The organism is Phenylobacterium sp. VNQ135, from assembly GCF_049445735.1.
Lineage (GTDB): Bacteria > Pseudomonadota > Alphaproteobacteria > Caulobacterales > Caulobacteraceae > Phenylobacterium.
Map to the genome: position 1 here is coordinate 329,442 of NZ_JBMSDS010000001.1, position 54,795 is coordinate 384,236.

Below are 54,795 nucleotides of genomic sequence, written 5' to 3' on the forward strand. Positions count from 1 at the left end.
GGCCTTCCTTCGGGAGTTTCCCAGGGGCAGAACTTTCGACTGGCCTGCGCTCTTCCAGATGAAGCTGCGTTGGAAGGTGGCGCTGCGGGCGATAGTGCGGCGAGCGTTCGACCTAGGGCTGATCAACGCGGCCCAGTATCGAACCGCCAACATTCAGCTCGTGAAGACAGGTCAAGCGAAGGCTGAACGGTACGATGACCAGCTGCCGCTGGAGCAACCGGAGCTGCTCGCAGCGGCGATGTCGGCTCTAGACGCCTGTGGCCCGAACGCGCTCCGCCGGCTTGGCGAAGGCCTAGATCTCTCCGACACCATGTTCGAGCTTCTCACGGGTCGGACGATGCCAATCGAAATTCCGGAGACTCTCGGGTCGACGGTCGTGCGGTTGGGACGAAGGTAGCCCGCGCGCGGGAGCGCGCATCGAAACGCATTGCGGGTAACTCGCCACCAGAACCTGCTCCGTCCCTCTATGACGACAGCTCGGGCAGCCGCCCAACCTGCGTACTTTTCCGCACCTTAGGCGGGCGGGCGCGTGGGGGCTGCGCTAGGTGGCGGGCGGTTCAGCGTTGACGCACTACTTGCGCGTCGCTCGCCCGCCGTCGCGATCGCTGTCGCCCGAGGCTGAGCCTGGCGAAGGCCCGGACGGGCTGGGCCGCGGACTCGTCTCGCGCGCGTCCTGGTCGGCCGGTCTACATCTTCGTCGCCGGCAAGGACCCGATGAACAAGCTCCTGACAGCCCTCAGCTCGCCGGTCGACGCGTACCATCAGGCGGCGCTGGGGCTTCACAACGCGTTTGCGTGATGCGGTCCGGTGCTGAGCGGCAACCGGCCGTGCCTACCACTGAGCAATAGGAATGCCGGAAGCATGCCGCGCAGGAACCCGCGAGCCTGAAGCCCCCGACCGCCGCGGCGCGCGTCGCAAATCTCCTAAGTTCTGCAATGACCACCCCTCCCCGCGCCGCCCCCCCTGCTGGGCTGGTTGCATAACTCAGTCGCGAAAAGCGCTGACAGCGCGACAACTTGTGCAACAATGCGTGCATGATCATTGGCTATGCACGTGTGTCCACTGAGGACCAGCAGCTGGACCTGCAACGAGGAGCTCTGCGCGCGGCTGGTTGCGGTCGGATCTACGAGGAGAAGATCTCCGGTGCCAATCGCGCGCGGCCAGAACTTGAGCGGATGCTCGACCATCTCCGCGCGGACGATGTCGTTACCGTTACGCGCCTCGACCGGCTTGCGCGCTCGACCCGCGACCTGCTGGAAATTGCAGAGCGCCTGACGGGGGCAAACGCAGGCTTGCGCTCCCTCGCCGAACCGTGGGCGGACACGACCTCCCCAGCAGGGCGGATGATCCTCACCGTGTTCGCGGGCATAAGCGAATTCGAGCGCAGCCTCATCCTCGAGAGAACGAGCACCGGCCGCCGAGCCGCTCGTGCGCGCGGGGTCAAGTTCGGGCGCCGCCCGCTAATCACTGAAGCGCAGTGGGCGCACTTCGAGCCGCAGATCCGCGAAGGAGCTCTGTCGGCGAAGGATGCTGCAGCTCTTCTTGGTGTGAATCGGGCGACTGTTTACCGGCGGCTTACAGCAACGTCCGACTAGCGACAGCCCTAGAGCCTTCCGAGTAACGCGATGCGCCTGCTGCACACCTCCGACTGGCACCTCGGCCGCATGATGGCCCAGGAGAGCCTGCTCGAGGACCAGGCCTTGATCCTGGACCAGATCTTCGACCTGCTGGTGGAGAGCCGGGCGGACGCCATCGTCATCGCTGGCGACGTCTTCGACCGGACCGTGCCGCGGCGCGAGGCGGTCGACCTTTTCGACCGCTTCCTTACCCGCGTGTACCGCCAGACCAGCGCGGGCATCGTCGCCCTCGCCGGCAACCATGATGCACCGGAACGCATCGGCTTCGGCGGGGCGCTGCAGGACCCGGCGCGCGTGCTCATCCGCGGCCCTCTCGCCGCAAGGGCCGACCCGTTGCTGCTGGACGACGCGCATGGGCGGGTGGCGATTAGCGCCCTGCCGTTCTGCGAGGTCTACGCCGCCCGGGCCCATTACGAGGCGGTGGAGGTGAGCTGCCCTGAGCACGTCCTGACGCGGCAGCTGGCGGAGGCCCGCGCCCATTTGCCGCCGGATGCGCGATGGGTGGTCTGTGCCCACGCCTTCGTGCAAGGCGGCGCTGTCACCGAGACCGAACGGTCGCTGGATTTCGTCGGCGGGGTCGAGACCGTGCCCCACGCGCTGTTCGAGGGCGCAGCCTATGTGGCGCTCGGCCACCTGCACCGCACCCAGAGCGTCGGGGCCGACCACATCCGTTATTCGGGCTCGCCGATGGCCTTCGGCTTCGACGAAGCGGACGCGGTCAAGAACGTGCTGATCGTCGACCTTGATGCGCACGGCTTCGCCGGCGCGACGGCGCACCCGCTGCGTCCGCGGCGGCCGGTGCGGGTCATCGAAGGGGCGCTCGAGGCGCTGGTCCGCGAGGCGGGCCCCGGCCTTTGCGAGGACTTCATCAAGGCGGTGCTCACCGACGAGGGCGAGCTGGTGGATCCGATGGGGCGGCTACGCACGGTCTACCCATTCGCTCTGCAGATCGAACGCAGCGCCCGCCGCTCGGCCGAGGCAGGAGCGCGCGTGACGCCAGCCCATCCTCGCCGCGAGCCGGTCGAGGTGGTTGACGCGTTCCTGCGGGATGTCCGCGGCGGCGCCGGGCTCAACGAGCCCGAGCGGGAGATCGTCCGCGGCGCGCTCGCCGCAGCCGCCGACGAGGCCGCCTGATGCGGCCGATCCGTCTCGTCGCTCAGGCGTTCGGGCCGTTCGCGGAACGGGTGGAGATCGACTTCCGCCCTGCCCTGGCTCAGCGGCTGTTCGGCATCTACGGCCCGACGGGGGCCGGGAAGACGAGCGTGCTCGACGCGATGGCCTTCGCCCTGTTCGGCGTCTCATCCGGAGGGGAGCGGACGCGCGCCCACCTGCGCTCGGACCTCGCCGACCTCGATATGCGGACCTACGTGGAGTTCCTCTTCGAGCTCGGCGACCGGCGCTACTTCGTTCGCCGCGAGCCAGAACAGGAGCTGCGATCGGCGCGCAAGGACAGCCGGGTGTTTGCGGCGACGGCCGCGGTGTTCGACGCAACGGGGCTCGATCCCGACGCCATCGGGCTCGACAATCCGGGCCGAGCGATGGCCGAGCGCCGGCTGAAGGACGTCGACGAGGTCCTTTGCAACCTGCTGGGCTACGACGCCGAGCAGTTCCGGCAGGTGGTCATGCTGCCCCAGGGCCGCTTCCGCGACCTGCTGACCGCGGGCAGCGACCAGCGCTCGACGATCCTGCGCGGCCTTTTCGACGTCAGCGTCTTCGAGCGCTTCGCCGAGCGCCTCAAGAGCCGTGCGGCGGGGCTGGAGGCGGATGTGCTCAACGCCCGCCGCGAGATCGAGACACGGCTCGCGGACCTCGGGGCCGCATCCGCCGAGACGGTGCAGGCGATGATCGACGAGCGTCGCACCGCACTCGCTGCCGCCGAGGCCGAACGCACCGAACTCGAGGCCCGACGAACGGCGGCGGAAGCGGCCTGGGCGGCCGGCCGAGCGCTCGCCGAGCGTTTCACCGAGGCCACAACGGCCGACGCCGCGCTGGTCCAGCTGCAAGGGCAAGCCCCTGCGACGGCGGCGAAGCGGCTGCGGCTGGAGCAGGCGCAGGCCGCCCGCGAGCTGGTCCCGTTGCAGACCGCCGCCAGCCGTGCGGCGACGGAGGCCAGCCGTCGGGCGAGCGAGGTCGCCGATCTAGCCTACGCCTTGGAGGGCGCACGCCGAGGCGCCGAAGAGGCCGAAGCGGCGGCCGCGGCCTCCCGGCTTGAGGCACCCCGGCGCGGGGCTCTGCAAGAAGCCCGCGAGGCCGCGGCGCGCCGGCTGGACCGTGTCAAGGCGGCCGCACCGCTGCAGGCGGCGCTGGCGGAGGCCGAACGCCAGTTCACCGAAGCTGAAACGAACGCCGCCAAGGCAGGCGTCGCCGTGGAGCAGGCGCGCCGCGGCCTGGACGGCGCCGAGCAGAACCTGGCCGCAGCGCGGCAGCGAACCGAACGCGCAGGTGGACTGGCGCTGTCGCTCGAGAAACTGCGCCAGGCGTCCGCGGCCGCCCGGGCATACGAAGTCCAGCAGGCGCTCGCGGCCACCCGGCGCGCCACCCTGAGCGAGGCCGAAGCCAAGCTGGCGGAGGCGGACGCGGCCGCCCGGGATCTCGACACCTGTTTGGCGGAGCTGCGCAGCCGAACGCAGGCGGCGCACGCCGTGCAGCTGGCCTCCGAACTGCGCGACGGGGCCCCCTGCCCCGTGTGCGGCGCGCTGGAGCATCCTGCGCCGGCCCGCGGCGCGCTCGCCGGCGAGGATCCCGCGGATCTGCGAGCGGCGGAAGCCGCCGCCGGGCTCGGCCGTGAGGCCGTGGGCCGGGCGCAGACCGCCGCGGCCGAGGCCCGGGCCCTGGCAGCCGATGTCGCCGCCGCCTTGGCCGGACAGACCGCGCCTGAACAGCCGGCGGCCGTCTTGGCCGCGCAGGTCACCGCGGCGGAAGCCGAACTCGCCGATCTCCAAAGTGCGCCGGGAACGCCGGCCGCCGAAGCGGCCCTCGGCGCGGCGGCTGACGCCCTCCAGTCGGCCGAATCCGAACATCGCAGCACCCAGGCCGATGCGGCCACCCTCGCCAGCGCTCTGGAGGGCCGGCGCGCCGCGCTGGCCACCGAGCTGGCCACCGTCCCCCACGAGCTGCGCACCCCGGAGGCGGCCCAGGCTGCGCTGAACGCCGCCGCCAGCGCGGAAGCGGCGGCGCTGGCCGCGCACCAGGCGGCCGAGGCGCACGCGGCGAGCACCACCCAAGCCCTCGCGGTCGAAAGCGCCACTCTCGAGGCGCGACGCGGCGAGGCCGGACGGGCGGATGCGACGGCACAGGCAGCCGCGGCGGAGCTTGCGGCGGCGATCGCCGCAAGGGGAATGACGCCGGAGCTCTACGCGGCGGCGGCGAAGGACATCGGCCAGATCGAGGTTCTCATCGCGGAGCTCGCCGCCCACCAGGACGCATTGGCGGCGGCTGTCGACCGTCAGGCCCGGGCTGCGCGGGCTGTCGAAGGCGCCACCGCGCCGGATCTCGAAGCCCTCGCCGCGGCCAAGGCGGCGGCGGACACTGCCCTGACCACTCGATTGGAGCAGACCGCCAACCAGACGGCGGAGCTGCAGGGCTGGACCGCCGCGCAGGCGCGCATCGCGGAGTCGCAGCAGCGCCAGACCGAAGCCGAGGCAGCGTTCGCGACCGTTGGCGAGCTGTCGCGCCTGGCGCAGGGTCGGAATCCGTTGCGCATGTCGCTCGTGGACTACGCAGTCGCGGCCTATTTCGAGGACGTCCTGGAAGCCGCCAACATCCGCTTCCGGCGCATGTCGCAAGGGCGTTTCGAGCTGCGGCGCAAGACCGTAGCCCAGGACGGCCGCAGCCGTGCCGGCTTGGAGATCCTGGTCTACGATGCCCACAGCGGTCGTGAGCGCGACGCCCAGACCTTGTCTGGAGGTGAGGGCTTCATGGCTGCGCTTGCACTGGCCCTCGGCCTCTCGGACGTGGTGCAAGCGGAGAGCGGGGGCGTGAAGCTGGACGCCATCTTCATCGACGAAGGATTTGGCCACCTAGACGAGCAGAGCCTCGACCGGGCGCTCGACACCCTGCGCGACTTGGTGGGCGAGGCTCGGGCCGTCGGGGTGATCTCCCACGTGGACCTTGTGAAGGCCCAGATCCCAGCCGGCTTTGACGTCACGCCGAACCTGCGCGGGAGCCGCGTGGCGGCCCGGGCGGTCTGACCGCGCAGGCGGTCAGTTACACCGCCGCACGGCCTCAACGCTCAGGCCTCTGGCACGGCCAACCCGCGCGAGTGGGAGCAGCTATACATCCGAATGCCGTCGGTGGGCGCGTCGCACGCTTGGCCGCGGGGCGTGTGCTACAGGCTGCGCCTCTACGATGAGGGCGACTGATGTAGAGCCATCAGGTTGGATGATTTCGGCAAGTCCCTCGTCGGGCCATGCATCGGCCGCGTCGTAGTCGATAAGTGACCAGCGGACGGGCACGTCGTTATCCGGCGAGAATACGCTCTGAACGACGCCTCCTTCGACGACAATCCAGATCTCCGCCTCTGCGCCCGCCCCAAGAAGACCATCGGGACCGCCTACTGCAGCTTGGCGCACTTGAGTGTCCCAAGTTGCTCTTGCCACTTTTTCGAATCCCATCCGCGTTGCTCGAACTCGCCGAACGTAAGCTTGAATAGCACTAACTCCTGAGGACGTTCGAACCTGATCAAGAGATCGGGACACTCGTCACTAAGGTCCGTTAAGCCATAGAGTGAGATCGGAACATCATTCTCAGACATCCAGGAGATAAGGCGTTCCTGGACATCTTCTTCGTAGAATTGAATGATGAAGTCCTGCTCAAGCCGCTGCTCCAGTCGGTAGTAGTCACTGTCTTCCGCAATCCAGAGATCTAGATCGTCTCCCGCGCTATCGTTTTGAACGAGAGCGTCGAAGGCAAAGCCATAGTAGTACGGGTCGATCTCTGGTGGGCATGGCGGCCCATGGGTACCGCACTCAATGAGCATGATGTGCATATGCGCCAGGTATCGGAATTTCTCTCTGCCAACCAAAGTGGCTGACAACGCAGTCTTCGGCTCCGGCCACCCGTGGAGGTCAAATTTTAGGGTCATAATAATATTCGTTGTGGGGAAGTTTATCTCGCAGCCTTTCGAGCGCGAGTGGAAGCTGCGCCCCGGCGCGGCACTGCGTTCCAGATCTCGCCGGCCCGCCTAGTCAGCAGTGGGAATTCTGCCGACTTGCGGTGGGTCAAAGCCACTGGTTGTCGCTAACGATCGCAGCTGACGCCGAGGGCGCACTACTTCAGTGAATGGTGCCTGCGCCGCCCTGCGCAGAGCAATTTAGCGGCTGCACAATGGACAAGTACGCTCGCGCGAGCTCGGTGCGGTCGTCATCCCGCAACTCGTCTGGGGTAGGAAGCAGGCAGGCGAACCGCGCGTTGAAGGTCCGCTCCGAGATGTCCTCAAAGTGTCGCGATGTTTCGCGACCCAAAGTTGCCTGAGAGTCCGACGCGCGCGAAATCTGGTGGACGACGCGGGACGATCCCTCGTGGGTCTCGACGCCGATGACCACCACCTCTGTCCGGTTGGGGTCAGCGCTGGGCGCTCCGCCCCAGCCTGGCGATCCCGCCCAACCTTCCGACAGGTAGGCGATGGCGTGGGCCTGCTCAAGCTGCGCCGTCGCTCGGATGACGGTTGCGAAGTCGTCCTTCTCGACGGCCCCACCTTCCCCTTCAGAGAATACGCCCTCCAAGCACACCATTGTTCCGACGCCAAAGATAACAACCTGCATCGGGAAGCCACCCTCTTGCTCAAGGAAATCAGAAGCGATTTCGCGGGCGGTCTTGAGAATTTGCGCATGGCGCAACGGCATAAGTATCGTAGATTTCATAAACCTTTTGTTTCGTCGCCCCTTTGCGTTATTGCGAGGCGATGAATACGTTGTACTACAGCAGCCGTCTTGGATTCATCAAAATTCGACACCTACCGCATTGTTTTGTTTTTATTGCAAATAACAGACGTCCGTGTTATAAAGTCGGAATTACAACGCAATAAGGACAAATGATACCGATAACTCAACCTCGCGCTAGATATGGCGCGCTTGTAAAATTTTCGGAGTTCCTGCCGGGTGACATCTATTGTCACCGGACCACTAAATGGAACCGGCTTCTGCGCCGGAAGAAACTGCGATCCACGCCCTTCGAGATTCAAGCCGAATGCTGGCGGACTTTCGCGGTACACGAACACCAGCCTGCGATGACAGAGACGTATCTAGCGATTGGCATGCAGGCGCTTCACCAGACGGTACCGGATCATCAGTGGTACCCAGCCCTGTTCCAGAAGAACATCCTGACGTATGAGACGCGAACTCTGAGGCGTTTGTGCCTAGACGAGGCGGTCGCCGCCCGACTATGCGCCCTTGTCTTCTTCGACGCCTCTCAAGAGGACCTGGGGGCGGCGCTTACGGCGCTGGGCGCGGTGACATCAGCCGCGATGCTGCATGACTTTCGCGAAGATTGGCTTCCGGTGTAGCGGCTTCCTTATCGTCGTGTCGGATGCCGGCGCAGGCGCGCCGGACGCAATCTGATAAATAGTGTGGGTCGCGAGAAGCGGCCCACCGAAGTCATACGCTCAGGGGAAAGGTCGAGATGATCGCGGTGACCCCGCCGCAATGAACGCGATTTCCGGGACGATCAGACCGGCGCGTTGAGAGAGCGCTCAACCAGGCGGACATCGGGCGTTCGAGTGGCTAACCACTCATGCGACCCGAGCAACGGCTCCTGGGCCCCAGTGGGCAGAAGGCATTGAACAAGATGACGGGTCCGCGTTGAACGATTCTGCGACCGTCAGCTTCCGGAGGTTCCTGTCATGGCCGGCCGGAAACGCTTGGGTCGCAAGACCCATAACCGCCTCGACTAAAGTCGGGAGGGCGCTGCAAAGCCGGGCCTCGGGAGGCCGCCGGCAGCGGGTAGAACCGCGAACGTGGCGATGACAGAGGGCGCATACTGCCCATCCTCCTCTCCGCCGACCTGACGATAGCAATCAGGACCGGTGGGGGGGGAAGAAGGCGTTTCCCCAACGTCATTTCGGTGCGTGGTAGCCGGCAACAAACCGACGAGGTCACCCGAAGGTCAGTTGTTCGAGCAAGCAGCCAAGCGAAGCAAACGCGAAGCGCAGCTGCGCCGCGAGATCGGTCTCGCGAGGACAGGGCTCTGCCCGCGAGCGAGGCCGCAGAACACCTGGTGCATAGAAGCCGAACCGCGTGGCTGGCGCCCCACGGCGCTCGCGCGTCTCCCTCTCGCTCGCAAGCTCGCTCGCCCCGACGCACTCGCGGGTTGCTAGACAACGGCTTGTGACGAGCAGGAGGTTGGGCCGACGAGATCTGCTTGTTCGCGCCTGGCCGGCCGCCTACCGGCGCCATACTCACAGGTGCTGGGGTCTTTGGTGACCCGTGCGCGCGGATTCTGGTCGGCGGCCGCTGAATTCGGGCGCAGGTCGTGGGTCGCCAACGACATGCAGTTGACGAATGGCCGACCTGTGCGAGTCTGAAGGTGATGATTAGCCCATCCAGCTACGTTTCCGCCGCCGAATTACGCGGCGCTAGGTAAAGCAGAGCCGCCTCTTGGAGGCGCGGATGGACATCTTCGAAGACTTCGAAATGAGCGAGCGTGGAGCGCTGCTCGTCAAGCCCCTGCAGGCGAGCTGGGCGCTCCATGCCGCCACCATGATCGATGATCACTCGCCAGGCTTCCTCGCAGCACTCGTCCGGAGCCGCGGGGCTCACCGCCATGCTATGCACGCCGTTCTCGCAGCGTCCCTGCGAGGTCACCTGGATCGGCTTCCGGAGCTTGGCGTAAGCAGCGCTCAAGAAGGTGCTCTGAGGGCACTTGGCGAGACCTTGCCTCTAGCGAAGCCGCGCCAAGCCATCGAATCTGCGTTCCAGCTGTCGAGCTTCACCGGACTTGGAACGCTGGCCCGCCTTGTTGAGCCACTCCAGCCTGACGACTACGTGCAGCTTATTGAAGTGCTCAGCGACCCGGCAGAGCGCCACCGTCGTAACGTGCTTCAGCATATTCCCAGGATCGACCACGACCGGCTCCGCGCGGTGCTCGCTCTCGATCCTGCGCTGTGCGTGGTGCGTATCGCGCGGAAGGTGCGTCGTGAGCAGCAAGCCCGAGTTGCGAATGATGTTCTTGCAGTGGTTCGCGGGCGCCGGCCCGACCTAACGGAGCGCGAACTGCGTGAGTATGCTGGCCAAGCCGACCAGCACTCGCCGCTGCACGCGCAGCTTGAACGGCTTCTCGCCCTGGTGAAGGAGCTGCCCCACCTCCCCTTCGATGAGCCGCGCGACTTCAGATACCTCCGGAGCGTGGCGCAGTTCGAGGATTGTGGCAGGCGCTTCCGCAATTGTATCGCTAGCAAATTCTTGGACGCACTTTCCGGCCGGGTCATCTGGCTCGAGTACCTGCCACGGCCGGCGATCGCAGCCTTACTGCCCACCTCCCAAGGGTACATGCTGTCTAAGATCCACGGGCCAGGCAATGCTCCCGTCTTCCCCGACTTGGTGGAGGAGGTGCGGTCCGCACTCTCCAAGTTCGGCGTTCCCGTCATCACGCCGGCGCCGGTGGCGGGTCCGCTGGCGAGCGTGCGTTTTGCTTTGATGAAGTACGATCCGTTTTGCTTCGGGCCCGACGAGTGGGATCACTCTGCGCCGGAGTTGGATTGAGATCACATGGCCCAGGCCGTGCGCACCTCGGCAACCGGTAAGGTGCGGCAGGGCCAGACATTACTTTCGGAACACACGCCCAATTCGCAAGCGCCGCTAAATAGAAGATGCAGTCGCGCCAGGCCGCAACCGAACCCGCAACGTGCGGCGCGCCCTCGCGCTGGCGCTGGGCTGACCGATGTAATCGCCCCTCCTGCCCTAAGTGCTTCCAGCGCTTTGCAGAGAAGCAACTGGCTCAGACGATCGCCACTTTTGGCGATGCCGCGCCCGGCCAGCTCGGTTGGTTCGAGATCGATCTCGGCTGCGTGGCGGACGCAAGCCGTCTGCGCCGGCCCACCACCAACCGGCTCAGAAACACTGTGGATCGGCAGCGCCGCAGCACGCTTGGCGCCCCGTGGGATGACATCCACATACGAGCTCTGTTCGGCACCAGGTTGGATCAACTAACGCTGAGTGGCTTCATCTACTTCGGCGATGTCGCGCCACACGCGCTAGGTCGCGTGATCGCCAACGCGTGGTCGAGCGCGGCCGTTCGCCTCGTCGCCTTTAATAGCGAAGGCTCACCTGCCCCAATGCACCACTTTGGCGCGCTCTGGGCCGCAACGCCCATGATGGATCTACGATCCTTCAGGGAATTACGGGTCGTCGTAGGACCGCGCTGGAGTAAGGCGACCCGTCATGGCAAACCGTCGCAAGGTGTGCTGCACGACCTTGATCCTCTGCCTGTCAGCGTGAGTTTCGACGACCCTTCCGCCTGGTGGCGAGGGTGGTGAAGGTCAAGCTTACGATCCTGGCCGCGGTGCGCCAAAGCCCTAGCCACCCCGGATCCGCCTCAAGATCAGCTCCGACGGCCGACCCGCCGACGAAGTTTAGCTATTCTTCGTGCCCGAACTATTGTCCGGAGATGCTGTGAGAGAAACTTCGACCGCGGGTAGGCTGTAGTTTTAGGTGTACGGCGTGTAACTCGCGCTAATCTTTGAGCAAAATTTCTTGTTTGTGAGATCTTGTTGAACGCACTTTCTGACGTCCGTGGTGTTGACGGCCAGAAAAGCTGTCGTAGATGACGAATTGACTGCGAAACGACCAGATCCCTAAGTCGTCTCGTTGGACCCGATTTTTCTATCATCCACGGCTTTCTGAAATGTCTGCTCAGATCATTGACTTCCAGCGCTGGAAAGCGGCGCATCCGAGGCGCGCGAGGCGTAGTGCGCTAAAAGGTCCGTCGGGCGGCGGCAAACTGAAGAACCGGCGCCGGCGAGCACGAGAAGCCGTGATGCCGCTTCTGCGGCGCGACCGATCGATAAGCGTGCACGAGTTGTTCTCGGCCTTGGGCGGAAGGATGATCCGCAGAGGCGCAAGATCGGCCGCCGTGAGCGGCCGCGTGTCGCTTGGGAGCGTCAGAAACGTACTCAAAGCAGCACTTCGCGAGGGGCTAGTAGAGGTCGAAGGCCGCGGCGTGCGGCACTACCCAACCAAGTACAGGCTGCGCCCAGCGCCCTTTACGTTCGTAGATTTATTTTCAGGGATCGGGGGCATGAGATTGGCGCTCGAGGGCGCTGGCGGCGAGTGCGTATTCAGCTGCGAGATCAACCGTCGCGCAGCGGACACCTACGAGGCCAACTTCAAAGATCGGCCGTGCGGTGACATTCGTGGCATCCAGCCGCACGACATCCCTGAGCACGACGTGATGGCCGCTGGTTTCCCTTGCCCGCCGTGGAGTCTCGCCGGGAAACGTCGAGGGTTTGCCGACCCACGAGCCGCCTTGTTTTTCAACGTGGCCGAACTCATCCGCGTGAAGCGGCCTCGCGCTGTCATCCTGGAGAACGTCAAAGGCCTCGCGACGCGTGGCTTTAGGAGCGGCCTCGCGAAGGTGGTCGATACCCTCAAAGGGCTCGGGTACGTCGTGCACACCAAGGTGCTGAATGCACTACATTTCGGCCTACCGCAGAAGCGGGAGCGGATCATCATCGTTGGCTTCCGTGACGACCTTCCGTTCGCTTGGCCAGATGTCATTCCTGGAACGGCGAGCCTCGCCGACTTTCTCGACCCCGAGGCCGATGCGGACCCAGCTCTGCTGCCGACGGAGGAGGCGGCGGCCAAGGTCCAGCGCATTGTCGCCGCGAAAGGGACTCGGGTCTTCGAGCCGGCGGTGTGGCACACGAACCTGACCTGCAACGTGTCGGTAAGGCCCCACTCAGTCGCGTTGCGGGCCGAGGCCTCCGCAAACTACATCCTTGTCAACGGACGGCGGCGCCCCTCGGCACGCGAACTTCTTCGATGGCAAGGCTTTCCGCCGCACTTCCAGTGCTTGGGATCCTACCGGGACGTCCGCCGCCAGACCGGAAACGCAGTTCCTGTCCCTATGATTCGCGCGGTTGCCGCAGAGCTGCGCCAGGCACTTCATTCTGAGTGTTTGTCGCCATGCACGTGGGCGTCAGCATGAACCCCACGGACCCAGAGCAGTTTGGTCAGGCGCAGAAGGGGTTTCCGTCTGCACACTCGCCGCTCCGGCTTGAGGACGCTGTCGAGGCGCTTCGATCGGAGCTCCCAATCACGATAAGCATGTTAAGAACCGAGATACGGAAAGGCCGACTAATTCCTGCTGAAGTCGCTGGGAAGTTCTTTGTGACTCCCGCCCAGATCCGAGACCTGTTCAAGCCATGCCCCGCCGCGCCAAGCCGCCTCGGCTCTACCTCCGTCAGCAGCGCGACGGCCGAACCGGCAAGCTCCTCAGCCCGGTCTGGGTCATCCGTGACGGACAGGTTGAGCGCAGCACGGGCTATGGCCCTGAGCTCGACGAGGCGGCCACCCAGCTCCAGCGGGCCCTCGCCGACTACCTCGCCTCGAAGTTCACCGCGCCGGCGCTCAAGGCCGACAGCCGACGTGATCCCGCTCAAGTCCTCGTCGCCGAGGTCATAGCCCTCTACAGCCAGGACAAGGCCGGCGCGTCCGGGCTGGATGCCCCCACCTTTGACCGCTTCGTAGCGAACCTGCTCGCCTGGTGGGGCGAGAAGACCCTTGTCGAGGTCAAGCGGTCCACCTGCCGTGCCTACGCCGAGCACCGCCAGTCGCAGCCGGACGCCCGCTACAAGGATCCGAAGACGGCGCCACGGGTCTCCTCAGAGACCGCCCGCCGCGAGCTCGAGATGCTCTCGGCCGCGATCGGGCACTGGCATGGCGAGGACACGCTCACCACCCGCCCGGTGGTCTGGCTGCCAGATAAGCCGGAGAGCCCGCGCGACGCCCTGACCCGCGCCCAGGCAGCGGCGCTGCTCAAGGCGTCGATGGGCTACCGCCGGCAGGAAGACGGCACCTGGAAGCGCCTTGGCGGCTCGGCGATCGCGAACCGCGCCCACCTCCGCCGCTTCATCCTGATCGGCCTCTACACCGGCACCCGCCACTCAGTGATGCGCGCCCTGCTGCGCGAGGAAAGCCTGTTTCAGGCCTGGGTAGATCTAGATAAGGGGATGATATATCGGCGCGGCCGCGGTGAGCGCGAGACCACGAAGCGCCGGCCGGTTGTGAAGCTGCCGCCTCCCCTGCTGGCTCATATGCGCCGCTGGGACCGGCTCGACCGGAAGCTGAAGCCAGTGCCACCTTCGATACTGCACCATGGCGGTGAGCCCATCGCCGGGAAGATCCGCACCGGCTTCGAGGGCTGCGTCAGGGACGCGGGTCTGCCCGAAGAGGTGACGCCGCACTGGATGCGCCACACCGCAGCTACCTGGCTGATGGAAGCTGGCGTGGATATGTGGCTCGCCTCTGGGTACCTGGGCATGTCCACGGCGACGCTAGAGAAGCACTACGGCCACCACAGGCCAGACTACCAGGCGGCCGCTTCACGCGGCATCGGGCGCCGCTGATGCAGGCCGCTGCAACTACAGTTGAGACGAGCCTCTGGGTCGGTCCGGCGGTCACAGCTGCCATCGTCAGCGGCTTGGTCGCCCTGGCCAGCCTAGCGACGAACACGCTCATAACGCTGAATAGCAACGACAGGCGCCTGAAGGCCGAGCGCAAGGCCCTCGAGCGGCGCGGAGAGTTGGACCTGCAGCTCGCCGAGAAACGTATGCGCCTCGACCGCCACCTCGCGCTCAGCCGGCGCCGGGCTGAAGTCGCGGAGGCCGTACTGGGCGACTTCTACGAGATGGCGCGCATCTTCGAGCAGGTGCGCTCGCCGATGATTTGGGCGGGTGAGATGGAGGCCGAGGAAGGGGTGCCCGAGGCGGTCACGAAGAACAGTGGCTACGGCGTGATCCGCCGCCTTCGGAAACAAGAGGAGTTCTTCGCGCGGCTGGAGGCGAGGCGCTTCACGGCCGCCGCTCTGTTCGGCCCCGAGGTGCGCGAGCACTACCAAGCGGCAATCCGGTTATTCAACGCGATCTACAACGCCGGCCGCTACATCCTCGACGTGAAGGATGGCGACCAGGACACTGAGCAGCGGAGCTACCTAGTGGAGCAGCGCAGGGTGGCGTTCGCCACGGGCGAGGATGACCCGACCACTCGGAAGATCAACGAGCTCGTGATGGCGGTGGAGAAAGTCTGCCGGCCATATCTGGAGGCAGACGCGCCGGATTAGCGCACCACCCAGAAACCACCCTGGAACGTTCAAGATCGACGTGAACGGAATGCGAATATCTGGGTGGCATAGCGGCCCCTCCCTCTCGGCGAAGCCGTGAACTCACCTCGTTCACACCGAGGGGGTCACAGGTTCAATCCCTGTCGCATCCACCATCTCTTCCACCGCTCAGCTCAGACCGCGGACCACGTCCTCGATGACGCGCGACCAGTCGCCGGCCGTCTTCTGCCGGATCAGCCTCGCGCCCGGATACCAGGGGCTGTCGTCGCGATCCCTGAGCCATCGCCAGTCGCAGCCGTAGGCGGGCAGGAGGATCCAGGTGGGCTTGCCCAGGCTGGCGGCCAGGTGGGCGACCGAGGTGTCGACGCTGACCACCAGGTCGAGGCCGGCGACCATGTCCGCGGTGTCCTGCATGTCTTCCGCGCCGCTGTCCTCGGGGTGCAGGCTGACGGCGCCCGGGATGGCCAGCAGCTCACGGCCGAGCTCCGGGGGCAGCGACTTGTGCCGGGCGTTCCAGGCTCGCGCTTGAGTCCGCCAGACGACGCCGATGCGGCCGGGCATGGGCCGCGGCGTCGCGGCGAACGGCGCCGGCGGCGGGATGTCGTCCAGCGTCGTCCCGAACAGCCCCGGCAGCGAGAACGGCAGCACCGCGACATCGAACGCCCCCATCGGATCGAACACGCCCAGCCCGTCCAGCAGGCGGACCAGCTCGGCGTGCGGGGCGATGCTGAGCTGCGCGCCCCTGGCCTTCAGCAGCGGCAGGTAGCGGGCCGTCTGGATCATGTCGCCCAGCCCCTGCTCGCGCCAGACGAGGATGCGCTTGCCGCGTGGGTCGCCGCCGTCCCATTCGGGGCCTGGCAGATGCTCGGGCGTGCCCAGCGTACCGCGGCGCGCCTCGGCCAGGGGCCAGCCCTCGGCATAACGGCCCAGCGCCAGCAGCGTGTAGCCGAGGCCCGCGGTCGCCTCGCGCTCGCCCGGCTCGCGCGCCAGGGCCTCGCGATAGGCGGCCTCGGCCTCCTCCAGGCGGCCCAGGTGACGCAGGTGGGTGGCAAGCGTGGTCCAGCGGCCGGCCAGCTCCGGATCGAGCGCGATCGCCCGGCGATAGGCCGCCTCCGCCGCCTCGAAGCGGTCCAGCATGCGCAGCGCCGAGCCCAGGTTTTGATGCGGCCGGGGGTCGTCGGGCGCGAGCCGCATAGCCTCCTCGAACCGGGCCGCGGCGGTCGCGAAGTCGCCCGCCCTGTAGGCGGTCAGGCCGATGTCCAGCAGATCGGGCGCAGCCACGCCTTGCGGATCCTTCTAGGTGCGGGCGTAGACGTCCTCGAAGCGGACGATGTCGTCCTCGCCGAGGTAGGGCCCAGACTGCACCTCGATGAGGTTCAGCGGCACCTTTCCCGGGTTGCTCAGGCGGTGGACCGCGCCAAGCGGGATGTAGACGGACTCGTTCTCCGCCAGCAGGCGTTCCTCGCCGTCGATGTGCACCGCGGCGGTGCCGTTCACCACGACCCAGTGCTCGGCGCGGTGGAAGTGCTTCTGCAGCGACAGCTTCTCGCCGGGGTTCACGGTGATCCGCTTCACCTGGAAGCGATCGCCCTCGTGGATCCCCTCATAGTAGCCCCAGGGTCGGTAGACCCGGCGGTTCTGGGTCGCGGCGGGATGGTTGCGGGCCTTCAGCAGCTCGACGGCGGTCTTCACGCCCTGGTCGGCGTCCTTGCGGGTCACCAGCACGGCGTCGGAGCTCGCCACAACCACCAGGTCCTCGACCCCCACGGTGACCACCAGTGGGCCTTCGCTCCGGATGTAGGAGCCCCGGGTGTCCTGCGCCGTCACGTCGCCTAGCAGCACGTTGGCCTGCTTGTCCTGCGCCCCGATCTCCCAGAGCGCCGACCAGGCCCCGACATCGCTCCAGCCGAAGTCGCCGGGAACGACCGCCGCAGCGTCCGTGCGCTCCATCACCGCGTGGTCGACCGAGATGCTGGGGCTCTTCGCGAAGGCGGTCTTGTCGAGCCGCAGGAACGTCAGGTCGCGCTGGGCGCCGGCGACCGCCGCCTCCACCGCCTCCAGCACGGCGGGCTCATGGCGGCGCAGTTCGGCCAGCAGCTTGGCGGCAGGGAGCAGGAAGATGCCGCCGTTCCATAGATAGCGCCCGTCGGCGAGGTAGCCCTCGGCCGTGGCGAGGTCGGGCTTCTCGACGAACTCGGCGACGGCGCGCGCCCCGCCGCCCAGCTCGTCGCCCGCGCGGATGTAGCCGTAGCCCGTCGCCGGCGAGTCCGGGTGGATGCCGAACAGGACGAGCCGCCCCGCCGCGGCCGCGCCCTGCCCGGCCCTGACCGCGGCGCGGAAGCCGGCCGGGTCCTGGATGACGTGGTCGGCCGGCATCACGAGGATGACGGCGTCGGGATCCTGCTCCGCCGCCAGCACGGCGGCCACCGCCACCGCCGGCGCGGTGTTCCGGGCCACCGGCTCCAGCACGATGGTCGGGCCGTCCACGCCGAGCGCGCGGAGCTGTTCGGCGATGACGAAGCGGTGGTCCTCGTTGGCCACCACCATGAGCCTGCCGAACTGCGCCGGGTCCATCACCCGCGCCGCCGTTTCTTGCAGCATCGTCCGTTCGCCGGCCAGAGGCAGAAGCTGCTTCGGATAGCTCTCGCGCGACAGCGGCCACAACCGCGAGCCCGAGCCGCCGGAGAGAATGACGGGATAGATCTTGCTCACGCTCGCCCCCAAGCGAATCCGCAACGCCGTCGTCGGGCGGGGATGTCTTCGCCGACCTCCTAGCGCGGCTGCAAGCGTCAGGCCACCGCGCCGATGACCGCATGGAAAACACCGGCTCAGGCGGAACGGCGTCCGCCTGAGCCGCTACGGCCTAGCCGTCCATGTCGATCTTGTGCACCCAGCCGTAGGGATCCGCCGCCGTGCAGCGCTGGATCCCGGTGAGCTGGTCGCGAAGGCGGGTGGTCATCGGCCCTTCCGAGCCGCCGCCGATCTTGAAGGCGCCGCCGGCGTGGCGGATCTCCCCGATGGCGGCGAGCACCGCGGCGGTGCCGCAGGCGAAGGCCTCCTTCAGCCGCCCGCTGGCGGCGTCCGCCTGCCACTCCTCGAACGTATAGGGCCGTTCCTCCACCTTCAGCCCGGCGTCCTTGGCCAGGGTGAGGATCGAGTCACGGGTCACGCCCGGCAGGATGGTTCCGCCCAGCGGCGGGGTGACCAGCGTGCCGTCGTCGAAGACGAAGAACACGTTCATCCCGCCCAATTCTTCCACGTAGCGGTGCTCGGCGGCGTCCAGGAAGACCACTTGGTCGCAGCCGTTCTTGATCGCCTCGGCCTGGGCGACCAGGCTGGCGGCATAGTTGCCGCCGCACTTGGCCGCGCCCGTGCCGCCGGGGGCGGCGCGGGTGTAGGCGTCCGAGACCCACACCGTCACCGGCTTGGCCCCGCCCTTGAAATAGGCGCCCACCGGGCAGGCGATCACGCAGAAAGTGTATTCCGCCGCTGGCCGCACGCCGAGGAAGGCCTCGGTGGCGATCATGAACGGCCGGAGATACAGGCTGGCGCCCTCGCTGGTGGGTATCCAGTCGGCGTCGGTGCGCACCAGGGCCTCGATGGCGCTCACGAACAGCTCCGGCGGGAGCCGCGGCATGGCCATCCGGTCGGCGGAGTCGAGGAAGCGCTGGGCGTTCGCGTCGGGCCGGAAGAGCACCACGTCGTTGCCGCGGGTGCGATAGGCCTTCAGCCCCTCGAAGATCTCCTGGGCGTAGTGCAGGACGGCCGCGGCCGGATCGAGCTGGAAGGGCTCGCGGGCGCGAACCTGAGCGTCGTGCCAGCCGACGCCCTCGGTCCAGCGGACCGTGACCATATGGTCGGTGAATACCTTGCCGAACCCCGGATCCTCGAGCAACGCCGCCCGCGCGTGCGGCGGCGTCGGAGAAGCATGCGGGCGTCGGGTGATGAGCAAGGTGTCCATGGTCCTATCGTCTTTGACTAGGACCTTCGGCGAAAGCACACGCCCGCGCGCGCCGCAAGGGCCAGTGCACGGGCGGTGGAGCCTTTCGCCGTCGGATCGCGCGGATCAGGCCGGCAGGTGACCCTCGGGGAAGTACTTCTGCTGCAGGCGCCCCGAGGCCTGCTTCAGCGCCTCGATCGCCTCGTCCACGGCGGCGCGCTGGGCCAGCAGCGCGTCGATCCGCCGCTTGAAGATGGCGAGGGCATGGGCGTTCTGGGCGGGCTCGCCGGCCTCCTCGTAGAGGTCGAGGATGTCACGGATCTCAGCTACCGAGAGGCCCACCTTGCGGCCGCGCATGATCAGCGCCAGCCGGGCGCGGTCCTTGTACGAATAGATGCGGGTCAGGTCGCGACGCGCCGGCGTCAGCAGCCCCTGCTCTTCGTAGAAGCGCAGCGCCCGCGGCGTCGCCCCGAATTCCTTGCAGAGCTGGGTGATCGAATACGTCCGATACGGACGGCGAAGGTTCAGCGTCACGGTCCTCTTCCTCCTCACAGGCCCAGCACGAGGCGGGCGATGATGTCCCTTTGGATCTCGTTGGAGCCGCCGTAGATCGAGGCGGCCCGATTGTTCAGGTACCTGGCCATTGCGGTCAGACTGTGGTCGGGGCCCACGGGCGCCACGTTGGAGCCGGGCTCGCGCGCCTGCGGCTGGTCCACGGCGGCGTAGGCGCCCGCGGCTTCGATGGCGAGGGTGTCGATGCGCTGCATGGCCTCGGTCCCCTGCGTCTTCAGCATCGACGAGGCGGGGCCCGGATTGCGGCCGCCGGCCAGCGCGCTCAGCACCCGCAGTTCCGAGACGTCGATGGCCTGCACGGCGATCTCCTGCTCGGCCACCTTGCGCCGGTAGTGCGGGTCCTCGAGGAAATCGCCCGCCGCGGCGCGCAGCCGCTCGAGCTGCACCTTCAGCGCCGGGGCCGAGCCCCCGCCCCGTTCGAACTCCAGCAGGTACTTGGCGACGGTCCAGCCCTGGTTCTCCTCCCCCAGCCGGCCGGACTTCGGAACCCGCACCTCGTCGAAGAAGACCTGGTTGACCTCATGCTCGCCGGCCAGCGTGATGATCGGCTCGACCTTGATCCCGGGCGTCTTCATGTCGAGCAGCAGGAAGGTGATGCCCTGCTGCGGCTTGCCCTCGGTGCTGGTCCGCACCAGGCAGAACATCCGGTTGGCGTGGTGGGCGTGGGTAGTCCAGATCTTGGACCCCGTGAGAACGTAGTCTTCTCCGTCACTTACCGCCCGAAGCTGAAGCGACGCGAGATCCGAGCCGGAGCCTGGCTCGGAGTAGCCCTGGCACCAGTAGTCTTCGCCGGACAGGATGCGCGGCAGGTGGTGCGCCTTCTGCGCCTGCGTGCCGTACCGCATGATGCAGGGCCCCACCATCCGCAGCCCCATGGGCGCCAGCGACGGCGCCGAGGCCTGCACGCACTCGGCGGCGAAGATGGCCCGCTGGGTCTCGCTCCAGCCTGGGCCGCCGTATTCCTTCGGCCACGAGGGCGCGACCCAGCCCCTGGCGTGCAGGATCCTCTGCCAGGCCAGGCTGTGGCGCGGCTCGACGAAGACGCTCGTCTGCCGCGCCCCGGCCGCCTTCAGCTCGGGCGTCAGGTTCGCCGCCAGGAAGGCGCGGACCTCGTCCCGAAAGGCGAGATCCGCCGGTGTCAGGTCGAGGTCCATCGAACGCCTACTGGAACTTCACCCGGAGCGTCGCGCCCACCGTCCGCGGCGCGCCCAGGAAGGCGGCGAAGGTGCCGGTCTGGAGCGGCTGGTCGACCACCACCTGGTAGTAGTTCACGTCGGTGAGGTTCTGCGCCCAGACTTCGAGCTGCCAGCGCTCGTCCTCGGGACCGATGCCCACCCGCCCGTTCCAGATCGTCATCGGCCGCTGCCGCTTCAGCGGGTCGAGGTTGGAGCCGGTGTTGTAGGCCGAGGTGTAGCGGCCCGAGAGGCTGGCCCGCAGCTTGAAGTCCTGGCCCAGCGGCTTCTCGTAGGCCGCCGACCACGAAGCCGACCACAGCGGGGCGTACGACAGCCGCGACGTCGGCAGGCGCGGTCCGATGCCGGGTCCTGGCACGAAGTTGCCGAACTGGGTGACCGCATAGGTGACGCCGCCCGTCACCGTCAGGCCTTCGAACGGCGTGCGATAGACGAGGTCGAGGTCGACGCCCTTGGACGTCACCTTCGGAACCGAAGCCACCACGAAGCTGATGCCCGTGTAGGTGTTGAGCTGGAAGTTCTTGAAGGTCTGGTCGAAGGCCGCCGCGTTCAGCAGCAGGGTGTTGCCCGCCAGGTTGCTCTTGAAGCCGGCCTCGTAGCTCTCGACCGTCTCGGCCGGGAAGCTGGTGTCCGGATTGATCTGGCCGGGGTTGAACCGCGCCCGGTCGAGGTTGAAGCCGCCGCTCTTGTGGCTGCTGGCGTAGGACACATAGGTCATCAGTTCCGGATTGAACCGGTAGCTGACCTTCACCGTGCCGCCGAGGCGGTCCTCGCTGCGCTTCTGGCGGGTGTCGACGTTGTTGAACGCGGGGTCGCCAGTGGGGGCGCAGATCGCCGCCCGGGCCGCCGCTGGGATCGGGCGGACGATGGCCGCGGCGCAGGCATTGCCCGGCGCCGTGTTCCGGTACTGCGAGAACACCTTCTTGGTGTCGTCGGTGTAGCGGAGGCCGAAGGTGACCTCGAGCGCGTCCGTGACGTGCCAGGTGTTGTTGGTGAAGAGCGCCCAGCCCTTGTTCGAATGATCGTACTGGTCGTACGAGCCGGCGCCCGGGATGAAGTTCTGGCCCGCCGGTATCCCGGTCAGCGCGGAGACCGCCGTCGGGTTCGTTCCGCTCGAGAGCAGCAGGCTGAAATAGGTCTCATAGGCCGTGCCGAAGAGCGTGTAGGCGCTCGAGTCGAGCTGCTCGTCCGAGTAGTAGCCGCCGACCATCCAGTCGAGCGGACCCGTCGTGCCGGCGAACCGCAGCTCTTGCGAGAAGGTCTCGAACTTCGAGAACGTGCGCCCGTCGTCGGGGCGGTACCAGATGTCGGCGCTCGAGAAGTCGATGTCGTTCGCCTGGAAGTTCTCCCAATCCCGCCAGGCGGTGATCGACGTCAGGGTGATGTCCTTGCTCAGGTCCCAGTCGACCTGCAGCGACACGCCCATATCCTCCAGGTCCTGGGCCACCTCGCGGTTGGCGAAGGCGAGCCGGCGGAAGGGATCGGCCGGGCGCAGGATGCCGGCGTCGCTGGCAAGGGCGTCGATGATCGCCGCCGTCGGGCCAGGCACGGTGGCCACGTCCAGGCAGCAATGCTCCTCGCGTTTGGTGTAGTCGGCCAGGAAGCGGAGCTGCAGGGCGTCGGACGGCAGCCAGAGGAGCTGGCCCCGCACCGTGGAGACGTCCTGGTCGTCGTTGTCCTTCTGGGTCGAGGGCCCGGCGCCGTTGCTGATGTCGTAGAAGCCGTCGCGCACCCGCCGCGCTGCGTAGATGCGGGCCGCAAGCGTGTCGGTGATCGGACCGGTGACCGAGGCCGCCGCAGCCAGATGGTCATAGTTGCCGGCGGTGAGTTCGCCCGTGGCGCTGAAGTCGAACTCCGGCGCCTTGGTGATGACGTTGATGACGCCGGCCGAGGTGTTCTTGCCGAAGACGGTGCCCTGCGGCCCCTTCAGCACCTCGATGCGCTCCAGCTCGCCGAGGTCGCCGAACGCCACGCCCGAGCGGGCGCGGTATACCCCGTCGATCACGGTGCCGACCGAGGATTCCAGGCCCGGGTTGTCGCCGATGGTGCCGACGCCGCGGATCCGGATCGACGTCTGGGCGCCGCCGGTGGACGAGGTCACGCTGAGGCCGGGCGTCAGGACCTGCAGGTCCTTGACGTCCCGGACGCCGGCGTCCTGCAGCTGCTGGCCCGACACGACGTTCACCACGATCGGCACGTCCTGCAGGTTCTGCTCGCGCTTCTGCGCCGTGACGACGATGCCCTCGATCACGGACCCCTGCCCGGCCTGGGCCTCCTGGGCCAGGACCGGACCCGCGGCGCATGCGCCAGCGATCACCAGGGCGGATGCGCCCCACTTGCATACGGTCATATTCCCTCCCGCGCCGCTCTGGAGGCGGCTGAACGGTCAGCCCGGCTTCACGCCGGGTCTGTCCCAGGAGAGCTTGCGGAGCGGCTCGGCAACGAACAAGCTATCGAAAGTGATAGGGTGGGAGCGTGCGGCCATGTTCTCCCGGCCAGGATCATCGGTGCGTCTGGAAGAAGCGGCGGCGCTCGCTCGCGAGATCGCCGCGGCCGGCCAGGCCATGGACCTCCCCTATGTCGCGGTCAGCGCCGACATCGGCAGCCCGACGCCGCCGGTCGGGCCCGACGGCCGGCCCTTCGCCGAGACCACGTTCCGCTGGATCAACGACCTCCGCTACTGGGAGGATCGCGGCTTTGCGCTGCGGGCGGCGTTCATCCATGCCTGCCGCGCCTGTTCCGAGCCGTTCTATTTCACCCGGGGCAAGATGTGGTCCTGGCGCGCGAACCCGGCGCTGGAGGCGGTGAGCGCCGAGGGCATCGAGACCTTCGGCGTCGAGGCCGCCCTTGTTGCGCCGGCCTATCTCCCGGGCGGCGTCATCGGCGCCGTCGTATGGGCCTCCCCCGACGCCGCGCTCGACGTGGCGTCCTTGTTCGAGAGGCGCGCCGCCGAGCTCCACGCGCTGGCCCTGCGTTTCGTTGCGACCTATGCCGACGCCGTGGGCGCGGTCGCCAAGCAAGCGCCGGCGCACCTGACACGCCGCGAGATCCAGTGCCTGAAATGGGCCGCGGCGGGAAAGACCGATACCGAGATCGGCAAGATCGTCGCCATCTCCACGCCCACCGTGCGCTTTCACATCGTCAACGCGTCGCGCAAGCTCGGCGTCGCGGGGCGATCCCAGGCGATCCACCGCGCGGCGACCCTGGGCTATATCGGCTCGGCCGACCTGCCGACCCTGCGCCCGTGAACGTCTCGGTTTTTGACTGACCCGCGTTTTCTGTTTCGGGGCAGAATTGTGGCTTTTCCCGTCGGCGCCGTGTTCGGGCGTTGCCGTGGGGCCACAACCCGGATTTGTGACGCCTTTTTGACGCCGCCGTCATTGCGAAGCGACGAGATGATCTCTCTACCCGCGCCTGAGCGAGCGCCCGCGACTCCCCCTGTCGGGTGCAGCTCGGGGAGAACTACAACCAAATGCGAATGAACTATCTGATGCGCAGCACCGCCCTCGCGGGCGTGATGGCTGCCGCCTTCGCCACGGCCGCGCAGGCGCAAGAGGAGACGTCCACGGGCCGCGAGATCGACGAGATCGTCGTGACCGCCCAGAAGCGCGAGCAAAGCCTGCAGGACGTGCCGATCGTGGTCACCTCGGTTAGCGGCGAGCTGCTGCGCGACGCCGGCGTCCGCGACATCCGCGAGCTCACCGTCCTGACGCCCGGCCTGACGGTTACTTCGACGTCGAACGAGACCATCGTCACCGCCCGTGTGCGCGGCGTCGGCACCGTGGGCGACAACCCCGGCCTGGAATCCTCGGTCGGCATCGTCATCGACGGCGTCTACCGGCCGCGCAACGGCGTGTCCTTCGGCGACCTCGGCGAAGTCACCCGCATCGAAGTGCTGAAGGGTCCGCAGGGCACCCTGTTCGGCAAGAACACCTCGGCGGGCGTCATCAACATCATCACCGCCGGCCCGACCGAAGACGTCCAGGCGCAGTCGGAAGTCACCGTCGGCGACTACGAGCAGTTCGGCTTCTCGAGCTCGCTGTCCGGCCCGATCACCGATGGCGTCACCGGCCGCATCTTCGCCGCCGCCCGTTCGCGCAACGGTTACCAGGACATCATCACCGGTCCGGGTCCGCGCGGTCAGCACGACGACAACAACCAGAACTTCTACACCGTCCGCGGCCAGCTCCAGTTCGAGCCGACCGAGGACATCAGCTTCCGTGTCATCGCCGACTACACCAAGCGGAACGAAGACTGCTGCGTCGGCACCCAGCTGTTCGTCGGCGGCGCTGCGAACAGCCGCGCCCGCTTCATCGAAGCCGTGCGTCCGGGTTCGCTCGACCTGACGTCCACGCCGTTCGACCGCCTGGGCTACGCCAACCGCCCGACCGACCAGCGCGTCGAGGACCGCGGCGTCTCGGGTGAGCTGAACTGGCGCCTGACGCCGGATATCACCCTGACCTCCATCACCGCCTGGCGGAAGTGGAACGCCGAGACGGGCCAGGACAGCGACTTCACCGCCGCCGACCTTGTCTATCGCCCGAACGACGGCTCCAATCGGGTCGGCTTCAAGCAGTTCTCCCAGGAAGTCCGCCTCGCCGGCCAGGCTGTGGACAACCGCCTGAACTGGCTCGTCGGCGGGTTCTACGCCGAGGAAGACCTCGATAGCCGCGCGGTGCTGAACTACGGCTCGGACTACTATGCCTACTTCGCCGGCCGCGTGCTCGGCGGCGTTCCGGCCCTGATCGGCCTGACGCCGGGCACGATCTTCCAGCAAGGCAATGGTTCGGACGACCGCTACGCCCAGGACGGCAAGAGCTATGCGTTGTTCACGAACAACTCGTTCGCGTTCACCGACCAGCTCGAGCTGACCGTCGGCCTGCGCTACCTGAAGGACAAGAAGACCCTCGTCACCGACTACACGACGACGGGCGCGGCCTGCGACCAGGGTGAAGCGCGCTTCGGCGCCCTCGCCGGCCTCCTGGGCCAGGCGACCGCCACGACCATCGTCGGCGGCCTCTGCCTGAACTCGCAGAACAACGACTTCGACGACCTGGGCGTGACCACGCAGAAGCGCACGGAAGAGGAAGTCACCGGCACGGCCAAGCTGGCCTACCGCTGGAACGACGACCTCATGACGTACGCCTCGTACTCGCGCGGCTACAAGTCGGGCGGGTTCAACCTCGACCGCGAGCAGGCGATCGCGGTGACCGCGGCCGGGCCGAACTTCACGGCCGACCCGGACACCAGCTTCCGCGGCGAGTCGGTCGACAGCTATGAGCTGGGCGCCAAGACCTCCTGGCTGAACAATTCGCTGCTGCTGAACGCGGCGCTGTTCTACCAGAAGTTCGAGGACTTCCAGCTGAACACCTTCGTGGGCACGGCCTTCGTGGTCGAGACCCTGCCGAAGGTGACCTCGCGCGGCGTCGACATCGACTTCATCTACCTGCCGCCGGTTGACGGCCTGACCTTCCAGGGCGGCGTCACCTACGCCGAGACGGAGATCGGGGAATTCACCGCCGCCGACCTGCTCAACCCGACGCGTTTCAACAGCCTGCGTCGCCTGCCCGGCGCCCAGCTGTCGTTCGCGCCGCGCTGGTCGGCCTCGCTGGCCGGCTCGTACGAGCGTGACGTGTTCTCGGGCCTGAAGTTCCGCGCGAACCTCTCGGGCAAGTTCACCTCGCGCTACAACACCGGCTCCGATCTGCACCCGGTGAAGGAGCAGGACTCGATGGTGCTGGTGAACGGCCGCGTGGGCCTCGGCGCCGCGGACGAGAGCTGGACCGTCGAACTCTGGGCCAACAACCTGTTCGACAAGAACTACATCCAGGTCGGCTTCAACGGCCCGTACCAGGTGGACGAGAACAACGACGCCATCAGCGTCTACAACGCGTTCCTCGGCGCCCCGCGCACCGTCGGCGCGACGCTGCGGTTCAAGTACTAAGGAGAGGCCTGCTCCGGCAGGTTCGGGCGGCCCGGAGCGATCCGGGCCGCTTTTCTTTTGGCCTCTAGCCCAGCCGTTCGGCGTGCCAGGCCAGGTGGTCGGCCATGAAGCTCGAGACGAAATAGTAGCTGTGGTCGTAGCCGGGCTGCATCCGCAGGGTCAGCGGCACGCCGGCCTTTTCGCAGGCCGCGGCCAGCAGTTCGGGCTTGAGCTGTTCAGCGAGGAAGTTGTCGGCTCCGCCCTGGTCCACCAGGAGCTCGGACAGGCGCGCGCCGTCCTCGAGCAGAGCGGTGGCGTCGTACCGGCGCCAGGCCGCACGATCCTCGCCAAGGTAGCCGCCCAGCGCCTTCTCGCCCCACGGACAGCGCATCGGCGAGCTGATCGGCGCGAAGGCCGAGACGCTCTTCCAACGGCCAGGGTTCTTCAGCGCCAGCGTCAGCGCGCCATGACCGCCCATGGAGTGGCCGGTGATGCCCTGCCGCGCCATGTCGACGGGGAACTCCGCCCCGACCAGCGCCGGCAGCTCCGAGACGATGTAGCTCTCCATGCGGAAGTGCTGCGCCCAGGGGCTTTGCGTCGCATCCACATAGAAGCCCGCGCCCTGGCCGAAGTCGTAGGCGGGATCGTCTGGCACGCCTTCGCCCCTCGGACTCGTGTCGGGCGCCACGAAGATCAGGCCGAGCTCAGCGCAGGCGCGCTGGTACTGGCCCTTCTCCGTGACATTGGCGTGGGTGCAGGTGAGCCCCGAGAGATACCAGACCACAGGCCGCGGCCCGCGCTCCGCCTGCGGCGGGACGAACACGCTGAAGACCATCGGCGTGCCGGTCTCCCGGCTTTGGTGGCGATAGACGCCCTGGACGCCGCCGAAGCTCTTCGCCTGGGAAACGAGCTCCATCAGTAGACGATCACGCTGCGGATGCTCTCGCCGGCGTGCATCAGGTCGAAGGCCTCGTTGATGCGCTCCAGCGGCAGCTTGTGGGTGATCATCGGGTCGATCTCGATCTTCCCGTCCATGTACCAGTCGACGATCTTGGGCGTGTCGGTGCGCCCGCGCGCGCCGCCGAAGGCGGTGCCCTTCCAGACCCGGCCGGTGACGAGCTGGAACGGCCGGGTGGCGATCTCCTTCCCGGCCTCGGCGACGCCGATGATGATGCTCTCGCCCCAGCCGCGGTGGCAGGCCTCCAGCGCCTGGCGCATGACCGTCGTGTTGCCGGTGGCGTCAAAGGTGTAGTCCGCGCCGCCGTCGGTGAGCGCGACGAGATGGGCCACCAGGTCGCCCGAGATGTCCTTCGGATTGACGAAGTGGGTCATGCCGAACCGGCGACCCCACTCTTCGCGGTCGGGGTTGATGTCGACGCCGACGATCATGCCCGCGCCCACCATCTTCAAGCCCTGGATCACGTTCAGGCCGATGCCGCCCAGGCCGAAGACGATGCAGTTGGCGCCCGCCTCCACGTCGGCGGTATTGACCACCGCCCCCACGCCCGTCGTCACACCGCAGCCGACGTAGCAGGCGGTCTCGAACGGGGCGTCCTTGCGGATCTTGGCCACGGCGATCTCGGGCAGGACCGTGTGGTTCGAGAAGGTCGAGCAGCCCATGTAGTGGAAGATCGGCTGGCCCTTGTACGAGAACCGGCTGGTGCCGTCGGGCATCAGGCCCTTGCCCTGGGTGCCGCGGATCGCCGTGCACAGGTTCGTCTTGCGGGAAAGGCAGCTTTTGCACTGCCGGCATTCCGGCGTGTACAGCGGGATCACGTGATCGCCCGGCTGCACGCTGGTGACGCCGGGCCCGACTTCCAGCACCACACCCGCGCCCTCGTGGCCCAGGATCGACGGGAAGATGCCCTCGGAATCGAAGCCGTCGAGCGTGTAGGCGTCGGTGTGGCAGACGCCGGTGGCCTTGATCTCCACCAGCACCTCGCCGGCGCGCGGACCCTCCAGGTCCACCTCGACGATCTCCAACGGCTGCTTCGCCGCGAATGCCACCGCCGCGCGCGTCTTCATGGGCCTCTCCGAGGTCTTGGGATTCCGGGCGCGTTCTAGCACGCCCGCCCCGCAGGCCTAGGCCAGACTAGTAGTCACGCCGCTTCTCCATCGGTGCGTCAGGATCGGGCTGCGGCGGAGGCGTGTAAGGCTTCAACGCCGGCGCCGGCGTGGGCAGCGTCACCGGACCGGGCGCAGCGGGTGGCGCGGTGGCAGGAAGGTCCAGCACCGGCGGTGGCGCGGCCTCGGCCGCGGGCTGGGCGGACGCGGCTGTCGTCCGAGCGGGCGCGGCTCGGCTCGGCGCCGCGGCGATCCGGCGCTCGACGGGGCGCGGCGTGACGGTCGCAGCGGCGGGCGCCTGGGCGACAGGCGTCGCCAGGTCCGCAGGCGCGCTGGCGATGGTCGGCGTCTCGACAGCCGGCGAGAGCGCCGTCGACGGCGCGGGCGTCTCGGGGCCGCGGCTCAGCACAACGACCAGGGCCGCAAGGCCGGCGGCGGCGACGCCGCCGGCGGCCGCGATCGGCAGCCACGGCACGCCGCCTGTCCGGGCTCGCGCGCGCACCCCCGCCTTCGCGAACGGCGCGGGTTCGGGGCGAGGCTCGGGCCTCGTCGCCGCCGGCGCTGTCGCGACGGGTGCAGGCTGCGGAGCGGGCGCGGGCTGCGGCGCCGCCTGCGGGCGCGGCGGCGGCTGCGGGCGCGGCGGCGGCTGGGCCGGCCGGGGCATGGCCGGTTCCGGAATGGCCGACTGCGGCGGCATGCGAGGCTGGGCGCGCGCCGGCGTGGGCGTGATCGGGCGCGTGAACGCCGGGGTCGGCCCGGCCGGCCGGGTGAAGACCGGCGTGATGGTCTGCGGACGCGCCTCGGCCTGAGGCTCCGGAGCCGGAGCGGCCGGCGGCTGGGGCGCTGGCTGCGCGGCCGGCGGCGGCTCGGCCTTCGGCAGCGGCCCCACGCGGAACGGCGCCTGTGGCATTTTCGGCCAGGCGCTGTTGCGGGCGTACGGATTGGGGGCGTCAGGGTCGGACATCAGGTCGTCTTCGGTCTCAGATCGGAAGCTTGCGCCCACCTCTTCGCGCCGAGTTGGACAGCACTATGACGCCGGACCTGTCTCGGCTGACAGGGCGCGGCGACGGGCGATCACGATGGCCAGATCATAGGGGATCGCAAGGCTTTCGCGCAGCGTCATCCGCAGCCAATGGCGAAAGCTCGCCCCGCCACGCCCGGGCAGGCGCGGCCCGGCCGCGCTGTCGATGCCGAACACCGCCAGCATCAGGCGGATACGCGGGACATGATAGGCGTCGCTGCAAACCACCACTCGGCTCGCCTGGAGCCGTCGGCTCCAGTGGGTCGCCGCAACCACGCTCTGCAACGTATCCAGGCTCTCGTCGTCGACGATCAGGCGGTCGGGCGCAACGCCTGCGGAGGTCAGCTGCTCGACCATGACCGAGGCTTCCGAAGGGCCGAACCGCCCTCGCCCGCCCGAGCACAGCACCCGCGCCTGCGGATGGGCGGCGGCGGCCTCGGCTCCATAGCCGATCCGACGCAGCAACGAGGGCGAAGGCCCCTGCGGCAGAACGGCCGCTCCGAAGATGACGATGAGCGGTGGAGCGGTCATGCCGCCAGCATGGCCGCCGATCGCGTCTGCGGCTACTGGTTCAGCGGCGGGTGGTACTGCTCGATCAGGTCCTCGCGCTCGGCCTCTCGGATCGCGCGCGTGACGTTCAGGCGGGTCAGGATCTTCGCGTCCGCGTAGGTCTCGCGCGCCTTGTCGAGCGTGGTGCGCCAGTTCTGGCTGGCCAGGTTGTCGGTCTCGCCCGCATAGACCACGTGCGGTCCTTCGGGCGTCACCTGGGCGATGACGTAGTTGGCGCCCGCTGGCGGCAGGAAACGATCCTCGTCGATCGAGGTGTAACGGTAGCGGGCGCCGGACTTGCCGGCGAGCTCGATCTGGCGGGTCAAACCTACTCTCCACTCTCTCGTCGCCCCGCGAAGTCCGCGGCCTGAATCGCGAAATGCGGGGCGCATCCCCCTCGTCTCGTCCGAATTCGTCCAAATGTGGGCTCAGCTTGACCGTAGAAAGGCGGACAGGTGGCTGTGGCGAGGCGGAACAACCTTCGCCATATGGACGTTCGCCCCTTCCGACGGCTCTGTTAGGGTGCTGACTTTCGAGGAGACCAGACTCGGACGGCGCGCTGCGCCCTCCCGGCACACCCCATGGAGAGACCCGCCGAGTTCAGCCTTCGACCCGCGACGGATCGTCCCACGGTGGCGCTCACCGGCGACTGGACGGCCCGCATGCTGGGCGGCGCAGGAGCCGGTCTGGCCGAGACGCTGGACGGCCTGAACAATTTCATCGTCGACCTCACCCACGTTCGGCGGATGGACACCGCCGGCGCCTACGCCATCGTCCGCGCCGCCGGCCGCGAGTTCGATCTCGCCAAGGTGGAGGCCAGACCCGAGACGCTGCGCCTGCTGGAAGTCGTCGCCGACGCGGTGAAGGTCGAGCCCGAGAAGCGGCGCGACCGCGCCGCGGACCGTCTCACGGTCCGCGTGGGCAAGGGCGTGGTGGCGTTCGGCAAGGAGTTCCTCGACACCATGGGCTTCCTGGGCCACCTGCTGGTGGTTCTGGCGCTCAGCGTCGTGTGGCTGTTCACCCAGCCGCGTCGCATCCGCTGGCCGGCGCTCGTCTCGACCATGGAGCGAGCGGGCCTCGACGCGATCCCGGTCGTCGCCGTCACCACGTTCTTCATCGGCGCGGTCGTGGCCTTCATCGGCGCCAGCATGCTCCGCCAGTTCGGCGCCGAGGTGTTCGCGGTCGAGCTGATCGGCATCTCGATGATGCGCGAGTTCAACATCGTCATCACCGCCGTACTGCTGGCCGGCCGGTCCGCCTCGGCGTTCGCCGCCGAGATCGGCTCGATGAAGATGAACCAGGAGATCGACGCCATGCGCGTCATGGGCGTCGACCCGTTCGAGGCGCTGGTGCTGCCGCGCTTCGTCGCCCTGGTGCTGACGATCCCGCTGCTGACCTTCATCGCCACCCTGTCCGGCCTGCTCGGCGGCATCATCGTGGTCTGGTCGACGCTGGACCTCGGCCCCGCCTTCGTCCTGCAACGCATCGTCGACGCCGTCGGGCCGACGCATTTCTGGCTGGCGCTGATCAAGGCGCCGTTCATGGCCGGCATCATCGCCGGCATCGGCTGCCGCCAGGGGATGGAAGTGGGCGGCGACGTGGAATCGCTCGGCCGCCGCGTCACCGCCGCCGTGGTGCACGCCATCTTCGCGATCATCGTCATCGATGCGGCCTTCGCGCTGATCTACATGGAGCTCGACGTATGAGCGGGCCCATGGACCAGCGGGCGGAAGCCGACATCCCCGACGACGAACTGCTCGATGGCGACGGTCCGGCCGTCGAGGTGCGCGGTCTGCGTTCCCAGTTCGGCGAGCACGTCGTGCACGACAACCTCGATCTCACCGTCAAGCGAGGCGAGATCCTCGGCGTGGTCGGCGGATCCGGTTCGGGCAAGTCGGTGCTGCTCAACACCATCATCGGCCTGAAGGAGCCCGAGGCCGGCGACGTGAAAGTGCTGGGCGCCGACCTCGCCCGCGCCTCCAAGCGCCGCTGGTCGGCGCTGGAGCGGAGCTGGGGCGTCCTTTTCCAGGGCGGCGCGCTCTTTTCGAACCTCACGGTGAGGGAGAACGTGGCGGCGCCGATGCACGAGCACACCGACCTCTCGCGGCAGGAGATCGACGAGTTGGCGGCCCTCAAGATCGCCCTCGTCGGCCTGCGGCCTGACGCCGGCGCGCTGAAGCCGGCGGAACTGTCGGGCGGCATGCGCAAGCGCGTGGGCCTCGCCCGGGCGCTGGCGCTCGACCCCGAACTCCTGTTCCTGGACGAGCCGACCGCTGGCCTGGACCCGATCGGCGCCGCGGCCTTCGATGCGCTCATCAAGGACCTGTCCGAAAGCCTGGACCTGACCGTCTTCATGATCACCCACGACCTCGACACGCTGTACGAGATCACCGACCGCGTGGCCGTGCTCGCCGACAAGCACGTGGTGGCCACCGCCCCGGTGGCCGAACTCGAAAAGGCGGATCATCCCTGGATCCGCGAGTATTTCCTGGGACCCCGCGGCCGCGCCGCGGCCGGCGCCCGCGCGACGGAGGCCTGATGGAACGGAACGCCAATTACGCGCTCGTGGGCCTGTCCACCCTCATCCTGGTGGCGGCGCTGGCGATCTTCGTCGTCTGGCTCGCGCGCTTCCAGTTCGCCCAGCAGAACGACACCTACGACGTTCTCTTCCAGGGGCCGGTCCGCGGTCTCTCCGAAGGCGGCGAGGTCCAGTTCAACGGCATCAAGGTGGGCGAGGTCACCAAGATCGCGCTGGATCGCACCAACCCCAGCCGCGTGATCGCCCGGGTGCGCGTGACGTCCGACGTGCCGATCCGCGTCGACAGCTACGCGACGCTGGAGCCCCAGGGCATCACCGGCGTGAACTACATCCAGATCACCTCCGGCACGCCCTCGCGCCCTCTGCTCAAGGACGAGGCGCGCAAGAAGTGCGAACAGGACGGCATCGGCATCGGCCGCGAGTGCATCCCCGTCCTGCGCAGCCAGCGCAGCACCCTGTCCGACCTGCTGGAAGGCGGCGGCACCGTGCTGACGCGCACGATCGAGGCCCTGGACCGCGTGAACCGTGTCCTGTCCGACCAGAACATCAAGACGTTCTCGGCCTCGCTGTCCGATGTCCAGGCCGTCACTGCAGAGCTGCGGGAGCGCAAGGCCATCATCGCCGACGCCCAGCGCGCGCTGCAGCGGGTCGACGAAGCCACCGCCGAGATCACCCTGCTCGCCCGATCCAGCCGCGAACTGGTCGACACCGATGGCCGCCGCACCGCCAAGAACCTCGCCGACGCCGCCGAGGAAGCGCGGGCCGCCGCCGCCGACGTGCGCGGCATGGTCGCCCGCCTGCAGGGCCCGACCACGGATTTCGCCACCAACGGCCTGCCGCAGATCACCTCGTCGGTCAGCCAGCTTCAGGAGACGGCGGAATCGCTGGAGCGGCTGCTCAACGACCTGCAGCAGAACGGCATCGCCGGGTCGGTGTCCCGCAAGTCCGAGGAAGTGAAGGTGCCCCAATGACGAGAATGCGCCATCTCGCCCCCATCGGCGTCCTCGCCGCCTGCACCCTGGCGCTCGGCGGCTGCGCGCTGCTTGGCGGCGGCAAGCCCGCGAACCTCTATCGCTTCGGCCAGTCGACGGTCGGCGATCCGGCGCCGGCGTCGGCGCAGAGCGTCGGGGTCTTCCGGGCGGCGGGCCCGTTCCAGCGGGAGTCCGCGGGCGACCGCATCCTCACCGTCACCGGCGGCAAGGCGGCCTACATCGCCGAGACGCGCTGGGTCGCGCCGGCTTCCACGCTGTTCAACCAAGCGGCGACCGCGGCCTTCGACGCCGACACCGGGCCGGTGCGCCTGGTCTCGCGCGGCGAGCCGGGCCAGGCGTCCTATGTGCTGCGCCTGGAGGTCCGCAACTTCGAGACCCGGTACGACCAAGGCCCGAAGGCGGCTCCGGTCGTCGTCGTGCGCGTGCGCGCCACGCTCAGCCCCCGGCAGGCGCAGGAAGTCCGCGAGCAGATGTTCGAGTCCCAGGTCCGGGCCGACGGCAACCGCGTCTCGGGCATCGTCGCCGCCTACGACCAGGCGGTCACGGAGGTGCTGGGCGCTGTCGTGACCTGGACCAACGCCGAGGCGAAGCCGACGGCCTGATGAGCAAGCCGCCCATCGCGCCGCGCAAGCCCTTCTGGCCAAAGCGCCGCGCCCCGCCGCCGCCGCCAGGCGCGCGCGCCGAGCCGATCGGCTTCCGTGACGTGCGCCTGTCGCTGCTGGACGACCTCGAAGCGACAGCCTTCTTCTTCCAGGAGGCGGCCGGCGGAAGCCATGCCCGCCGCGATCCCGTCAAGGTTCTGGCCCTCTCCGGCGGCGGCGCCGGCGGAGCGTTCGGCGCCGGTGCGCTGGTGGGCCTGAGCCGCGCGGGCGCCCGTCCAACATTCGACCTCGTCACCGGGGTCAGCACCGGGGCCCTGATCGCTCCGTTCGCGCTGCTCGGGTCCGCCTGGGACGAGAGGCTGCAGGACGCCTACACCGGCGGCTATGCCGCCGAGCTGCTGGGCCTCATGGCCGTTCGCCCTGGCGTCAGCCTCTATCCGGCCGAGCGGCTGGAGGCCCTGGTCGGCCGCTACGTTGACGCCGAGATGATCGAGGCGGTCGCCGCAGCGCATCGCGCCGGCCGGCGCCTGTTCGTGGCGACGGCGAACCTCGACGCCCAGACCACAAGCATCTGGGACATGGGCGGGATCGCCGCCCGCGGAGGGCCCGAGGCTCTGCGCCTCTTCGCGGACATCCTCATTGCATCGGCGAGCGTGCCGGGCGTGTTCCCGCCCAAGCTGCTCCGCGTCGAAGCGGACGGGACGAGCTACGACGAGCTGCACGTTGACGGCGGCGCGATCAGCCCGCTGTTCGTGGTGCCCGAGCCGCTGATCCTGCGCCGCGCGCGCGAACACGCGTCCGGCGGGGCGGAGGTCTACGTGCTGGTCAACACTACCCTGGAGCCTACGCCCAGGCCCACGCCGCTGGGCGCGGTGCCGGTGCTGGTCCGCAGCTTCGAGCTGATGCTGCGTTCGTCCTACCGCAGCGCCGTGCGCTCGGTGGCGGCGTTCTGTCAGCTGAACGACTTCCCGCTGCACAGCGCCAGCATTCCGGCGGACGGAGACGGCGCGAACATGCTGCGCTTCGACCGCGAGGCCATGACCCGCCTCTTCCTTCACGGCGCGGAGATCGCCGAGTCCGGCCGGCTCTGGCGTCGATCGCAGCCGCTCTAGCTCTCGATGCCGGCGATCCGGCGCGCGGCGGTCACGGTGTTCTGCAGCAGGCAGGCCACGGTCATCAGCCCGACGCCGCCGGGCACCGGGGTGATGGCGCCCGCCACCTGGAGCGCCTCCTTGTACGCCACGTCGCCCACCAGCTTCGTCTTGCCCTGAGCCGCCTTCTCCGGGTCGTCGAACGGGACGCGGTTGATGCCCACGTCGATCACGGTCGCGCCCGGCTTGATCCAGTCGCCGCGGATCATTCGCGGTCGGCCCACGGCGGCCACCAGGATGTCGGCCTCTCGGCAGACGTCGGGCAGGTCCTTCGTGCGCGAGTGGGCGATCGTGACGGTGCAGTCCGCCGCCAGCAGCAGCTGAGCGATCGGCTTGCCCACCAGCAGCGAGCGGCCGACGACGACGGCGCGCTTGCCGGTCAGGTCGCCCAGGGTCTCGCGCAGCATGATCATACAGCCCAGCGGCGTACAGGGGACCAGCGCCGGCAGGCCGCTGGCCAGGCGCCCGGCGTTCACCACGTGCAGGCCGTCGACATCCTTGTCCGGGCTGATGGCGGCGATCACCGCCTTCTCGTCCAGATGCCTGGGCAGCGGCAGTTGCACCAGGATGCCGTGGATCAGCGGATCGGCGTTCAGTTCCGCCACCAGCCGGATCAGCTCCTCCTGGCGGGTGTCCTCGGGCAGCCGGTGGGTCACCGAGTGCATGCCCACCGCCAGGCTGTGCTCGCCCTTGGACCGCACATAGACCTGGCTCGCCGGATCCTCGCCCACCAGCACGACGGCGAGGCCGGGCTGCAGCTTGTAGTCGGCGCGCAGCCGCGCCACCTCGTCCGCCACCTGCGCCCGCAGGCGCTCGGCCACGACCTTGCCGTCGATGATGTTCGCCGTCATGGCGCGCTGCTATCCCGTCAGCCGCGCCGGCGCAATCTCAGCCATGCCGCCACCGCCCAGGCGTGGGCCTCGTGGCGCAGCGTCTCCACGGCCTCCAGCGGCTCGAGCCACACCAGGGTGTGGTCGTCCTCCACCTTCAGAGCGGCGTCCTGGCCCTCCACCGACAGCACGAAGAACGTCGCTCGGTTATCGAAGGCCTCGTCGTCCGTATTGACGAAGAACTGGTCCGCCCGGGCATAGGCCTCGCGCACGGCCACCTTCAGCCCCGTCTCCTCGCCGAATTCGCGGACGACCGCCTGCTCCGGCCCCTCGCCCGGGTCGATCGCCCCGCCCGGCAGGTCCAGCCAGGCGGCGTGGCCGGGCTTCTGGACCCGTACGGCGGCGATCTTGCCCTGGCGCTCCGCGATGCCGAACGCCGCCGGACGGTCACGGTAGTCGCGCCCCGGCTGCGTCTGACCGAACTGGGGAACGGCCATCAGTCCACCGAGTAAAGCGAGGGATACGGGTCGACCTTGCCGGACAGCACGTCCTGAACCGCCACCGGCCGCCAGCCGATGCTCCGCGTGGCGCTGGCGTTCCAGGCCTCGACGATCAGGTCCCGCAGCTCGGAGGCGCCGACCGCCATGCGTTCGGTGGCGAACGCGGGGCCGCGCGGATCGCCCTGGGCGAGGCCGCCGGCCTTCTCAAGTTCGTAGAGCGGCACGACCTGCCTGTTGGTGGCCAGCAGGTAGTCGACCGCCCGCTGCTCGATCGCACAGCCGCAAGAGCGGAACGGCGTCATCTTCGCCGCCACCGTCTTCGGATCGGCGGTCGCCCGCACCATGGCGCTCTCGAACGGCGAATGGATGCGCGCCGTCGTGAAGCCCTGCGGGTTCGGGTAGTCGCCCCAGCCGTTGAAGTGCGTGGACGTATGCAGCGGCTGCGCGCCGTCGCCGACGAAGTGCGACAGGTCGCCGATCGTGGCCAGGATCAGCGCCTCGCGGCGCAGCCGGTCGGCCTTGAACCAGGCGCGGTTCTTCTTCCACCTCGGGTTCTTCTCGGCCGCGCTCAGCACGCGCCAGTAGGCGAAGTCGCTGGAGAGCTGCTGCCATCGGTCGACGATCGCGAAGTGCAGGTAGCCGGCTTTGGCCGTGTCCAGCTTGTGCGCCGCCAGCTGGGTCTCGTACTCGGCTCGTGTCGCCGGCATCGGCAGGAAGGCCGGGCCGCCCAGGACCGTGCCGTCGTCGTGGATGTCGACGAAGTGCGCGGCGTCGCGATCACTGTCGTGGATCTTGCCCGCACCCTTGGAGCGGTCAGGCTCCCGCGACAGCTCGCCGATCGCCTCGATGGCCGTCTTGGACTGTAGGAACCCGGGCAGCTCGGACGGCAGCGCCTGGGCCGCCGCCCGGCCCACGACCCGGTGGCCCGTGCCGCCCCAAGCAAGCGCGGCGTTTGGGCTGATGGCGACAGCGGCGGCGAGCGCCAGCGGGACGAGACGTTTCATGCGCTTCGTTTGCGGGCTCGCAAGCGCGAACGCAAGCGGGTCACGCAACCTTCACCAGGGCGCCGTTCAGGCGATCTTGAAGGCCTGCTCCACCCTGGCGATCCACGCCTGCACCCGCGGGTAGTCGGCGAGGCGGAAGCCGCCATCCTCCGCCATGCGCGTGTAGGCGACGAGTGAGATGTCGGCGAGCGTCGGCCGGCCTCCCACGAGGAACGGCGTGGTCGCCAGGCCGTCCTCCAGCCGCTGCAGCGCCGCCTTGCCGCGCTCGACGATCCGCGGCTCCAGCTCCGAGACCAGCTTGCCCTGGTAGCGCACCTGGAAGCGGGCGACGGCGACATAGGGCTCGTGGCTGTACTGTTCCCAGAACAGCCACTCCAGCATCTTGGCCCGGTCGTACGGGTCCGTTGGGATCAGGTCCGAGCCCTCCGCCAGGTGGAGGATGACCGCATTCGACTGCGCCAGCGGACGTCGCTCGTCGAGGATCACGACGGGCACCTGACCGGCTGGATTGAGCGCCAGGAACTCCGGCGTGCGGCTCTCGCCCTTCATGATGTCGAGCTCGATCCAACGGTAGGGAATCCCCAGGTGATCCGCCGTCCAGCGGATCTTCAGGCAGTTTCCGGACTTCGAGTCGCCGTAGATTTCCATGTCGATCCCTCCCGCTGGCGAGCTGCGCTGTGGGCGGAATCCTGAAGGGGATCAAGCGATGCTGTCTCACCGCGGCCGTGAGGAAATCTAACAGGCGTGCGGCGAATGGGCGTCCCGGGGTTGCCCTGGGCGGCTTCAGCCGGTACGAGTCCGGTCAACCAGTTCAACGACGAAGGAGGACGCCGTCCATGCGACGCCGCCTCGCCGCCCTGGCAAGTCTTTCCCTCATCCTCACGGCAACCAACGCGCAAGCCGCGTCGAATGATCCCGTGGGCGACCTGATCGGTTCGGTGATGACCGGCAATCTGCCAGGCGCTCCGGTCTTCAACCTCAAGGCCACGCTCTACCATGCCGGCGCCAGGGGCGTGGGCGCCCTGGACAGCCTGGGCTGCAAGGTCGTCGCCATGCGCACCGTCGCGGTCGACAAGAACGTCATCCCCCGCCGCACGGTGCTGTTCATCAAGGAAACCGTCGGCGTGAAGATGCCGGACGGCAAGGTTCACGACGGCTACTGGTACGCCTCCGACGTGGGCGGCGCCATCAAGGGCGAGCGCATCGACCTCTACACGGGCCACGGCTCGGCCTCGATGAAGCCGGTGAAGAACCTCAGCCTCGCGAAGATCTCCGCGGTGAAGGTCGGGACGTTCAAGGGCTGCCCGCCGGCCTAGGCGCCGCCGGCCGGGCAGACCCGCGATGCGGGCTTCAACGGGAAGTCCGGGTGTATGCTGAACTGATATACCAACCTCTCGGGTCGTTCCGGCAGGATCTGGTGCACCGTCAGGTCCCGATCGAGCCGGAAGCCGAACGTGTTCAGCTTGTACTTCTGCTCGTAGGCGAGCGGCGGCACGTCGTATGTGACCTCACATCCGCCGATCTGAACCCGCAGGCTCCCGTCAGGATATGAGAGCGCCTTCACGTACCGGAAGGTCTCGCCGGCCCCAGGCTTGATCGAGACGATCTTCTCGACCCAGCCGCTTTCCCCTTCACGGCGAGACGCTCGAACGCGAAGCTCCATGCCGGAATTGTTGAGCACATATATCGCCGGCGAGGGCTGGCAGCCGGCCATCAGCAAAGCCAAGCCTGTGATCGCTATGCGTCGCTTCATCGCTTCCGCGGCCCCCACGGAGTCGGCGGGGTGCTGCGCGGGCCTTGCTCATTCCAGTTGTGGGCGCCGTGCCAATCGCGGTCTCTGAGGAGCCCGTTAAGCCCGCCGAGTAAGTTGGATGGCAGATAGAAAGGACCTAGTTGCTGCCCCTGCAGCGTGTGGCTGCGCTCATGCCCGAGATACGGCGCATCGTACGGGCTATAAGGGTCATCCTTGTACGTGATGGTGTTCCCGAGTGTTATCGCGCCCACGCCGCCCAGTGGATTGTTCACGAACTGCACCGCGTTGTTGCCGACCTGAATGCGCGGATCCGGCTGGTCGCCCGGGCGCAGCCGGTTCGCCTGCCCGGCCGCGTAGCCCGCCAAGCCATAGGCTAGGCCCAGCGCGGTGTTCGGGGACGACCACACCTTGCCGGCTATGTCTCGCATATCGAGCCGGCGGTCCTTCTTCTTGGGCGCCTTGGCGAGTTCGCCTTGCTCCCGCACCGACAAGGAGTACTCGTCGCGTCGTTCATCCAAACCCCGAACCGACCGTCGCTCGTCCGCCACCTCGCTCTCCCATCAGACCGTCGCCAGCAGGAAGCCTCGCATCGGAGTCTCCGAAAGTCAAGAACAAACTGGGAACATACATCGGCCTGTACGCGGTGACCGGCGCCCCCGGAGCCGGAAAGACCACCCTGCTCCGCCACCTCACCGGCCTCGGCCACAAGGTTGCTCCCGAGAGCGCCCGAGCGGTCATCCAAACGTGCGGCGGCCGGCCGGAGCCTGAACGCTTCTGCGAGTTGATCCTCCAACAGGACCTATCGACCTACGCCGCGGCGTCGGGCCTCACCTTCTTCGATCGGACCCTGGTGGACGCCTGGGCGACCTTCCGCGCCTACGGCCTTGCGCCCTCGCCGGCGGCCGATGACGCCGTCCGCGCGCATCGCTACGCGCCGCGGGCGTTCATCGCTCCGCCGTGGAAGGCGATCTACGTCCAGGACGCCGAGCGCGACCAGACCTGGCCCGAAGCCGTGCGCGCCTACGAAGCCTGCGCCGCGGCATACCTCGCGCAGGGCTACGAACTGGTGGAACTGCCGTTGGCGGACGTGGAGACCCGCGCCGCCTTCGTCCTCGATGCGACGGCCTAGGTCTCGACGAACGCCTTCTCGAGCACGAAGTCGCCCGGCTGGGCGATCGAGCCTTCCTCGAAGCCGCGGTCCAGCAACTGCTGCTTCAGGTCGGCCAGCACCGAGGGGCCGCCGCACAGCATCACCCGGTCCACCGCCGGGTCGAACGGCGGCGTGCCGAGGTCTTCGAACACCTTGCCGCTCGCGATCAGGTCGGTGATCCGGCCGCGGGTCTTGAAGTCCTCGCGGGTGACCGTCGGATAGTACTTCAGCTTCGAGCCGATCAGCTCGCCCAGGATCTCGTCGTTGGGCAGTTCATGCTCGAACAGGTCGCGGTAGTTCAGGTCGGCGACGTTGCGCACCGTGTGGGTGACGATCACCTCGTCGAAGCGCTCATAGACTTCCGGATCGCGCGCGAGCGACAGCCAGGGCGCGAGCCCGGTGCCGGTGCCCAGCATCCACAGACGCTTGCCGGGCTTCAGCCCGTCCAGCACCAGCGTGCCCGTCGGTTTGCGGCCGATCAGCACCTCGTCGCCAACCTGGATCTTCTGCAGGCGCGAGGTCAGCGGACCGTCCGGCACCTTGATCGAATAGAACTCCAGCTCCTCATGCCAGGACGGCGAGGCGATGGAATAGGCGCGCACCAGCGGCTTGCCGTCTTCCTTGGTCAGGCCGACCATCACGAACTGGCCGCTGGCGAAGCGGAAGCCCGGGTCGCGCGTCGTGCGGAACGAGAACAGGCTGTCGGTCCAGTGCTGGACCCAGGTCACCTTCTCCACGAAGAAGGCGCCGCTGGCCTTCTGGGCCGGCGCTGCGGCCACGGAAACGTCGTTCATCGGCTCTCTCTTCAGGCGTCGGCTAGATGTCGCCGCCCACATTGTTCGCGGCGCCCGGCGCGCGGACCAGATGTATGCCGCATTCGGTCTTGTCCAACCCTTTCCAGCGGCCGGCGCGGACGTCCTCGCCCTCCTCCACCGGCTGGGTGCAGGGCCAGCAGCCGATCGAGGGGAAGCCCTGGGCGACCAGAGGATGGGCCGGCAGCTCGTGCTCGGCGGCGTAGGCGTCGAGGTCTTCCTTGCCCCAGTTGGCCAGGGGATTGAACTTCACCTTGCCGTCGGCGTGCTCGACCACCGGCAGGTGCAGGCGGTCGCCGCCGTGGAAGCGCTTGCGGCCCGTCACCCAGGCGTCGAAGCCTTCGATCGCGCGATCCAGCGGCAGCACCTTGCGGACATGGCAGCAGGCGTCGGTGTCGCTCTGCCACAGCTTGTTCTGCGGATCGGCGGTGGCGAGGTCCTGGTAGGCCGGACGCAGGTCGCGCACGTCGGTCAGGCCCAGGCGCCTGGCGAGGTCGCGGCGGTAATCCAGGGTCTGGCCGAACAGCATGCCGGTATCGAGGAACAGCACCGGGATCGCCGGGTTCACCTGGGCGGCGATGTCCAGCAGCACGGCCGACTCGGCGCCGAACGACGAGACCAGGGCCAGCTTGTCGCCGAAGGTCTCATAGGCCGCTTCCACGATGGTCCGCGGATGCGCGCGGCGCAGTTCCGCATCCAGCCGCTGGACCAGCGTCTGTGAGGCGGGGGCATCGTAGGCAAGGCTCATGACCGGCGCTCCACGAAGGCGGGGATGCGCGTGTCGGCCGCACGCTGGTAGACATGGCGGTAGCGTCGGGCGGCGGCGTCCCACTCCTGGGAATTGGCGCCGTCGGCCGGTTCGAAGGCGTCGAACCCGCAGCGGACCATGAAGCCCGCCTGCTCGCGCAGCACGTCGCCCACGGCGCGCACCTCGCCCTTGAAGCCGAAGCGTTCGCGCAGCAGGCGCGCGTTCGTATAGGGCCGGCCGTCCCGGTACTTCGGGAATTCCAGCGCGACCACGGCGATCCGCGGCAGGTCGTAGGTCAGCGCCTCGACCTCCTCTTCGCTGGTCAGCCGCACGCCGACCTTGCGGCCCTCGTGGATCAGCCGGTCTCCGTCGGCCTGAAACCGCGTCAGCGAGATGATCACGTCGCCCGTCGCCAGCTCCTGATCGTCGGCCACATCGGTGAAGGCGTCCTCCACCGGCTCGGCCCGGCCTTCGCGCCACCTAATGAGCGTCGGCATAGACAGCCTCCTTGAAGGGCGCGACGCCCGTACGGCGGAAGGTGTCGAGGAACCGCTCGCCCTCGGCCCGCTCGCGCAGGTAGACGTCGACCAGCGTATCCACCGCATCGGCGACGCGGTCGTAAGGCAGGGCCGGCCCCAGGATCGCGCCCAGGGAGGCGTCCTCAGCCCCCGAGCCGCCCAGGGTCAGCTGGTAGAACTCCTCGCCCTTCTTATCGACGCCCAGGATGCCGATGTGGCCGACGTGATGGTGGCCGCAGGCGTTGATGCAGCCCGAGATCTTGATCTTCAGCTCGCCGATCAGCTCGGCGCGCTCCTCGTCGCGGAACTTCTCGGCGATGTTCTGGGCCACCGGGATCGCCCGGGCGTTGGCCAGGGCGCAGTAGTCCAGCCCCGGGCAAGCGATGATGTCGCTGACCAGGTTGATGTTCGGTGTCGCCAGCCCTGCGTCGCGCAGCGCCGCCCACACCGCCGGCACGTCGTCCAGCTTCACGTGCGGCAGCACCAGGTTCTGCTCGTGCGTCACCCGGATGTCGCCCTGCCCGTAGCGTTCGGCCAGGTCTGCGACCACGTCCATCTGGTCGGCGGTCGCGTCGCCGGGCGTGTCGCCGATGCCCTTCAGGCTGATCTCGACAATGCCGTAGCCCGGCTTCTTGTGCGGCTTCAGGTTGTTGCGAACGAAGCGGGCGAACGCGGCGTTGCCCGCCTTCTCCGCCTCCAGCGCCTCGGACTGCACAGGCAGGCTGTCGAAGCCGGTGGGCGCGAAGGCGCCGCGGATGCGGGCCAGTTCGGTATCGGGCAGGTCCGCGCCCTCGCCCATCTTCAGCCACTCGGCGTCCACCTGGCGGGTGAACTCCTCGACCCCCAGCGCGGCCACCAGGATCTTGATGCGGGCCTTGTAGATGTTGTCCCGGCGTCCGTGGCGGTTGTAGACGCGCAGGATCGCTTCCAGGTAGCTCATCAGCCGGTTGACCGGCAGGAACTCCCGGATGGTCGGGCCGATGTGCGGCGTGCGGCCCATGCCGCCGCCGACGATCACCTCGAAGCCCAGCGCGCCGTCGCGGGCCCGCTTCAGGACCAGGCCGATGTCGTGCACGCGCGCCGCCGTACGGTCCTTCGGCGCGGCGGTCACCGCGATCTTGAACTTCCGCGGCAGGAAGCTGAACTCCGGGTGGAAGGTCGACCACTGGCGGATCGCCTCGGCCCACACCCGCGGATCGTCCACTTCCTCGGCCGTCGCCCCGGCATACGGGTCGGCGGTGACGTTGCGGATGCAGTTCCCAGAGGTCTGGATGGCGTGCATGTCGACGCTGGCCAGGTGGTCCAGGATGTCCGGCGCGTCGCGCAGCTTGATCCAGTGGAACTGCAGGTTCGTGCGTGTGGTGAAGTGGCCGTAGCCGCGGTCGTAGGTGCGCGCGATCCAGGCCAGCTTGCGCATCTGGGTCGGGTTCAGCGAGCCGTACGGGATGGCGATCCGCAGCATGTAGGCGTGGAGCTGCAGATAAAGGCCGTTCATCAGCCGCAGCGGCTTGAACTGGTCCTCGGTGAGCTCGCCGGCCAGACGCCGGCCCACCTGGCTGCGGAACTCCGCGGCCCGGTCGGCGAGCATCTCCTTGTCGATGGTGTCGTAGCGGTACATGCGACTACTTCCGCTTGATCAGGTTCACACGGCCGGTGGACCGGGCCGCGCCGTGGGCGTGTTGCAGGGCCTCGATCACCGCCCCGCCCTCGGCCTGCTTGCCGTGAGCCAGGTGGTTCGTGGGCCCCAGCGCCCGGATCCGCTCGCGATAGGACAGCGGCGCCCAGATGCCCTCGGCCTCCACGAGGTCGATCAGATAGACGTCGACCGCCACGGTGGGCTGGTTCTTGCCGTGGGCCTCCGCCGCCGTCGCCGCCTCTTCGTCCGAGAACAGCTCGGCGTCAGCGAAGCGTTCGACCCACTGGCCGGACTTCCAGAACACCACTTCGCCATCGGTCAGGCGGTTTGCCGTCAGCGCCTTCATGACTGGGCCTCGCGGATGAGGGTTTCGACGACCTGTTCGCCTGAGGTCGCCAGGGCCATGGCTTCGCCCACGATGAGCAGCGCGGGACCGTTCAGGGCCGATGCGGCTTCGGCGAGACCGGCCAGCGTGGCGACCACGCGACGCTCGTCGGCGCGCGAGGCGTTCTCCACGATCAGCGCAGGCGTCGAGGCGGCGCGGCCGGCCGCCATCAGGCGCGCGGCGATCGCGGTCGCCTGCGACAGGCCCATGTAGATCACGACCGTCTGATTGGGCCGCGCGAGGCTCGCCCAGTCGAGGTCGGGCTCGGCGCCCTGCGAGGCGTGGCCGGTGACGAAGGTCACCGCCTGGGCCGAGCCGCGGTGGGTCAGCGGCGCTCCGGCCGAGGCGCCGGCCGCCAGCGCCGCCGTAATCCCCGGAACGATATGGCAGTCCACGCCCGCATCGCGGCAGGCTTCCAGCTCCTCGCCGCCACGGCCGAAGATGAAGGGGTCGCCACCCTTCAGCCGCACCACCGTCAGGCCTTCGAGCGCGAAGGCGACCAGCATGCGGTTGATCTCGTCCTGGCTGTAGGAGTGACGCGACTTGCGCTTGGCGACGCTGATGCGGCGCGCCTCGGGGGGCGCCAGCGCCAGGATCTCGTCCGACACCAGGCCGTCGTGCACCACCACCTGCGCGGTCTGCAGCGCCTTCAGCGCCTTGATCGTGAGCAGGTCAGGATCGCCGGGGCCTGCGCCCACCAGCCACACCTCGCCCACGCTTTTGCGCCGGGGGCCGCCGTCCAGAACGACCAGTCGGTGCGTCCGCCGCGTCTTGCCGTTCGCTGAGGCCATATTTTAGGTTCTCTAAAAGCGCTGTACTCTGGAATCAGGACGGGACGGACTTGCGCCCGTCCCGCCGACCGTCCACCGGTGAAAAGGGCCGATACACCTGCGGACGCTTGCAATAAGGGTCCGGACCGCCCAATTCGCAACCCAAGGACTTCTGCCGGGGCTGTCAGAGATTCTTCTATGGACCGTAACAACCAGCGACGCCGGCTTCCGCCGCTCAATGCCTTGCGCGCCTTCGAAGCGGCCGCGCGGCACCTGAACTTCAGCCGGGCGGCGGACGAGCTGGCGGTCACGCCCGGCGCCGTCTCCCAGCAGATCCAGAACCTCGAGGACTACGTCGGCGCCGCCCTGTTCAAGCGCACGCCCAAGGGCCTGCTGCTGACCGACGCGGCCCAGACCGCCCTTCCCGCCCTCCGCGAAGCCTTCGACCGTCTGGCCGAGGCTGCCAGCCTGCTCACCGCCGCCGTCGACGGCCGTCGCCTGACGATCACCGCCGCGCCGTCCTTCGCCGCCAAGTGGCTGGTGCCGAGGCTGGGCGCCTTCGAGCGCGTCCATCCGCAGGTCGACGTCTGGCTATCGGCCGGCATGGAGCTCGTTGACCTCACCGCCGGGGAGGTCGACCTCGCCATCCGCTATGGCGCGGGACGCTATCCCGGCCTCGAGGTCCGCCGCCTGATGAGCGAGACCGTGATCCCGGTGATCAGCCCCGATCTCCTGGCCCAGCAGCCTCTGGAGACGCCCGAGGACCTCGCCAACCACGTCCTGCTGCACGACGGCTCGCCCGACCCGGACGATTCCTGCCCCGACTGGTCGATGTGGCTCACCGCCCGCGGGCTCCGCGGCATCGACGGCCAGCGCGGCCCGCGCTTCAACCAATCCAGCCTGGTGATCGAGGCGGCCGCCAACGGCCGCGGCGTGGCGCTGGCCAAACGCGCGCTAGCCCAGGCCGACCTGGAAGCCGGCCGCCTCGTGGCGCCTTTGCAGATCGCCACGGCCGTCGACTTCGCCTATTACCTCGTCCATCCCAAGGCCAAGGGTCGGCTGCCGCAGGTGAAAGCCTTCATCGGCTGGATCGAAGCGGAGGCGCAGGCGCACGAAGCGGCGCTCGCAGCCATCGACAACGGCGCCGGCATCTGACGATCAGACGAGACGAATGACGACTGCTATCGACGACCGCCCGCGTCCCGCGGACTGCACCACCATGGCCGAGGTCCGCCAGGGCGTGGACGCCCTGGACCGCCAGCTCGTGGCCCTGCTGCTCGAGCGCCAGGGCTACATGGACGCCGCCGCCCGCATCAAGCAGGACCGCGACACGGTCCGCGACAACGCCCGCGTCGAGGACGTGGTCGCCAAGGTGAAGGCCGAGGCTCGCCGGATCGGCCTCTCCGAAGAGATCGCCGAACCCGTATGGCGCACGCTGATCGAGCAGTGCATCCGCTACGAGTTCGGCGTCTGGGATCGGCTGCGGGCCTAGGCCAGCTCTTCGACCGGGAACGCGCCCGCCAGATAGTCCAGCTTGCCCAGCGGCACACCCTGCTGGCGCAGCAGCGCGTAAGCCATGGTCACGTGGAAGAAGAAGTTCGGCAGCGAGAACTTCAGCAGGAAGTCGCGGCCGCTGAACTTGATGGTCCGGTTCGGCATCGGCAGCTCGATCGTGGCGTCCTCCCGGCCATTGACCTGCTCCGGCTTCACGCTCTCGACGAAGGCGATCGTCTTCTCGATCCGCTCGCGCAGCTCGGGGAAGGTCGTCTCCACGTCGGGAAAGCTGGGCGGCGTCTGGCCGGAAAGGCGCGCCGCGCCGTTCTTGGCCGCGTCCGACGCCATGTGGATCTGCCGGTTGAACGGCAGCATGTCCTCGATCAGCCGCACGTCGGCGTAGGTGTTGGGATCCTTGGCCTCGGCCCTGGCGTGCGCCTCGGCCTTGTCGACGATGGCCAGAAGGTTGCGCAGCATCTGCAGATAGACGGGGATCGACGCTTCATGGAGCGACAGGGACATTGGGACGCCTCCTCACGGCCAAGGTTTGAGCCCTGCCACATAGGCATGCGGCCGGGACGTCGCTAGCCGCCTCCGATGCGCGTCAGATAGCCCTCGATCGCCGCGATCGCCTCCTCGAGTTCGACCCGGACGGGGCCCAGCATCTCCGGCCCGTCGAACTCGGCCCTGCTGGCCGCCTCGCCGAGGCGTCGCGCCCCGATGCCCAGGGCCGAGCCCTTGATGGTATGGGCGACCTCGCGCTGGTCGACATCCGACGCGGCCAGCGCCTCGACCCAGCCGACCGCCTGTTCCCGGAAGGTGGCGAGCACCTCGGCGATCACCTGCTGGTCGCCGGCGCAGAAGCCTTCGAGGTAGCCGAAATCGACCGCGCCATCCTCTTCAGCACCCGTCGCCAAAGTCTTTCTCCTGAAGCGCCTTGCCAAGCGAAGGAATTTGCGTATTTTCCGCGCCCTCGCCGCCGGGCCTGTGAAGGCCTCGGAGCCGGGACGGGTGTATAGCTCAGTTGGTAGAGCAGCTGACTCTTAATCAGCGGGTCCAAGGTTCGAATCCTTGTACACCCACCATTATTTTCCTCGACTTTTTGCCTTCCTGAGGCGGCAGCGAAGCGGCTGTCCGCGGGAGCCCGACAGCGAAGAGTCGGCCTGCGGAACCGCGGCGGCGGATCGACGTGGATCAGGCCTGCGCCGCGTCGGCATAGCCTGCGTAGGAATGCTTCAGCGTGGCGTGGTTCAGCAGCATCTCGGCCACGAGCTTCGTTCCGCTGGCGTCGAACACGCGCGTCCGCACCCAGTAGGATTCGGTCCGCTTGCTTTCGGACAGGGCCACCACCTCGCGCCGTAGGACGTATTCCTCACCGACGAACAGCGGGCCGTCGATCAGCCGGATCTCCTGATCGGCGAAGAGGCCAACGGCAGGCCCTTTCACCGGCAGCGCCGCGTCGCGGCTGGTGTACTCGAACAGCACGCTGAGCATCTCGAAGGGAATGATCGGGCGGCCCCAGGGCGAGGCGTTCGCGTCGGAGAACCAGGGCGAGTTCTCGGTGATGGCCGCCAGCTTCTGGTTCAGGCTGAAAGGATACAGCGCGCCCATGTTCTGGTCGGGATCCATGCGCACGCGCTCGTCGCGGGCGCCGGTCATGCCGACCTTCAGGTCCTCCAGGATCAGCAGCTTGCCCGGCGGACGCAGCGCCGCCATCCGCGTCTCCAGAAGGGTCGGCCCGGCGTCCGGGCCGATGCTGGCGCTGGCCTCCAGGACAGGCGTGCCGTCGGCCTTCTCGGCCCAGATGCGGGTCGAGACGGCGCCTTCCGCCGGCAGTTCGGCGAACGCGCGGACCTCCTCGCCTTCCACGACCATGTTCAGGAAGTGCGCCGAGATGCAGCCGCGTTCGAACCAGGCCTGCCCCCAGATCTTCGCAAGCAGGGGCTGAAACTGGCTGAAGTGCGTCGGCCCCTCGATGGGCCCGGCGCGGAACCCCAGCTTCTCGGCCATGGCGTCGTCGTGGATCGACGTATGGCCGCCGTAGGCCTGGTCCGCCAGCATCTGGCGCGGCTTGCGGAGCGGCCCGGCGAGGCTGAGGGGCGTAGCGAAACTCATCTGCATCTCCAATGGCGGCCTGCGCGCGCTCAGTCGTCCTTCTCCACCTCGCGCTCCGACTCGCTGTCGCGAAGCAGCCGCTCGGTGAGCATCTCCTTGTACCAGTGCAGGAGGTCGAGGCCGGGTTTGATGGCGTCGGCGTCCTTGGAGAACATGAGCAGGATCGACAGGCCCTGCATGGCGGCGCGGTTGAGCTGGGACATGGCCTCGACCGTCGCCCGGTCGGTGATCCCCGCCTGCTGCGCCGTCTCCCAGGTGCCCTCGCGCTGGGAACGGGCCAGCTCGTCCGCCAGGGCCGGGAAACGCTCGCCCAGTTCAGGGTCCGAGCGACTGGCCATCATGATCTCCAGCAGCGCGATCGCCGCCGGCTGGCTCAGCGCCTCCCACGTCACGTCGGTCAGGCCGATGAAGCGCTCCCGCCCCCGCGGATAGGCCTTCAGCGCCTGGCGGAAGAAGGCGTTCTGCTTCTCCACCACGTACTGCGCCACCGCCAGCATGAGATCCACCTTGGTCCCAAACTGGTGAAGCATCGCGCCGCGGCTGAAGCCCGCCTCCTCCGCGACCAGCGTCGTCGTCGTCGCCGCGTAGCCGTACTTGTGCAGGCAGAAGATCGCGGCCTCTATCAGACGCTCCTGCGTCGCCGCGCTCCGCTCCTCGTGGGTCAGGTGCGTCCGCCCCCGCCGCCGATCCACCTTGAGTCGATCCGCCATTCCGTCTCGCCCCGCAGCCTTCTCGTGTGATTGTAGAGGCGACAGGCAACCTCCTCCTGGCAGTCGAGCATTACGGCGCTTGCGCCGCAAGCCGATCGCCTCGGGCGTCATTCCCCTTCCGCCTGCGGCGCCAGCCGCTCGGTCAGCACCGCCTTGTGGCTCCGCAGGAGGTCGAGGCCGGGTTTGATGGCGTCGGCGTCCTTGGAGAACATGAGCAGGATGGACAGGCCCTGCATGGCGGCGCGGTTGAGCTGGGACATGGCTTCCACCGTCGCCCGGTCGGTGATCCCCGCCTGCTGCGCCGTCTCCCAGGTGCCTTCGCGCTGGGATCGGGCCAGCTCGTCCGCCAGGGCCGGGAAACGCTCGCCCAGCTCAGGGTCCGACCGGCTGGCCATCATGATCTCCAGCAGCGCAATCGCCGCCGGCTGGCTCAGCGCCTCCCACGTCACGTCGGTCAGCCCGATGAAGCGCTCCCGCCCTCGAGGATAGGCCTTCAGCGCCTGGCGGAAGAAGGCGTTCTGCTTCTCCACCACGTACTGCGCCACCGCCAGCATGAGATCCACCTTGGTCCCAAACTGGTGAAGCATCGCGCCGCGGCTGAAGCCCGCCTCCTCCGCGACCAGCGTCGTCGTCGTCGCCGCGTAGCCGTACTTGTGCAGGCAGAAGATCGCGGCCTCTATCAGACGCTCCTGCGTCGCCGCGCTCCGCTCCTCGTGGGTCAGGTGCGTCCGCCCCCGCCGCCGATCCACCGTCCGCTGCTCCGTCAAACGCCCGGCGCAAGCTGGGGCGGCCAAAAGATACATTCATGTATGCACGTACAGGATTGACTGTAAATGTACGGCAAAGCCATAGTCGCGGCCTCGGGTCCGCAGGGCCCGCGGGAAAGGCGGTCACAGAACCGCCGAGCCGGCCTCAGGGCCGGAGGGAAACGCAAGGGAGGGGTCTCTCGATGTCGGCCATTCGTCTCGCCGCGAGCGCGTCCGCGCTCGCGCTCGGTTTCGCGCTCGCCGGAACCGCCACCGCCCAGGAGGCCGCGGAGGTCGACGAGGTCGTCGTCACCGGCACCCTGCTGCAGGGCGCCATGAAGACGGGCGCGCTCCCCGTCCAGGTGCTCGGCGCCGAGGAACTGAAGAAGCGGGGCGACCCCTCCACGCTGGAGCTGATCAAGACGATCCCGGCGGTGGGGGCGACGATCGGGGAAACCAATCGCCTGAACGGACAGAACGCGGGCGGCTACAGCATCAACCTGCGGGGCCTAGGCGCCGACAAGACCCTGGTGCTCCTGAACGGACGGCGGATGCCGACCATCCAGCTGATCGACGGCGGGGCCGTCGACGCCGCGCTCATGCCGAGCGCCGCTCTTGGCCGGGTGGAGGTGCTCACGGATGGTGCGGCTGCGACCTACGGTTCGGACGCGATGGGTGGGGTGGTCAACTTCATCACCCGCACAAACCAGAACGACTTCCGGATCGACGGGAACTACAGCTACATCCGCGGCTCGGAAGGCGACTACACGCTCAACACCTCGTGGGGACGCTCGGGCGACTGGGGCAACGTGCTCCTCGCGGGCAGCTATTATCACCGCTCCGAACTGGGGCAGGATCAGCGGGGGTGGGCGATCCGCCCCTTCACCCTCGATCCCCAGAACGGCTGGGCGGCGAGCGGCAATCCCGGCTCCTATCTCACCGGAGCGGCGCGCACCCAGGCCGGGTTCAACTCGGCGTTCCTGGATCCCGGTTGCGCGCCGCTCGGCGGGCTGGTGACGGGCACGGGCAACAGCGCGCGCTGCCAGTATCACAACGCCCGCTTCAACAACCTCGTGGACGACACCGACGGCTATTCGGTGTTCGGCCAGGTCACGGTGGAGCTGCCGGCCGAACAGCAGTTCCACAGCGAGGTCCTGGTCGCCGGCCACGTCGTTCCCCATGACGTGCAGCAGCCGAGCTACGCGCCAAGCAACTTCCCGCTCTCGGTGCAGAACGGCGGCAACAACCCGTTCCCGGCGCCTCCGGGGACGGACGGCATCCGGGGCTACTTCATCCCTGCGAACCACCCGGGCCTGCAGACGCTGATCGCGCTGAACCCCGGCGCCTTCACCAGCGCCCAGCTCGCCAACATCCAGGCCAACGGCGTGCTGACGAACAGCGCCGCCGGGGCCTGGCGCCCCTACGGCTACGGCGGCAATCCGCTCACCGGCGACGCTTTCCGATCGAACCGGACCGGGCGCTCGTTCCGGGTGTCCGGCGGCTTCAGCGGCGCCCTGCCCCTGGGCATGAAGTACGACACCGCCCTCACGTACGGTGAATACCGGTTCAGCCGACGCACCTCGGAAATGTCGGTCGAGAACCTGCAATGGGCGCTCCTGGGGCTGGGCGGCTTCGGCTGTACGCCCGGCGGAACGAACCCGGCCACGAGCACGCCCGGCCAGGGTCCCTGCCTCTGGTTCAACCCGTTCTCGACCGGCATCGCGAGCAACGCGCAGACCGGCCAGGTGAATCCGCAATACGCCCAGGCCGTCGCGCGCGACCCGCGGGTCGTCAATTCGGAGGAGGTCGCCCGCTTCCTCGAGCCCTACGGCTACAATTTCAAGGACATCAACCGCACCATCGTCGCCGACGCGACCCTGACCGGCGAGGTCCCGCTGGAACTCTGGGCCGGGCGCAACGTCGCCTGGGCTGTCGGCGCCCAGTACATCTGGACGCAGGACGTGAAGGAGGTGCCGGCGGAGACCAACTTCAACTCCGCGCCCTGCCCGATGAAGGGTGTCACCACCTGCATCGCGAAGACCGGCCCCCTGACCTTCTTCGGCGCAGTTCCGCCCTACGATCTGAAGTCCGAGCGCTGGGCGGTGTTCGGCGAGCTGTTTCTGCCGATCACGGACAGCCTGGAGGCGCAGCTCGCAGTCCGCCACGAAGACCTGGGCGACATCGGCACGACGACGAACCCCAAAGCCTCGCTGCGCTGGCAGGCGACCGAATGGCTCGCCCTCCGCGGCTCGGCCGGCACGACGTTCAAGGCGCCCTACCCCACGCGGACGACGGGTCTCGTCACCTCCGGCGGCGTCGTGGCCCAGCTCGGCGTCTATAAGGCCACCGACACCGTCGGAAACCCCGATCTGAAGCCCGAGAAGGCCGACAACTTCAGCGCCGGCGGCATCCTGACCGTGGGCGGCCTCACCGCCACGGTGGACTACTACCTGATCAAGCTGAAGGGGGTGATCGAGGGAGACACCGCCGCCAATCTGATCAGCACGTTCTTCGGCTCCTCGGTGAGCAGCCCCAACAAGTGCAGCTCAGACCCGAACAATCCCTACTGGGCGCTGCAACAGCGCTTCACCTTCACAGGCGGCGTCGGCGATCCGGCCACCTGCGCGCTGCAGAACCTGCAGCGCACCCGTCTGACCTACGACAACAAGCAGGACTACACGGTGTCCGGCCTCGACGTGGTCTTGGACTACCGGATCCCGGACGTCCTCTGGGACGGCGACGTCAGGGTGGGCGGCGACCTCAACTACGTCTTCAAGTACCGCGGCTCCGGCAGCTACACGGAAGGCATCCTGATCACCCAGGGTCGGGACTACGCCGGCACCACCAACTTCAACGCCGTTCCGCGCTGGAAGGCCAATGCCTTCGCCGAGTACTCGCGCGGCCCGGACAACCTGCGCGTGACGGTCCACTACATCGACGGAATGACCAACGACAGCCCGTCGATCTTCCCGCCCACCGCGACCAACCGGTTCGCCGAGCACATGGAAGCCTGGATTCCGGTGGACGTCGTCTATCGCCGCGAGCTGCCGTGGGGCGACTCCGCTGTCACGCTGGCGATCCTCAACGTCTTCGACCGCGACCCGCCGCCCATGCGCCAGGACTTCGCCTACAATACCTACACGGCGAACCCCCTCGGCCGCGTCTTCCGCATCGGCTTCGCCAAGACCTTCTGAGATCCGGGCGCACTTCCTCCCTAGCCCGACTGGCCGGTCCGCCCTGCGGACCGGCCGCTTTCGTTGGCCGCGGTACATCTTGCGGGCTCCGGCGAAGCCTCCTAGTTGTGCCCGAGAGGGGGGCCGCAACGTCATCGTGACTCCGGCCGGACGGCGCGGCGAAAACGGCGTCGCGGGAAGGAACCTAGACGCTTGGCCCGAACGCAAGCGAAGAAGCCGACGCCCAAGCCCCGGTCGCGCCGCACCAACGCCGAACGCAGCGCAACCACCCGCGCCAAGCTGATCGAGACGACGATCGCGTGCCTGCACGAGCTCGGCTACTCGGCCACCACGACCCTCGAGATCGCGGCGCGGGCCGAGGTGACCCGTGGGGCGATTCTCCACCACTTCCCGACCAAGGTGGACCTGATCCTCGCAGTCGCGTCCCACATCGCCGACGCCCAGTTCCGCGATCGTCGGCGGGCGCTGATGGCCGTGCCCCGGGGCTACGAGCGCTTCATGGCGCTGACCGAGGTCACCTGGCGCTCCAGCATCGAGCCCCCGGCCATCGCGCTCCTCGAGATCATGGTCGGCAGCCGCAGCGACCCCGCCCTGGCCGAGGAGCTGCCGCGCCTCATGGCGCAGATCGAGCGACGCCACCAGGAGGGTGTTTGGGAGATCGCCGTCGACGCGGGGATCACCGACCACGAGACCATCCACGCCATGGTGACCCTGCACATCGCCGCCATGCAGGGCCTCTCGATCCGTCTGATGCACTCGAACGACCGCAGTCAGCTCGAGCCGCCGATCGAGCTTCTGAAGATGTACCGGGCGTTCCTAACCCAGCACCTCATCGACAAGGCCCGCTCCGATTCCTCCTGAGGCGGGCCCTACCCCCGCGTCGGACAGGCGCCCCAAAACATACATTCAAGAATGTATCTTGACAGCCGGCGCTGTGCTCCGCAGCCTTGCTTTGCGGTCCGGGCTCGACCTCG

The 54,795-nt window shown here is 68.2% G+C and carries 53 protein-coding genes and 1 tRNA gene (1 of these 54 cut by a window edge); 24 read left to right on the plus strand and 30 right to left on the minus strand.

The window, feature by feature from the left end; genetic code table 11:
• The 4 genes from ACO2Q0_RS01635 to ACO2Q0_RS01650 form a co-directional block, all read left to right on the plus strand.
• On the plus strand, positions 1-397 hold the 3' portion of the coding sequence (locus ACO2Q0_RS01635) for a helix-turn-helix domain-containing protein (RefSeq protein ID WP_423349731.1). 710 nt of this gene lie to the left of the window's left edge; 397 of the gene's 1,107 nt are visible here — the last part of the coding sequence; its start codon lies beyond the left edge, outside the window; it ends in the stop codon at positions 395-397.
• Between the two features lie 637 nt (positions 398-1,034).
• Complete coding sequence (locus ACO2Q0_RS01640; protein ID WP_423349732.1) at positions 1,035-1,595, plus strand: recombinase family protein; 561 nt, start codon at positions 1,035-1,037, stop codon at positions 1,593-1,595.
• A gap of 30 nt (positions 1,596-1,625) precedes the next feature.
• Positions 1,626-2,771 (plus strand): exonuclease SbcCD subunit D, encoded by a 1,146-nt coding sequence (locus ACO2Q0_RS01645; RefSeq protein ID WP_423349733.1) that lies wholly within the window; start codon positions 1,626-1,628, stop codon positions 2,769-2,771.
• On the plus strand, positions 2,771-5,827 hold the full coding sequence (locus ACO2Q0_RS01650; RefSeq protein WP_423349734.1) for an AAA family ATPase: 3,057 nt from the start codon (positions 2,771-2,773) through the stop codon (positions 5,825-5,827). The genes ACO2Q0_RS01645 and ACO2Q0_RS01650 overlap by 1 nt, the downstream gene beginning before the upstream one ends.
• Before the next feature lie 362 nt (positions 5,828-6,189).
• Here the strand turns inward: ACO2Q0_RS01650 and ACO2Q0_RS01655 are convergent, their stop codons facing one another.
• Both ACO2Q0_RS01655 and ACO2Q0_RS01660 read right to left on the minus strand, forming a co-directional pair.
• On the minus strand, positions 6,190-6,624 hold the full coding sequence (locus ACO2Q0_RS01655; protein ID WP_423349735.1) for a hypothetical protein: 435 nt from the start codon (positions 6,622-6,624) through the stop codon (positions 6,190-6,192).
• A 286-nt stretch (positions 6,625-6,910) separates the two neighbouring features.
• Positions 6,911-7,498 (minus strand): hypothetical protein, encoded by a 588-nt coding sequence (locus ACO2Q0_RS01660; protein WP_423349736.1) that lies wholly within the window; start codon positions 7,496-7,498, stop codon positions 6,911-6,913.
• 365 nt (positions 7,499-7,863) lie between these two features.
• Between ACO2Q0_RS01660 and ACO2Q0_RS01665 the strand changes: the two genes are divergently transcribed.
• From ACO2Q0_RS01665 to ACO2Q0_RS01690, 6 genes are all read left to right on the plus strand, one after another.
• Entirely contained in the window at positions 7,864-8,139 is a 276-nt protein-coding gene (locus ACO2Q0_RS01665; RefSeq protein ID WP_423349737.1) for a hypothetical protein, read from the plus strand.
• Positions 8,140-9,241: 1,102 nt separating this feature from the next.
• Positions 9,242-10,333 (plus strand): hypothetical protein, encoded by a 1,092-nt coding sequence (locus ACO2Q0_RS01670; protein ID WP_423349738.1) that lies wholly within the window; start codon positions 9,242-9,244, stop codon positions 10,331-10,333.
• 107 nt (positions 10,334-10,440) lie between these two features.
• Positions 10,441-11,106, plus strand: a complete 666-nt coding sequence (locus ACO2Q0_RS01675) for a hypothetical protein (RefSeq protein WP_423349739.1) — start codon at positions 10,441-10,443, stop codon at positions 11,104-11,106.
• A gap of 368 nt (positions 11,107-11,474) precedes the next feature.
• Complete coding sequence (locus tag ACO2Q0_RS01680; protein ID WP_423349740.1) at positions 11,475-12,776, plus strand: DNA cytosine methyltransferase; 1,302 nt, start codon at positions 11,475-11,477, stop codon at positions 12,774-12,776.
• A gap of 217 nt (positions 12,777-12,993) precedes the next feature.
• The gene (locus ACO2Q0_RS01685; RefSeq protein ID WP_423349741.1) at positions 12,994-14,196 is read left to right on the plus strand and encodes a tyrosine-type recombinase/integrase; all 1,203 of its coding nucleotides are present in this window, start codon (positions 12,994-12,996) and stop codon (positions 14,194-14,196) included.
• Positions 14,196-14,909: a hypothetical protein gene (locus ACO2Q0_RS01690; protein ID WP_423349742.1), complete on the plus strand. Its 714-nt coding sequence runs from the start codon at positions 14,196-14,198 to the stop codon at positions 14,907-14,909. The genes ACO2Q0_RS01685 and ACO2Q0_RS01690 overlap by 1 nt, the downstream gene beginning before the upstream one ends.
• A gap of 168 nt (positions 14,910-15,077) precedes the next feature.
• On the opposite strand, the gene ACO2Q0_RS01695 is transcribed toward ACO2Q0_RS01690, so the two are convergent.
• The 6 genes from ACO2Q0_RS01695 to ACO2Q0_RS01720 all read right to left on the minus strand — a co-directional run bounded on the left by ACO2Q0_RS01695 (position 15,078) and on the right by ACO2Q0_RS01720 (position 22,965).
• Positions 15,078-16,190, minus strand: a complete 1,113-nt coding sequence (locus tag ACO2Q0_RS01695; protein WP_423349743.1) for a tetratricopeptide repeat protein — start codon at positions 16,188-16,190, stop codon at positions 15,078-15,080.
• A 15-nt stretch (positions 16,191-16,205) separates the two neighbouring features.
• The gene (locus ACO2Q0_RS01700; protein ID WP_423349744.1) at positions 16,206-17,621 is read right to left on the minus strand and encodes a mannose-1-phosphate guanylyltransferase/mannose-6-phosphate isomerase; all 1,416 of its coding nucleotides are present in this window, start codon (positions 17,619-17,621) and stop codon (positions 16,206-16,208) included.
• Positions 17,622-17,772: 151 nt separating this feature from the next.
• On the minus strand, positions 17,773-18,870 hold the full coding sequence (locus ACO2Q0_RS01705) for a branched-chain amino acid aminotransferase (protein ID WP_423349745.1): 1,098 nt from the start codon (positions 18,868-18,870) through the stop codon (positions 17,773-17,775).
• 105 nt (positions 18,871-18,975) lie between these two features.
• Positions 18,976-19,383 (minus strand): MerR family transcriptional regulator, encoded by a 408-nt coding sequence (locus ACO2Q0_RS01710; RefSeq protein ID WP_423349746.1) that lies wholly within the window; start codon positions 19,381-19,383, stop codon positions 18,976-18,978.
• A gap of 14 nt (positions 19,384-19,397) precedes the next feature.
• A complete protein-coding gene (locus ACO2Q0_RS01715) occupies positions 19,398-20,576 on the minus strand; it encodes an acyl-CoA dehydrogenase family protein (protein ID WP_423349747.1) in 1,179 nt (392 codons plus the stop codon).
• 7 nt (positions 20,577-20,583) lie between these two features.
• Positions 20,584-22,965, minus strand: coding sequence for a TonB-dependent receptor (locus ACO2Q0_RS01720; protein ID WP_423349748.1), 2,382 nt, complete (start codon positions 22,963-22,965; stop codon positions 20,584-20,586).
• Positions 22,966-23,122: 157 nt separating this feature from the next.
• On the opposite strand from ACO2Q0_RS01720, the gene ACO2Q0_RS01725 reads away from it, so the two are divergent.
• Both ACO2Q0_RS01725 and ACO2Q0_RS01730 read left to right on the plus strand, forming a co-directional pair.
• Positions 23,123-23,863 (plus strand): helix-turn-helix transcriptional regulator, encoded by a 741-nt coding sequence (locus ACO2Q0_RS01725; RefSeq protein WP_423349749.1) that lies wholly within the window; start codon positions 23,123-23,125, stop codon positions 23,861-23,863.
• Positions 23,864-24,105: 242 nt separating this feature from the next.
• Complete coding sequence (locus ACO2Q0_RS01730; protein WP_423349750.1) at positions 24,106-26,559, plus strand: TonB-dependent receptor; 2,454 nt, start codon at positions 24,106-24,108, stop codon at positions 26,557-26,559.
• A 64-nt stretch (positions 26,560-26,623) separates the two neighbouring features.
• Here ACO2Q0_RS01730 and fghA read toward each other — a convergent pair whose 3' ends face one another.
• From fghA to ACO2Q0_RS01755, 5 genes are all read right to left on the minus strand, one after another.
• Positions 26,624-27,454 carry an S-formylglutathione hydrolase gene (fghA, locus tag ACO2Q0_RS01735; protein ID WP_423349751.1) on the minus strand — a complete coding sequence of 277 codons (831 nt, stop codon included), beginning with the start codon at positions 27,452-27,454 and terminating at the stop codon, positions 26,624-26,626.
• Positions 27,454-28,563, minus strand: a complete 1,110-nt coding sequence (locus ACO2Q0_RS01740; protein ID WP_423349752.1) for an S-(hydroxymethyl)glutathione dehydrogenase/class III alcohol dehydrogenase — start codon at positions 28,561-28,563, stop codon at positions 27,454-27,456. The genes fghA and ACO2Q0_RS01740 overlap by 1 nt, the downstream gene beginning before the upstream one ends.
• 67 nt (positions 28,564-28,630) lie before the next feature.
• Positions 28,631-29,566 (minus strand): hypothetical protein, encoded by a 936-nt coding sequence (locus tag ACO2Q0_RS01745; protein ID WP_423349753.1) that lies wholly within the window; start codon positions 29,564-29,566, stop codon positions 28,631-28,633.
• 63 nt (positions 29,567-29,629) lie between these two features.
• Complete coding sequence (locus ACO2Q0_RS01750) at positions 29,630-30,154, minus strand: YdcF family protein (RefSeq protein ID WP_423349754.1); 525 nt, start codon at positions 30,152-30,154, stop codon at positions 29,630-29,632.
• A 32-nt stretch (positions 30,155-30,186) separates the two neighbouring features.
• Positions 30,187-30,498: a hypothetical protein gene (locus tag ACO2Q0_RS01755; RefSeq protein ID WP_423349755.1), complete on the minus strand. Its 312-nt coding sequence runs from the start codon at positions 30,496-30,498 to the stop codon at positions 30,187-30,189.
• A gap of 255 nt (positions 30,499-30,753) precedes the next feature.
• Between ACO2Q0_RS01755 and ACO2Q0_RS01760 the strand changes: the two genes are divergently transcribed.
• The 5 genes from ACO2Q0_RS01760 to ACO2Q0_RS01780 are packed head-to-tail and all read left to right on the plus strand — an operon-like array spanning position 30,754 to position 35,417.
• Positions 30,754-31,878, plus strand: a complete 1,125-nt coding sequence (locus tag ACO2Q0_RS01760) for an MlaE family ABC transporter permease (RefSeq protein ID WP_423349756.1) — start codon at positions 30,754-30,756, stop codon at positions 31,876-31,878.
• The gene (locus tag ACO2Q0_RS01765; protein ID WP_423349757.1) at positions 31,875-32,711 is read left to right on the plus strand and encodes an ABC transporter ATP-binding protein; all 837 of its coding nucleotides are present in this window, start codon (positions 31,875-31,877) and stop codon (positions 32,709-32,711) included. The genes ACO2Q0_RS01760 and ACO2Q0_RS01765 overlap by 4 nt, the downstream gene beginning before the upstream one ends.
• Positions 32,711-33,682: an MlaD family protein gene (locus ACO2Q0_RS01770; RefSeq protein ID WP_423349758.1), complete on the plus strand. Its 972-nt coding sequence runs from the start codon at positions 32,711-32,713 to the stop codon at positions 33,680-33,682. The genes ACO2Q0_RS01765 and ACO2Q0_RS01770 overlap by 1 nt, the downstream gene beginning before the upstream one ends.
• 5 nt (positions 33,683-33,687) lie before the next feature.
• Entirely contained in the window at positions 33,688-34,305 is a 618-nt protein-coding gene (locus ACO2Q0_RS01775) for an ABC-type transport auxiliary lipoprotein family protein (protein WP_423349759.1), read from the plus strand.
• The gene (locus ACO2Q0_RS01780; RefSeq protein WP_423349760.1) at positions 34,305-35,417 is read left to right on the plus strand and encodes a patatin-like phospholipase family protein; all 1,113 of its coding nucleotides are present in this window, start codon (positions 34,305-34,307) and stop codon (positions 35,415-35,417) included. Before ACO2Q0_RS01775 ends, ACO2Q0_RS01780 begins: the two co-directional genes overlap by 1 nt.
• On the opposite strand, the gene folD is transcribed toward ACO2Q0_RS01780, so the two are convergent.
• From folD to ACO2Q0_RS01800, 4 genes are all read right to left on the minus strand, one after another.
• Complete coding sequence (gene folD / locus ACO2Q0_RS01785; protein ID WP_423349761.1) at positions 35,414-36,307, minus strand: bifunctional methylenetetrahydrofolate dehydrogenase/methenyltetrahydrofolate cyclohydrolase FolD; 894 nt, start codon at positions 36,305-36,307, stop codon at positions 35,414-35,416. The genes ACO2Q0_RS01780 and folD overlap by 4 nt on opposite strands.
• 17 nt (positions 36,308-36,324) lie before the next feature.
• Positions 36,325-36,783 carry an NUDIX domain-containing protein gene (locus tag ACO2Q0_RS01790; RefSeq protein WP_423349762.1) on the minus strand — a complete coding sequence of 153 codons (459 nt, stop codon included), beginning with the start codon at positions 36,781-36,783 and terminating at the stop codon, positions 36,325-36,327.
• Positions 36,783-37,790 (minus strand): S1/P1 Nuclease, encoded by a 1,008-nt coding sequence (locus ACO2Q0_RS01795; RefSeq protein WP_423349763.1) that lies wholly within the window; start codon positions 37,788-37,790, stop codon positions 36,783-36,785. Before ACO2Q0_RS01795 ends, ACO2Q0_RS01790 begins: the two co-directional genes overlap by 1 nt.
• A 66-nt stretch (positions 37,791-37,856) precedes the next feature.
• Positions 37,857-38,438 carry a glutathione S-transferase family protein gene (locus ACO2Q0_RS01800; RefSeq protein ID WP_423349764.1) on the minus strand — a complete coding sequence of 194 codons (582 nt, stop codon included), beginning with the start codon at positions 38,436-38,438 and terminating at the stop codon, positions 37,857-37,859.
• A gap of 188 nt (positions 38,439-38,626) precedes the next feature.
• Between ACO2Q0_RS01800 and ACO2Q0_RS01805 the strand changes: the two genes are divergently transcribed.
• Positions 38,627-39,106, plus strand: a complete 480-nt coding sequence (locus ACO2Q0_RS01805) for a 3D domain-containing protein (protein ID WP_423349765.1) — start codon at positions 38,627-38,629, stop codon at positions 39,104-39,106.
• On the opposite strand, the gene ACO2Q0_RS01810 is transcribed toward ACO2Q0_RS01805, so the two are convergent.
• Both ACO2Q0_RS01810 and ACO2Q0_RS01815 read right to left on the minus strand, forming a co-directional pair.
• Positions 39,103-39,543, minus strand: coding sequence for a hypothetical protein (locus ACO2Q0_RS01810; protein WP_423349766.1), 441 nt, complete (start codon positions 39,541-39,543; stop codon positions 39,103-39,105). The two genes, ACO2Q0_RS01805 and ACO2Q0_RS01810, sit on opposite strands and share 4 nt — an antisense overlap.
• Entirely contained in the window at positions 39,540-40,091 is a 552-nt protein-coding gene (locus ACO2Q0_RS01815; protein WP_423349767.1) for a hypothetical protein, read from the minus strand. The genes ACO2Q0_RS01810 and ACO2Q0_RS01815 overlap by 4 nt, the downstream gene beginning before the upstream one ends.
• A 95-nt stretch (positions 40,092-40,186) precedes the next feature.
• On the opposite strand from ACO2Q0_RS01815, the gene ACO2Q0_RS01820 reads away from it, so the two are divergent.
• The gene (locus ACO2Q0_RS01820) at positions 40,187-40,672 is read left to right on the plus strand and encodes an AAA family ATPase (protein ID WP_423349768.1); all 486 of its coding nucleotides are present in this window, start codon (positions 40,187-40,189) and stop codon (positions 40,670-40,672) included.
• Here ACO2Q0_RS01820 and ACO2Q0_RS01825 read toward each other — a convergent pair.
• The 6 genes from ACO2Q0_RS01825 to cobA are packed head-to-tail and all read right to left on the minus strand — an operon-like array spanning position 40,669 to position 45,583.
• Positions 40,669-41,487 (minus strand): ferredoxin--NADP reductase, encoded by an 819-nt coding sequence (locus ACO2Q0_RS01825; RefSeq protein ID WP_423349769.1) that lies wholly within the window; start codon positions 41,485-41,487, stop codon positions 40,669-40,671. The two genes, ACO2Q0_RS01820 and ACO2Q0_RS01825, sit on opposite strands and share 4 nt — an antisense overlap.
• A 22-nt stretch (positions 41,488-41,509) precedes the next feature.
• Positions 41,510-42,253 (minus strand): phosphoadenylyl-sulfate reductase, encoded by a 744-nt coding sequence (locus ACO2Q0_RS01830; RefSeq protein ID WP_423349770.1) that lies wholly within the window; start codon positions 42,251-42,253, stop codon positions 41,510-41,512.
• The gene (locus ACO2Q0_RS01835) at positions 42,250-42,750 is read right to left on the minus strand and encodes a DUF934 domain-containing protein (RefSeq protein WP_423349771.1); all 501 of its coding nucleotides are present in this window, start codon (positions 42,748-42,750) and stop codon (positions 42,250-42,252) included. The genes ACO2Q0_RS01830 and ACO2Q0_RS01835 overlap by 4 nt, the downstream gene beginning before the upstream one ends.
• Positions 42,734-44,389 carry a nitrite/sulfite reductase gene (locus ACO2Q0_RS01840; RefSeq protein WP_423349772.1) on the minus strand — a complete coding sequence of 552 codons (1,656 nt, stop codon included), beginning with the start codon at positions 44,387-44,389 and terminating at the stop codon, positions 42,734-42,736. Before ACO2Q0_RS01840 ends, ACO2Q0_RS01835 begins: the two co-directional genes overlap by 17 nt.
• Before the next feature lie 4 nt (positions 44,390-44,393).
• On the minus strand, positions 44,394-44,753 hold the full coding sequence (locus tag ACO2Q0_RS01845; RefSeq protein ID WP_423349773.1) for a DUF2849 domain-containing protein: 360 nt from the start codon (positions 44,751-44,753) through the stop codon (positions 44,394-44,396).
• On the minus strand, positions 44,750-45,583 hold the full coding sequence (cobA, locus tag ACO2Q0_RS01850) for a uroporphyrinogen-III C-methyltransferase (protein ID WP_423349774.1): 834 nt from the start codon (positions 45,581-45,583) through the stop codon (positions 44,750-44,752). Before cobA ends, ACO2Q0_RS01845 begins: the two co-directional genes overlap by 4 nt.
• Positions 45,584-45,760: 177 nt before the next feature.
• On the opposite strand from cobA, the gene gcvA reads away from it, so the two are divergent.
• The gene (gene gcvA, locus ACO2Q0_RS01855) at positions 45,761-46,717 is read left to right on the plus strand and encodes a transcriptional regulator GcvA (RefSeq protein WP_423349775.1); all 957 of its coding nucleotides are present in this window, start codon (positions 45,761-45,763) and stop codon (positions 46,715-46,717) included.
• Between the two features lie 16 nt (positions 46,718-46,733).
• Positions 46,734-47,054: a chorismate mutase gene (locus tag ACO2Q0_RS01860; RefSeq protein ID WP_423349776.1), complete on the plus strand. Its 321-nt coding sequence runs from the start codon at positions 46,734-46,736 to the stop codon at positions 47,052-47,054.
• Here ACO2Q0_RS01860 and ACO2Q0_RS01865 read toward each other — a convergent pair.
• Positions 47,051-47,578: a DUF1993 domain-containing protein gene (locus ACO2Q0_RS01865; protein ID WP_423349777.1), complete on the minus strand. Its 528-nt coding sequence runs from the start codon at positions 47,576-47,578 to the stop codon at positions 47,051-47,053. The two genes, ACO2Q0_RS01860 and ACO2Q0_RS01865, sit on opposite strands and share 4 nt — an antisense overlap.
• A gap of 62 nt (positions 47,579-47,640) precedes the next feature.
• Complete coding sequence (locus ACO2Q0_RS01870; protein ID WP_423349778.1) at positions 47,641-47,973, minus strand: Hpt domain-containing protein; 333 nt, start codon at positions 47,971-47,973, stop codon at positions 47,641-47,643.
• A gap of 92 nt (positions 47,974-48,065) precedes the next feature.
• On the opposite strand from ACO2Q0_RS01870, the gene ACO2Q0_RS01875 reads away from it, so the two are divergent.
• Positions 48,066-48,141, plus strand: a tRNA-Lys gene (locus ACO2Q0_RS01875).
• Between the two features lie 109 nt (positions 48,142-48,250).
• Here the strand turns inward: ACO2Q0_RS01875 and ACO2Q0_RS01880 are convergent.
• The 3 genes from ACO2Q0_RS01880 to ACO2Q0_RS01890 all read right to left on the minus strand — a co-directional run bounded on the left by ACO2Q0_RS01880 (position 48,251) and on the right by ACO2Q0_RS01890 (position 50,648).
• Complete coding sequence (locus ACO2Q0_RS01880) at positions 48,251-49,171, minus strand: hypothetical protein (RefSeq protein ID WP_423349779.1); 921 nt, start codon at positions 49,169-49,171, stop codon at positions 48,251-48,253.
• Between the two features lie 29 nt (positions 49,172-49,200).
• Entirely contained in the window at positions 49,201-49,881 is a 681-nt protein-coding gene (locus ACO2Q0_RS01885) for a TetR/AcrR family transcriptional regulator (RefSeq protein ID WP_423349780.1), read from the minus strand.
• A gap of 107 nt (positions 49,882-49,988) precedes the next feature.
• Entirely contained in the window at positions 49,989-50,648 is a 660-nt protein-coding gene (locus tag ACO2Q0_RS01890; RefSeq protein ID WP_423349781.1) for a TetR/AcrR family transcriptional regulator, read from the minus strand.
• 182 nt (positions 50,649-50,830) lie between these two features.
• Here ACO2Q0_RS01890 and ACO2Q0_RS01895 point away from each other — a divergent pair, with 182 nt between their 5' ends.
• Positions 50,831-53,821: a TonB-dependent receptor domain-containing protein gene (locus ACO2Q0_RS01895; RefSeq protein ID WP_423349782.1), complete on the plus strand. Its 2,991-nt coding sequence runs from the start codon at positions 50,831-50,833 to the stop codon at positions 53,819-53,821.
• 192 nt (positions 53,822-54,013) lie between these two features.
• Entirely contained in the window at positions 54,014-54,682 is a 669-nt protein-coding gene (locus ACO2Q0_RS01900) for a TetR/AcrR family transcriptional regulator (RefSeq protein WP_423349783.1), read from the plus strand.
• Positions 54,683-54,795 lie beyond the last annotated feature (113 nt).

What these genes read in the sequence shown, in the direction of transcription:
- folD (WP_423349761.1), bottom strand. Translation starts at nt 36,307, where the DNA reads ATGACGGCGAACATCATCGACGGCAAGGTCGTGGCCGAGCGCCTGCGG.
- ACO2Q0_RS01790 (WP_423349762.1), bottom strand. Translation starts at nt 36,783, where the DNA reads ATGGCCGTTCCCCAGTTCGGTCAGACGCAGCCGGGGCGCGACTACCGT.
- ACO2Q0_RS01775 (WP_423349759.1), top strand. Translation starts at nt 33,688, where the DNA reads ATGCGCCATCTCGCCCCCATCGGCGTCCTCGCCGCCTGCACCCTGGCG.
- ACO2Q0_RS01675 (WP_423349739.1), top strand. Translation starts at nt 10,441, where the DNA reads ATGCAGTCGCGCCAGGCCGCAACCGAACCCGCAACGTGCGGCGCGCCC.
- ACO2Q0_RS01795 (WP_423349763.1), bottom strand. Translation starts at nt 37,790, where the DNA reads ATGAAACGTCTCGTCCCGCTGGCGCTCGCCGCCGCTGTCGCCATCAGC.
- ACO2Q0_RS01825 (WP_423349769.1), bottom strand. Translation starts at nt 41,487, where the DNA reads ATGAACGACGTTTCCGTGGCCGCAGCGCCGGCCCAGAAGGCCAGCGGC.
- ACO2Q0_RS01660 (WP_423349736.1), bottom strand. Translation starts at nt 7,498, where the DNA reads ATGAAATCTACGATACTTATGCCGTTGCGCCATGCGCAAATTCTCAAG.
- ACO2Q0_RS01800 (WP_423349764.1), bottom strand. Translation starts at nt 38,438, where the DNA reads ATGGAAATCTACGGCGACTCGAAGTCCGGAAACTGCCTGAAGATCCGC.
- ACO2Q0_RS01865 (WP_423349777.1), bottom strand. Translation starts at nt 47,578, where the DNA reads ATGTCCCTGTCGCTCCATGAAGCGTCGATCCCCGTCTATCTGCAGATG.
- cobA (WP_423349774.1), bottom strand. Translation starts at nt 45,583, where the DNA reads ATGGCCTCAGCGAACGGCAAGACGCGGCGGACGCACCGACTGGTCGTT.
- ACO2Q0_RS01830 (WP_423349770.1), bottom strand. Translation starts at nt 42,253, where the DNA reads ATGAGCCTTGCCTACGATGCCCCCGCCTCACAGACGCTGGTCCAGCGG.
- ACO2Q0_RS01805 (WP_423349765.1), top strand. Translation starts at nt 38,627, where the DNA reads ATGCGACGCCGCCTCGCCGCCCTGGCAAGTCTTTCCCTCATCCTCACG.
- ACO2Q0_RS01645 (WP_423349733.1), top strand. Translation starts at nt 1,626, where the DNA reads ATGCGCCTGCTGCACACCTCCGACTGGCACCTCGGCCGCATGATGGCC.
- ACO2Q0_RS01895 (WP_423349782.1), top strand. Translation starts at nt 50,831, where the DNA reads ATGTCGGCCATTCGTCTCGCCGCGAGCGCGTCCGCGCTCGCGCTCGGT.
- ACO2Q0_RS01720 (WP_423349748.1), bottom strand. Translation starts at nt 22,965, where the DNA reads ATGACCGTATGCAAGTGGGGCGCATCCGCCCTGGTGATCGCTGGCGCA.
- ACO2Q0_RS01860 (WP_423349776.1), top strand. Translation starts at nt 46,734, where the DNA reads ATGACGACTGCTATCGACGACCGCCCGCGTCCCGCGGACTGCACCACC.
- ACO2Q0_RS01745 (WP_423349753.1), bottom strand. Translation starts at nt 29,566, where the DNA reads ATGTCCGACCCTGACGCCCCCAATCCGTACGCCCGCAACAGCGCCTGG.
- ACO2Q0_RS01680 (WP_423349740.1), top strand. Translation starts at nt 11,475, where the DNA reads ATGTCTGCTCAGATCATTGACTTCCAGCGCTGGAAAGCGGCGCATCCG.
- ACO2Q0_RS01840 (WP_423349772.1), bottom strand. Translation starts at nt 44,389, where the DNA reads ATGTACCGCTACGACACCATCGACAAGGAGATGCTCGCCGACCGGGCC.
- ACO2Q0_RS01715 (WP_423349747.1), bottom strand. Translation starts at nt 20,576, where the DNA reads ATGGACCTCGACCTGACACCGGCGGATCTCGCCTTTCGGGACGAGGTC.
- ACO2Q0_RS01640 (WP_423349732.1), top strand. Translation starts at nt 1,035, where the DNA reads ATGATCATTGGCTATGCACGTGTGTCCACTGAGGACCAGCAGCTGGAC.
- ACO2Q0_RS01730 (WP_423349750.1), top strand. Translation starts at nt 24,106, where the DNA reads ATGCGCAGCACCGCCCTCGCGGGCGTGATGGCTGCCGCCTTCGCCACG.
- ACO2Q0_RS01835 (WP_423349771.1), bottom strand. Translation starts at nt 42,750, where the DNA reads ATGCCGACGCTCATTAGGTGGCGCGAAGGCCGGGCCGAGCCGGTGGAG.
- ACO2Q0_RS01760 (WP_423349756.1), top strand. Translation starts at nt 30,754, where the DNA reads ATGGAGAGACCCGCCGAGTTCAGCCTTCGACCCGCGACGGATCGTCCC.
- ACO2Q0_RS01665 (WP_423349737.1), top strand. Translation starts at nt 7,864, where the DNA reads ATGACAGAGACGTATCTAGCGATTGGCATGCAGGCGCTTCACCAGACG.
- ACO2Q0_RS01885 (WP_423349780.1), bottom strand. Translation starts at nt 49,881, where the DNA reads ATGGCGGATCGACTCAAGGTGGATCGGCGGCGGGGGCGGACGCACCTG.
- ACO2Q0_RS01655 (WP_423349735.1), bottom strand. Translation starts at nt 6,624, where the DNA reads ATGCACATCATGCTCATTGAGTGCGGTACCCATGGGCCGCCATGCCCA.
- ACO2Q0_RS01810 (WP_423349766.1), bottom strand. Translation starts at nt 39,543, where the DNA reads ATGAAGCGACGCATAGCGATCACAGGCTTGGCTTTGCTGATGGCCGGC.
- ACO2Q0_RS01750 (WP_423349754.1), bottom strand. Translation starts at nt 30,154, where the DNA reads ATGACCGCTCCACCGCTCATCGTCATCTTCGGAGCGGCCGTTCTGCCG.
- gcvA (WP_423349775.1), top strand. Translation starts at nt 45,761, where the DNA reads ATGGACCGTAACAACCAGCGACGCCGGCTTCCGCCGCTCAATGCCTTG.
- ACO2Q0_RS01880 (WP_423349779.1), bottom strand. Translation starts at nt 49,171, where the DNA reads ATGAGTTTCGCTACGCCCCTCAGCCTCGCCGGGCCGCTCCGCAAGCCG.
- ACO2Q0_RS01705 (WP_423349745.1), bottom strand. Translation starts at nt 18,870, where the DNA reads ATGGACACCTTGCTCATCACCCGACGCCCGCATGCTTCTCCGACGCCG.
- ACO2Q0_RS01650 (WP_423349734.1), top strand. Translation starts at nt 2,771, where the DNA reads ATGCGGCCGATCCGTCTCGTCGCTCAGGCGTTCGGGCCGTTCGCGGAA.
- ACO2Q0_RS01770 (WP_423349758.1), top strand. Translation starts at nt 32,711, where the DNA reads ATGGAACGGAACGCCAATTACGCGCTCGTGGGCCTGTCCACCCTCATC.
- ACO2Q0_RS01690 (WP_423349742.1), top strand. Translation starts at nt 14,196, where the DNA reads ATGCAGGCCGCTGCAACTACAGTTGAGACGAGCCTCTGGGTCGGTCCG.
- ACO2Q0_RS01780 (WP_423349760.1), top strand. Translation starts at nt 34,305, where the DNA reads ATGAGCAAGCCGCCCATCGCGCCGCGCAAGCCCTTCTGGCCAAAGCGC.
- ACO2Q0_RS01740 (WP_423349752.1), bottom strand. Translation starts at nt 28,563, where the DNA reads ATGAAGACGCGCGCGGCGGTGGCATTCGCGGCGAAGCAGCCGTTGGAG.
- ACO2Q0_RS01685 (WP_423349741.1), top strand. Translation starts at nt 12,994, where the DNA reads ATGCCCCGCCGCGCCAAGCCGCCTCGGCTCTACCTCCGTCAGCAGCGC.
- ACO2Q0_RS01845 (WP_423349773.1), bottom strand. Translation starts at nt 44,753, where the DNA reads ATGAAGGCGCTGACGGCAAACCGCCTGACCGATGGCGAAGTGGTGTTC.
- ACO2Q0_RS01765 (WP_423349757.1), top strand. Translation starts at nt 31,875, where the DNA reads ATGAGCGGGCCCATGGACCAGCGGGCGGAAGCCGACATCCCCGACGAC.
- ACO2Q0_RS01670 (WP_423349738.1), top strand. Translation starts at nt 9,242, where the DNA reads ATGGACATCTTCGAAGACTTCGAAATGAGCGAGCGTGGAGCGCTGCTC.
- fghA (WP_423349751.1), bottom strand. Translation starts at nt 27,454, where the DNA reads ATGGAGCTCGTTTCCCAGGCGAAGAGCTTCGGCGGCGTCCAGGGCGTC.